Source organism: Pseudomonas sp. ACM7 (assembly GCF_004136015.1).
Lineage (GTDB): Bacteria > Pseudomonadota > Gammaproteobacteria > Pseudomonadales > Pseudomonadaceae > Aquipseudomonas > Aquipseudomonas frigoris.
In genome coordinates, this window is sequence record NZ_CP024866.1 from 4397523 (window position 1) to 4437900 (window position 40378).

The window sequence follows — 40378 nt, forward strand, 5'->3', positions numbered from 1 at the left end:
GGCTATACGAAAGTGCGCTTTCGTGGCTTGTCGAAAAACATCGCTCAACAGACAACCTTGTTCGCTTTGTCGAATCTGTGGATGGTGCGAAAACGGTTGATGGGTATGGGCGAGGTGCGTCTGTAATGCAGGCTGATCGCCCTGAAGCAGCGCGACTAGAGGAAAGAACCATGAATTAAGGACAGGAAAGGCCTGTTTTTCGACCGACTCATGATTTTTTGAACCTCAAGCAGAGAGGGCATGAAAAATCGGTGGGTACTTCAGACCTTCCCTAAGGGTTTTCGAGACTTTGAGCCGCGTCCGCACCTGTCTTTGAAATACAAAACGCCCGATGCATAAATCGATGAATACCATGTTCCCGGCCACTTGGGACAAGGCACGGCTGATAGATTAAATTGACGGCGCATGGAATAGTCCGGAAAAAGTAGTAACGGGCGATAAGTGGGAGTCAGAAACCCCGTCCGGGTTTGCAGTCGAGGGATATGTTTCTCCAAGGACAACCATTTATCCTAAATACAGACCCTGAAGCATAAGGAATTCATATGGAATTCAAGTTTTATTGTACCGCTGGGGGAATCTATCCTGTTGTAGGTCAGGTTTTTCACCGTAGAGCCGAGGTGTCTTCGGGTAAGGATACGCGGCGATATGATCGTTACGTCTGCGGTGTTTTGAACGCTATTGCTCAAACCCAACAGGGATGCGGTGAACTGCTTCATTGCATTACATCAATCGAAAATGGCTCGGAAACGTCCGTCATAGGCGGGGGAAATGATGTTGAGCTGACCATGGACGCTTCAGGTGTACAGGTCGACATCCTGATCAACGACGACTGGGTCGGACAGCCCGAAGGTAAATTTACCCTGCAGGAGTGGCGTGTGGTCTTGGAGCAGTGGAGGCACTTCCTGGGATTGCCTGAATCGTTGGAAACAGTAGTAACAGTAAAACTGCCGTAGAAAAATACAGGTAAAGAGGTAAAGGGGACTAGGTAAAGGGGGCGGATTTATTTATAGAGACTGTCCCGGGAGGTGTTTGATGGTGCAGGAACAGGATTTGTTGCAAGAGATGGGGCAACTGTTGGTTGACGCAGGCCCCGAAAGCGCCAATGTAATTGTCGTAAGGGCCGAGTTGTATCCCGAAGGTGACGCTTGTAAGTACGAGTTCGACTATGTCGATAGTAGCGATAAGACTGATTGGTTCAGGCCGCCCGCTCGTGCGGTAGGCGATTTGACAGAGCTTTTGGTTAAGTTAAGAAGTGGATCACTTTTAAGTGGAGAGGCTGTTTGGACGAAATGTGAAATAAATTTCGGTGTTCTGCGTAACAAGCTGAAGATCAATTACGAATATGACGAGATTGTTTGAAAAGCGGGGACAGACCCGGAGGGATCCCCACAAATCAACTCCAACGCCTGCGCTTGTGGATGGGGGAAAAACGGGGCAGACCACATTTCTCCTGAGACAGAGGCAGTGCTTCTTCGATTAAACGTGCTCTGTCCCCAATTTTCGGGCTGTCCCTCACGTCGCAAGCGCCTGGTTTAGCCAGCACCAGTTGTCAATTACCTATTTTCGAATGGATCCATTCATTGACGTCAGAATAGTGGCCCTCTAATATCGCGCCACTATTTTGCTATCAATCTCCATTTCGAGGGATCGAACATGTACCCACCCGCCCTCGTGGCGAGGTTGTGCCTGGCTTTGCTGTGCCTTTCTCCGCTGAATCTTGCTCACTCCGCCCCCACCCCCGGTGAAACCGATCTGATCCGCGAACGTCAGGATCGCTTGCTCGAAGAGCAGCGTCGGCGTCTCGAAGAACTCAAGGAATTACCCGGCAAGGAAGTCAAACCCACGCAGCCGGCTGCCCCCGCCGACGCGCGTTGTTTCCCCATCAAAGACATCGAACTCAAAGGCGCCGACAGTCTCTCCGAGAACGAAAAAAGTCGTCTGCTCAAGCCGTACATCGGCCAATGCCTAGGCGTCACGCAGCTCAACGAACTGCTGAAAGTCATCACCGACCACTACATCGAAAAAGGCCTGGTCACCAGCCGTGCCTACTTGCCGCAGCAGGATTTGTCCGGCGGGCATCTAAAGGTGCTGGTGGTCGAAGGCAAGCTCGAAGGTTTGAAAGGCGCGCAGGGCAGCAAGCTGTCGGACCGCGAGTTGGGCATGGCTTTTCCCGGCAAGACTGGCGAGTTGGTCAACCTGCGGGAAATCGAGCAACTGGTCGATCAGCTCAACCGTTTGCCATCGAATCAGGCGCAGATGGAGTTGGCGCCGGGCAAGAACGTCGGCGGCAGTGAAGTGCTGGTCAAGAACACCCCGCAAAAGCCCTGGCGTGCCGGGTTGTCCCGCAGCAACGACGGCCAGCGCAGCACCGGCGAGCAGCAGTGGGGCACGACGTTTGATTGGGACAGCCCGCTGGGTTTGGCGGATCAGTTGATGTTGCGCGGCGGTCACGATGCGATGACCGATCACCAGCACACCTCCAACAACGCGATGCTCAATTACAACCTGCCGTGGGGCTGGTGGAACTTCAACTACACCTACAGCCAGAGTGAATACCGCTCGCAGGCTCAAGCCAATGGTTTCAATTTCAAGCAGACCGGCGATAGCGAAAACCATCAGCTGCGCGCCGAGCGGGTGATCCACCGCGATGCCGTGAGCAAGACATCCCTCAGCACCGGTCTCTCTTACCTGCGCACCAACAACTTCATCGAAGACAGCAAGCTCAAGCTGAGCAGCAACCGCATCAGCGAAGCGCAGTTCGGCATCAACCACGGTCGGCGAGTCGGCAGCGCGTTCGTCAACATTGACCTCGGCATGCAGCAAGGCATCGGTGCGTTCGATGCGCAGGGCAATGGCCATCCTGGCCCCGGCGAGCCTGACGCGCGCTATCGCAAATACACCGCGACTGCGAGCTACCTGCAACCGTTCAAGGTGTGGGGCGAGTCGTTCAGTTTCAGCAGCCTGATGACTGGCCAGCGCAGTGAAGACGTGTTGTTCAGTCCGCAGCGCACCAGTCTCGGCGGGCAGTCGTCGATCCGCGGTTACAAGGATCAATCCTTGTCCGGCGACAGCGGCGGTTACTGGCGCAACGACCTGCGCTGGAGCCGTCCGGTGACCCTGGAATGGATGCGCCCGGTGTTCGCCGAATACGGCACCAGCCTCGGCTACGACCAGGGCGTGATTCGTGGCAATCGCTACAACGGCGATCAGCACGGGCGCATGTCCAGCAACTCGTTGGAGCTGTTTGCTCGCGGTCAGCACCTCGCCGCCAGCGTGACCTTTGCTCATTCCCTGGAACGCCCGGACACCCTGACCGAGCGCGAAGCGCCGATCTATTTCCGCATGGATTTCTTTCTCTAATTTCGCTTCATCGAGACCTTCGACATGGACGCCCGTCAATTCGCCTTCCTGAGCCGTCAGCCTTCTTCTGCCGTGAAAACCCGCGAGCACTTCTGGGGCATGCCCAAGCGCGGCTTGGCGTTCCTGTTGGCCAACGTCATGTTCTGGCAGCCGGTGTGGGCGCAGGCCGAGGGGATCGTTGTGGCGACGCCGGGCACCAGTCTCGGTCAGGCGGGCAACGGTGTGCCGATCGTCAATATCGCCACGCCAAATGGCACCGGCCTCTCGCATAACCAGTTCCACGATTACAACGTCGGCAGCCAGGGTGTGATCCTCAACAACGTCGCCGCGCAGACCGGTGCGACACAACTGGGCGGCATCATCGTCGGCAACCCCAACCTCACCAACCGGGTCGCAGCGCAGACCATCCTCAACGAAGTGATCGGCGGCAGCCCCAGCCAGTTGCGCGGTTACACCGAAGTGGCGGGGCAGTCGGCCCGCGTGATCGTCGCCAACCCTTACGGCATCAGCTGCAACGGTTGCGGTTTCATCAACACCCCACGCGTGACGCTGACCACCGGCAAGCCGGTGCTGGACAACGGGCGTCTGGATCGTTTTCAGGTGGATCAGGGCAGCGTCTCCATCGACGGTGCCGGGTTGAATGCCAACAACGTCGACAGCTTCGAAATCATCACCCGCAGCGCGAAGATCAACGCCGAGATTCAGGCGAAGAACCTGACGATTGTGGCCGGTCGCAACGACGTCAATGCGCAGAGCCTCAATGCCACCGCGCGCGCCGATGACGGCAGTGTCAAACCGCAATTAGCTATCGACTCGTCGGCGCTGGGCGGGATGTACGCCGGGGCGATCAAACTGGTCGGTACTGAGTCGGGTGTCGGGGTGAAACTCGACGGCAAACTGATCGCCAGCGGTGGCGATATTCAGCTCGATGCCAACGGCCACTTGAGCCTGGTCGACACCTCGGCGGCTAACGGCGCGGTCAATGTCAAAGCCGCCAGTCTCGATGCGCGCGGTCCGGTCTATGCGGGCACGGCGCTAAACGTACAAACCCAAGGCAACCTGACCAACCAGCAAACCCTCGCCGCCCGCGACAGCATCGTGCTGAGCGCCGGTGGTCAGTTGACCAACAGTGGCGTCATCGAGGCCGGGGTCAACGCCGACGGCAGCCGCAACGCCAACGGCGATGTGAGCCTCAGCGCGCAGAATCTCGACAACACCGGCAAAAGCCTGGTCGCCAGCCGCACTCTCACCATCAACACTGCTCAGACCTTGAGCAACCAGGGCGGCACGCTGAGCGGGCAAAGCACCCACATCACCGCCGCAACCCTGGACAATCAAAACAACGGGCGAGTACTGAGCAACAGCACGTTGAACCTCAATGCCAATCAGGTGCTGAACTCGAAAGGCGTGATCAACAGCACCGGCAATTTCACTGGTAATGTCGGCCGATTGAGCAACAGCAGCGGCGAGCTGAGCAGCCTGGCTGATGTTGTCCTGAACGTAACCTCACTGGATAACGTCGCCGGCCTTGTGACAGCCGGTCGCCTGCTGGACATCACCGCCAGTGGTGGAATTAACAACGTCAGCGGCACCCTGGGGGCGAAACAAGCTCTGACAGTCCGCGCACAAAGCCTCGACAACAGCCAACAAGGAAAGCTGAGCAGCGAAGGCCAACTGACCACCCGAGTCAGCGGTCTCCTGAACAACCAGAGCAAAGGGCTGATCCAGGCCAACGGCGCGATGGATGTGCAGGCCACACAACTGGACAACCGCGAAGGCAAGATTTCCGGCATCAGCACACTGACAGTCAGTAGCAACAATGCAGACAACCGCAACGGCGTGATTCGTGCCGATCAGGCGGTGAAGCTGCTGATCACTGACTTGGACAACCGTGACAAAGGCCGGCTCGAAAGCAAGTCTGCACTGAGCCTGGACGGCAATAAACTGGACAACCGCAACGGTGGCCTGCTGACCGCCACCGGTCCGCTGACCCTCAAGGCCAAAGAAGTCGCCAACGATGGCGGCCGAATTTCCGGCAAGGGTGATATCGAAGCCAATATCGATACCTTGAGCCAGCAGGCTGGCGAACTGGTTGCCGAGGGCAATCTGAAGTTGACCGGCAAGACGCTGGACAACCGTAATGACGGCCTGGTCGCGTCGCTCAAATCGCTGACGGTTAACGTCGGTCAGATCGACAACCGTGGCGGTTCACTGTCCAGCCAGACCGACCTGCACATCAACGGTGCGAGCCTGAACAACAGCGACAACGGCAAAGTGCTCTCTGACACGACGCTGGCACTGAAGGTCGATCAGATCATCAACCAGTCTGCAGGGCTGATTTTCAGCAAAAGTGCGAGCACGCTCAACGGCCTCGGGCTCGACAACTCGGGCGGCAAGATCGTCAGCCAGAACAACCTCGCCTTGACCTTCGACGACATCAAGAACAACCAGCAAGGGTTGATCAGCAGCGAAGGCATACTGGTGCTCAACGGCGGCAGTCTGGACAACCGTCTGGGCAAGCTCTCGAGCCTCGAAGCCATGACACTCGACGTAGCGGCAGCCCTGCAAAACCAGGGTGGTTTGATCGCTTCGCAAAAAGGTCTGGTGCTGACCAGCGCCAGTCTCGATAACAGCGATAAAGGCATCATCAGCGCCAAGGCGGCATCGACCGTCACCACCGGCGAATTCAACAACAGCAAGGGCGGCAGTCTGGCGACTGACGGCACTCTCGACCTGACCGCCAAACACCTGGATAACTCGGCCGGGCAAATTGGCAGTCAGCAGCAGTTGAACGTCTCGGTCACGAGCCTGGATCAAGATGGCGGTGAGCTGTTCAGCAACAGCGACCTGACCCTCGACCTGAACAACGGCCTGCTGAACAACCAGCGTGGCAACCTCCACACATCAGGTCTGTTGCTGTTGAAAAACCTCAACGAGGTGAACAACAGCAACGGCGAAATCTCCGGTGCCAAGGCCTACAGCGTTATCGCGCAAAGCCTGAAAAACGACGGCGGCAAACTGCTGAGCAATGAAAAACTCACACTCGTCATCGACCGTGCACTGAGCAACATCCATGGCCTGATCAAGTCTGCCGGCCTCGCCAGTCGCAGTGCGAGCCTGAATAACAACAACGGTGAAATCCGTGGTCGTGGCGAGGTTGATCTGACGGTCACCGATGCCTTCGATAACCAGGCCGGTGTGGTCATCGCCGATGACGGCCTGACAGTGAAAGCCACCAGTCTCGATAACCGTCAGGAGGGTTTGGTGGGGGCGACAAAAGCGCTGAAACTGACCGTCGACAACCTCGATAACCGAAGCGGCGAGTTGTCGAGCAAGGCTGATGTGACACTGATCGGCCAACAACTCGACAACAGCGACGCCGGTTACATCCTGGCCGGTGGTAACCTGGCACTGACCGTGGACAAGGTTATCAACCGCAACAAAGGGCTGCTGTCCGGAGATACCGGGTTGACGCTGACCGGGCAAACCCTGGAAAACAGCGGTCGGCTGACCACGCTGAATAACCTCACGGTGAACCTCACTTCGGATCTGGACAACAATCAGGGCAGCCTCATCAGCGAGGGTAAATTGGCGATCAATGCCCAGAGCCTGAGCAACAACGGCGGCACGATTTCCAGCGCCAAGGCGCTCACAATCGATAGCAAAGGCGCGGTCAGCAACCAGGGCGGCAAACTGCTGACCGACACCAAACTGACCCTCACCAGTACCAGCCTGGATAACCAGCAAAAAGGTGCGATCAGCAGCAAAGGTGGAATGAGCATCACCACCGGCGCGCTCAATAACAGTCAGGCCAGTATTTACGCGGGCGACCGTCTGGAACTGAGCGCCGGCCAGGTCACCAACACCGGCGGCAGCATCGGCTCGGCCACCTCGCTGGTTGCCAGCGTCAGTGGCCTGGATCAGCAAGGCGGCAAGCTCTTCAGCAAGGGTGCCTTGAGTCTTGACCTGAGCGGCGGGGCCTTGAACAACCAGGACGGCTTCATTAACGCGCCCGGTCAATTGTTGCTGAAAAACCTCGCAGCTGTGAACAACCGCAATGGTGAAATCTCTAGCGAAGAGGCCTTCGAACTGGTCGCCAAACAGCTGGATAACAGCGATGGCCAGGTGCTCAGCAACCAAAAACTCACGCTGCGTATTGAGCAGGCGCTGACCTCGGTCAAAGGCAAAATCGCCGCCGCTACCTTGCAGGTTCGTGCCGCGAGCCTTGATACCAGCGCCGGCAAAATGCTCAGCGATGGCGACCTGCAAATCACCGTCGACGGTCTGCTGACCAACCAGAACCAGGACCTGACCAGAGGCCTGATCAAAGCGACCGGGCAACTCACTCTCAACAGCAACGGCTTGAACAACCTGGGCGGTAACCTGTTCGGTGGCACCGGCATCAGTATCGATCTGGGCACCGTACCGGCCGACCTGAATAACCAGGACGGCCTGATTAACACCAAAGGCGTGTTGAGCATCGCTCACTTGCGCGACCTGAATAATCAGAAAGGCGAAATCTCCAGCGTCCACAGCTTCAGCCTGAGCGGCAACCAACTGGATAACCGTGGCGGCAATCTGATCAGCAACGATCAGTTGACGCTCAACGCTGCCAGCCTGAACAACCAGGGCGGTCTGGTTTCCGGCTGGAACAAACTGGCCGTGACGGGCGGCAGTCTCGATAACAGTCAGGCAGGCGCAGTCTCCAGTCAGTTCGGTAATCTGGACATCAACCTCAGCGGCGCGTTGATCAATACCGGCAAGGGCGGTATGGGTGGCAACGGCAACGTGACCATCACCGCTGCCAGCCTCGACAACAGCAATGGCGTTGTCAGCAGTAATGGCAAGCAAACACTGACGATGACCCAAGGCCCGATCAGTAACTCCGCGGGCGGCGTGATCGAAAGTGGCGACACCCTGGACATCAATGCGCCGAGCCTGAACAACAACGGCGGGAAAATCACTGGCAAAAAAGCACTGACGTTCACGGGTACAAGCCTGGATAACAGCAACGGCAGCCTGGTCGGCAACGACAGCGTCACCCTCGACTTACTCGGTGCGCTGACCAACACCAACGGTGCGCTCGGCAGCACCGGCCCGCTGGTGATCAAACGTTCCGGCAGCATCGACAACCAAGGCGGCCAGTTGCTTAGTCAAAGCCTGTTAACTCTGTTGACCGGCGATTTGAACAATAGCCAGCACGGCACCGTTTCCGCCAATGGACAACTCGACCTCACCGCCACCGGCAGTGTTCGCAACAGTGCCGATGGTCTGATCTACAGCCGTGATGCCGGTGTTAATTTCAAAGCGGCCTCTCTCAACAATGCAGGCGGTGCGCTGCAAAGTCTGGGGGCAATGACCCTGGACGTGAAGGGCGGTGCTATCGACAACCAGGGCGGCAAGGTCATCGCCCAGAACGGTGAGCTGAACATCACCGCCGCCAGCCTCGACAGCCGCGCCGGTGTGCTGTCGAGCCTCAAAGGTTTGCTGCAGACCCGCCTGACGGGTGTGTTGCGCAACGGCCAGGGCGGCAAGATCGAAGGCAATCGCCTCGACCTTCAGGCCTTGGGCGGAATCTACAGCGACGGCGGACGCATCGCCGCCAATACCGGCAACATTCTGCTTAACGCTGGCAACGCTGCTATCGATAACAGCAACGGTGGGATTTACGCCAAAGGCCAGGTCAAGGTTATTGGCGGTGCGCTGAACAACAACGCCGGCAAGATCAGCGGCGATGGTATCGACGTCGTTCTCGATAGCAATCTCACCAACCGCGGCGGCCTGATTGAAAGCGCCGGCACCCTCGCAGTGCGTGCCGCCAGCCTCGATAACCAGACGGGCAAACTGCGCGCGCTGGGTATCAGCGGGAAAACCAACTTCCAGATCGGCAGCCTGTTCGATAACCGCAATGGTTTGGTGGAAACAGCCAACACTGACCTGACCCTCGCGACGCCGAACTTCTTGAACGCGGGCGGTACCGTGACCCATGTGGGCGTGGGTGAGTTCGACATTTCGACAGCCAACGTCATGAATGCTGGCGGTTCGCTGGTGACGCGTGGCGGGCTGACGTTGAATGCCGATAGCTGGACTAACAGCAGTGTGATTCAGGCGGGGCGGTTGACGGTTAACGTCAACAACTTTGTGCAAACCGCAAGCGGTCAATTACTGGCGTCGAACCACCTCGAAGGTCGAGGCGTGAACTGGACCAGCGATGGGTTGATTGCCAGTGATGGCAGCCTGGATTTGCAGTTGATCGGGACGTATAGGGGCGATGGTCGGGTAAGCAGCCTGGGTAATCTTGGCCTGACCGCAGGCCAATTAGATTTGAGCGCGGCGTCGACAATCGCCAGCGGTGGCGATGCCCGGATCGATGTTGGCGGGCAGTTGAACAACCACGGTCGCTTGACCTCAAGCGCAAATATGCAAGTCCAGGCGGGCGGTGTAAGTAATTTTGGCACTCTGGGCAGTGGGCAGAACCTGACGATAAAAACGCCGGCCTTGCTCAATGAGCGCGGGTTGATTTTTAGCGGGAAAGATATGAGTTTGTTGGTGAATGATTTCACCAATCAGAACGGTTCCCTGTTTAGCCTGGCCAACCTCAACATTGCTGGAGTCAGTGGTGGTCAAGCCAATAATGTAAGAAATCTGGCATCGACGATTACGATCGACGGCGATTTAACATTGGCGGCTAATGTCTTTCTTAATAAGACTGAGGGTGTGCTGGGAAAAGAGAAACTGATCTCGGGAGATATAACCTACGCGTGCCAGGGTGGGGAATGTAAGTGGGTTAACTACTATATTGAAGAGCACTATGAGTCCGAGTCGACCACTACTGGGGAAAGCTCCGTCATCTCTGTCGCAGGCAATATAAATGCGACGGTAGGTGAGTTCACTAACTTTGCCTCGGTGATTTCTGCAGGGAAAAATATCAAACTCGACGTGGGGTCGTTTGATAACACGGCACTGGATTCGGGAAGTTATACGAAGACTCTCATCTATAACGCCCGGGTACGTGATTTGATGGGACTGGTTGATGAAGACACGGGTCCAATCACGGCCTACGCTCGCAGAAACTCCAAATATATTCACAAATACTCAGATTATTTTTGTGGCGGCGAGGATTGCGGTCCAGGCGTTATACCGCGAAGCAGTCAGACCACCACGACCTTGAATCCAGACTTTGGGATCGGCGCCGAGGTTGCCGTGCCTGCAAGAATATTCGGCTACGACTTCAAGGGTGGCGAAACAGTCTTCACCAGCAAGGGCGGGGCACCGTCAATTGTTCAGGCTGGGCAGGCGTTGGAAGTTAACGCCAAAACAACCCTTAAAAATGGCAGTCTTCAGGCCTATACAGCGTTTACAGGCGTAGCGAAGAATTCTCCGGATACAGGTGTAAACCGGGGAGCTACGATTCCGGTTATTCGAATCAATGCTCAGCTACCACCGGACTTGGCCCAGCAACAGGTCAACCCGCTGGCACTTCCTGGTTTCACCCTGCCGACTGGCGATAACGGCCTGTTCCGTCTCAGCCGTAAAGACGGCACCGAGCAAACGATCGTACCTGGACAGAGCTGGACGATTGGTTCCGTTTCAGCCGGTAACACGCAGCGTTCGGACGGCATGCCTGTCAGGCAAGCCACCGAATTCCAGTTCGACAAGAACGACCCGGTCTCGGTCAAAAATCGCGAGCTGGCTTTGGCCAGTCGCCCATCGGTGAATCTCAACGACAAGACCGCTCAGGTCAACGTCAACGCCGCCACCGGCGACGGTCCGGTCGGTGTGTTGTTGCCCGGGAGCCCATCCTTCAACGTGCCACGTGTGCAGGGGCTACCCGACACCAGCGTGCGCTCCAATCCGCACAAATACCTGATCGAAACCAACCCGGTACTGACCAACCTCAAGCAGTTCATGAGTTCGGACTACCTGTTGGCGAACCTCGGCTACAACCCGGACACCAGCGCCAAACGCCTGGGCGATGGTTTGTTTGAGCAACGCCTGGTCCAGCAATCGATCGTCGCACGCACCGGCCAGCGCTTCCTCGACGGTCAGACCTCTGACGAAGCGATGTTCAAATACCTGATGAACAACGCCATCGCCAGCAAGGACCAGTTGAACTTGTCCATGGGCGTAACTCTCACCGCACAGCAAGTTGCGGCGCTGACCCACGACATTGTCTGGCTCGAAGAGCATGTGGTGAATGGCGAAAAAGTCTTGGTACCGGTGCTTTACCTGGCCCAGGCGAACAATCGTCTGGCACCCAATGGCGCATTGATCCAGGGCGGCGACGTCAAGCTGATCGCTGGCCAAGACCTGAACAACGCCGGCACCCTGCGCGCCACCAACAACCTTTCCGCCGAGGCCGGCAACGACCTCACAAACACCGGCTTGATCGAGGCAGGTGATCGCCTGACGCTGAAGGCGGGCAACAACATCGTCAATAAATCGGGCGGGATTATTTCCGGTCGCGACGTCAGTCTGACGGCAACCAATGGTGATGTGATCAACCAGCGTGACGTGACCGGTGTTGATGTCCGTCGGGGTGGAAGTCTGCAGCATCGCGATTATCTCGATAACGCGGCACGGATCGAGGCAGCCAACGATCTGAGTATCGATGCGGGGCGTGACATCAACAACATTGGTGGCGTTTTGCAAAGCGGGCGTGATCTTGAGCTCATTGCCGATCGTGACGTCAACATCACCTCAGTCCAGGATCGCAGCACCAATGCGCGTGGCAGCCATTTCCTCAACCAGACCATTACCCAGAATGCCGCTGAAGTGACGTCTGGTCGGGACCTGTCGATCAGTGCTGATCGTGATGTAACCGTTGTCGCAAGTCGGCTTGATGCAAAGCTCGATCTGAATCTCACCGCGGGTAACGATGTACTGTTGACTTCGGCGGCGAACGAAAGCGATTACGTTGCACGGGGCAAGAAAACTGCTCTGGAAAGTCACAGCGTCAGCCAACAGTCGTCGGTTGTGAATGCAGGTCGAGACATTGCCATTTATGCCGGCAACGATCTTGGCATCATTGCCAGCAGGATCAAGGCTAAAGAAGACATCAGCCTCGATGCCGAGCAGGACATAATTGTCGCTTCGGCCAAAGATGAAAGCTCTTCTTACTACTACAAGAAGAAAAACGGTTCCTTCGGACGCAGTAAAACTACTCAGAGCGAGAGCTACGAGAGTTCTAACGTCGCCTCTGTTATCGAGGCTGGGCAAGATCTGACCGTCAACACCACTAAAGACGATGGCGGAGCTGTCAGCCTCAATGGTGGCCGCAATGTCACCGTTATCGGTAGTCAATTGAAGGCTGGTGATGACCTGATCGTCGGTGCCACGAAGGACGTGGCGATACTTTCAGGCATCGAGGAAAGCGGTTCCTACTCCAAGAAAACAAAAACCGGTTTGTTCGGGATGTCGTCCAGTGGCAGCAGCCATCTCCAGACCAGCGTCACCCAAGTGGGCAGTGAGCTCAGCGCTGGTAACGATGCGGTCGTCATTGCCGGTCGTGATGTGAATATGAATGCCAGTGTCATCAACGCTGACAACAATGCCGAACTGCACTCCGGACTGGTGGACAAAACCGGTGATATCAACCTCTCATCTGCCGATAACGAAGCTTACAGTCGCGCAGAAGAGTTCAAGAAAAAACTCGGTCTGTCGCTTAAGGATGCGGTGGGATTGTTCGCGGGTACGCCGGGGGCGGGTGCGGACATTACCCTGAACGCATCGCACAAGGGCGGGCGCGAAGTGATCAGTTCAACCAGCGTTGGCAGCCAGATCAATGCGGGTAATGACGCTATTTTAAATAGCACACGCGACATCAATATCATTGGCAGTGGTATCAACGCCGGTCACGACGCGACGCTCAAGGCGGGCCGGGATGTAAACGTGGTGGCCAGCATCGATCAGGAGCGCAGCAACAGCTGGGAAACCGACAAAAGCTACGGCATCAAACAAACCGTGGATAACAACGGCTTCACCACTTTCGTCGGTAACGAGACGATCAAGCATGGTGTCGATAGCAGCGGTTACACCGCTGCAGGTAGCTCTATCTCTGCCATGCAAAACCTGACCGTCACCGCTGGCCGCGATATCAACCAGCAGGGCTCCGATCTGCAATCCGGAATCGACCTGAAGTTGAAAGCTGACCGTGACATCAACATCGATGCCGCAGAACAGGCCAGCCAAGTCACCACCACCGACAGCATAAAGCGCAACGGGACCACTACCACAGTCGCCTACAACTTTGGCAATACGGTGGATACCCTCAAAGGCACCGGCAAAGGTGAGGATGGGGTTAGCAAAGGATCGAGCGTACTAAAATCGGTCGATACTCTCGGCCAATTCTTCAGCGGCCCCACTTTCGATGGGCATGCGGGTGCCTCAAGTACCAGCCAGACCCGAACGCAGACCTCTGTGACCAATCGTCCTTCCACTCTATCGGCAGGTAATGACATCAGCCTGGACGCTGGTAACGATGTAAGCGTACATGGCAGTCAGTTTGACTCGGGACGCAATATCAATGTCACCGGCCGCAACATTACCTTCGATGTCGCCCATGGCGATGAAGGCACTGATGGAAATCAGACCCAGAGTAAAGGTGGCCTAAAGGGTGGCACGACGGGAGGTTTCAAGCTCGGTGTGGGTGTCAGCAATGCGGGTAGCAAGGATGAATCGACTCAAGGCAATTCCACACCTGTGCAACTCAATGCGGGTGGCAGTGTCAACCTGGATGCAAAAAACGACCTGACCCTGATCGGCACCCAGGCAATCGCCGAACGGGATATCAAACTCAAGGCCGGCAACGACTTGAATATCCTGTCGGCGCAAAATGCGTCCAGCAGTGAAAACAGTCGCCGCAGTTGGGGGGCCGAAGGCGGTGTTATTGCAGGTCAGGATGGCTTCGGCTTTTATGGATCAGCCAACGTTGGTCTGGGCGATTTAAAACGCCAGGGCGTTCAACAGCAAGAAGCTTACTTGTACGCAGGCAATAGCCTGAATTTCGAAAGCGGCCGCGATACCACCATTGCCGGAGCCACGTTGCGCGGCGACGAAGTGATCGGCGATGTGGGGCGCAACCTCACCGTGACCTCGGTGCCCAACACCGGCAAGGTCGAGGGCAAAGAGTTCGATGCCAGCCTGACGGTGGCCTTCAGCATTGGCATGACCGTTAGCGGCTCGCTGGGTTACGGCGAAACCAATGGCAAAACCAACTGGGTCGAAAATCAGACGGTCATCAGCGGCAAAAATAAAGTCGATATCCGCACTGAAAATCACACTCAGCTGGATGGGGCGCTGCTGTCCGCCGACAACGGTAATCTCAAGCTGGATACCGATACCCTTGGGTACCGCAATATCACAGGCAAGGATAACGAGCACGGTTACTACCTCAATGTCAGCGGTAGTTATGGTGGCGGTGGTGGCGCCCAGCAAGATAAACCGAATCAGGGCATGGACGCTCCAGACAAAAACAGTTGGGCGGTCGAAGGTTACAACTACAACAAAGATCGCGAGCAAACGCTGAATGCCACGGTCGGCGCAGGCGAGATTGTCGTGCGTCACGACAAAGTGACGGGGCAGGACTCTACGGCAGGGCTCAATCGCGACGTGGGCAAGGCCTACGAAGTGACTCGAGACGATGAGCATCGTACTGATCTGTATGTCAGCAGCACTTCGGTTGGTGCAGTAATGGACCCCAAAAAGACATACAACCAGTGGAAAGATAATGTCGAAAAGTACGGTGAAAATAGCATCGAAGCGTTGAACACGCTGGTTGATTTAATGCTCGCCACTGCCGTTGTCGCGAGAGGCTATGAACTCTTGGTGGCTGATGCAGTGCTTGAACTTCGTGCAGCCAAACGTGCGTTTTTGAAGAAGCTGCGTGACGAAACCACGCGAGCAGCGTTAGTCAATCTCACTGTCAACGAGATCATGAAGGGACGCTCTACTCCTGAGTCCCAAGCATTAGCTGCGCGTATCGTCGAAATTGCAGCGACCAATCCTGAACTGGCAATGGGTCTGCTGTCTGCTCTCAAACGCTTGCAAAATCCTCATCCCGATCGATCGAACTTTGTTCCCTTGGTTCTGGCAGGTGGTGCGTTGGCTACGCTAGGCGCCGCCTTGTTGACGGCGGCCAATTCACCGCAGAACCAGGAAAACCTGCGACAGGCAGTGAATGCTCTCGTTGAGTCTACGAAAGACGCAGGTCTGGCGTCGATTGAACGTCTGAAGTTGGCCACTGAGCTATGGGAAGCAATTATTGGTACTGCGTTTCCAATACACCTGCTTGATCCGAAGTATGGGACGCTGATCAATCCGATCGTGGACACCGATGTGCAACACCCGGTGAGTGCTGGTGGATTTACGATTCAGCCATCATCGCCAACCACTACAGGAGGCAGCGCCATCGAAAACGGCGGTGGTTGGAGCACTACTTCTCCGGTTGTGGATCCATCCCTTTCGCCAGGTAACATGTTCAATAGTCCTGTTGATTACGATCATATTATCGGTGCGGATTACACTAAGAATGATGCACCTACTGGTGGACATACATTATTGAATGGTGATGTGAGAATTGTGCCGGGTACCCAGACTGCGCCTGATGCATTCGGAGTTTATCGGGCAACTGTACAGGTACCGGATCCGAAGAACCCTGGCCAATGGTTGACCAAAACCTCCAATAAGTCGAGGAATACGATGTTCCCTTCCGCTTGGGATAAGGCACGAGTAATAAATGAAATTGATGGAGCATGGAATAGTCCTGATAAAGTTGTAACGGGTACTGTATGGCGCTCGAAGACCCCGTCAGGGGTTGAGGTCGAGGGATATGTTTCTCCAAGGACAACTGTTTATCCGATCTATAGACCTTGACGCAGGGGGCAGACGCATGGAACTGAAGTATTACTATATTCCCGGGGGGAATCACCCTATTACAGGGGAGGTGCTTTACAGGGCCGCGCTGGTTTCTTCTGGAGAGTATACCGAGCGATATGAGCTCTATATTTGCACTGTGCTAAACGCGATTGCTCAGACACAAGAGGATTGTGATCGACTACTAGGCTGCATAACGTCGATCGAAGATGGTTCCGAAACATCAGAGGTCGGGGGGGGCAATGATGTTGTGCTGACCATGGACGCGTCAGGTGTCCAGGTCGACATCCTGATCAACGACGACTGGGTTGGACAGCCCGAGGGTAAATTTACCCTGCAGGAATGGCGTCAGGTTCTGGAGCAGTGGAAGCTTTTCTTGGGACTGCCAGAATCGCTAGAAACTGTAGTTATGGTGAAATTGCCGTAACCTCCGTGAGGTGGGGAGGCCGGCCAGATGATTCTCAGATTTATTTGTTTGGCCTGTCCCGTCCTGAATAAAGTTTACACCTGTTTCAGGACTAGACTGTATGTCCTATAGGAAACGGGCGACCCACAGGTCGCCCGTTTTCATTCACTCCGCAGCCTGCGCCCGCAACCGTCTACCAATCACATCCATCAGATCACAACCGTCACGCAACGGAATGGCGAGCAGTTTGGAAAAGTCAGAAAGCACTACGGTGTCGCAACCGATTTCGGCGCGAAAGGCGATGTTTTCCAGAACTTGGGTGACGGTGCGGATTCGGTAGTCAGCCATGGCTTGCAGGACGTCTAGCGGGGCTTGGGTGTCGATGAGCAGGGACGCCGGGATCAGGTCGATTCCGGTGAGGGGCATGTATCGATTCATTTGAAGATCTCTGTTTGATTGGCTAATGCCGTCACTCAGTCGTCGCCAAACGAGAGGGTGGCAGCTGTACGCAGGTTGGCGAACCGGTACAGAGAAACCGGCAGACCCGAAGATCTCCCGCGCACAGCCGCCATAAATAGCGGCTTTGCGGGTGCGTCGGCGCCTGCAATTAAGCTGATAGCCTTCGCATTCTCTGTATCAGGTCGCCAAACCTGAATCGCCATTTGGGCGACGGGCGGACTATAAGCTTCATCGTTCCGACGGTGCAAGGCGCCTGACTTCCGAGATTGGTGTAGGAACTTTAGCTGTGGCAGCAACTGGCCGAGACCTTGTCATCATACTGATCATGAAGCCTCACCCATTCCATGATTTCCTCTTCATTACGCCCCTTGGGCGTGAGGTCGAGGTAGTTGTAAGCCCCGACCAACATGTCCAGGCCGCGGGCATAAGTGGAATAGGTATGAAAAATCTCTCCCGCTTCATTGCGATAAAACACGCTGAGGCCGGGGAGTTCTTCTTCGGCGCCGTCGGATTTTTCGTAGTTGTAGGTGGCTTTGCCGGCGGTGACGTCTTCTGCTCGGGCCGAGACGCCGAAGTCGTAATTGAAGTCGCAGCCTTCTGACGACACCCAATCGAATTTCCAGTCCATGCGTCGTTTGAAGGCCTGGAATTCGACGAACGGTGCGTGGGAAACCGCCACCACGGCGACGTCATGATGGGCCAAATGCTGGTTGGCGCCGTCGATGTGGTCGGACAGGAACGAGCAGCCGGAACAGCCCTCATCCCAGCCTTTGCCAAACATGAAGTGGTAGATGACCAATTGGCTACGCCCGCCGAACAGGTCAGCCAGTTTCAGTTCGCCGTTCGGGCCCTGGAAACGGTAGTCCTCGTCGATTTTCACCCAGGGCAGGGCGCGGCGTTCGGCGCTGAGTTTGTCTCGTTCTTTGGTGAAGGCTTTTTCGTGGGCCAGGTGTTGCTTGCGAGCGGCGAGCCATTCTTCTCGGGAGACGACGGGATGATTCTGAATGTTCATTGGGATTCTCCTGCGGGGTGCTGGGAGGTGACTTACACAGCCTAGTCGTTTGGCCAACGCCCAATTCGACATACCGCCGGTCGGTACAGGCAAAAACCTCGGCTGAACGGCTACGAACCGCGCCGGTCACACCCTATGAAGGCCATCTCACTCGCGGGCACTGGAGGTTGAATCAGGATGACGACTTATAACTGGGATTTGATTGAACGCTTGCTGCACGAGGCGCAGAACAGCGCCGGCCATAGCTTCACGCCACGGCCCTACGCCGAGCAGTACGCGGCGGAAAAAGCGGCGGAGGGCGAGACGATTGAGAACCTGGATCACCTGAAAGCGGTGGCCGGTGAGTATGAAAAGTTACTGTTGGCGCGCGGCTATATTGAGCCTCGGCCTGAGGAGCAGGGTGGCAACGGTTCGAACTACATTTTGACGCCTCGGGGCTCGAGTTTATTGAGCCTGATCGACAGCAGTATTCCGGGGAATGACCATCCGCGGCAGGTGTTGGATGAGCAGGACGATGCGCTGGATGAGGTGAGGTTTGATGAGATCGCGTCGAGGGCACAGATTGCCTGAAGACGCGCAAATCCAATGTGGGAGCAGGCTTGCTCGCGAAAGCGGTGTGACAGTTAACTTATCGTTGCCTGACACACTGCATTCGCGAGCAAGCCCGCTCCCACATTGGATTTGCGTAGCACTTAGCTCTGTTTTGCTGCCTTCAGACACTTCAAATCACTGAAATCCTTCCTCACCCCGTCGATTTTCTTCAGCAACCGCTGGCGCTGTTCCGGCGTGCTTTCGGCCATCAAATCTACAAAAAGGCCCCGTGCCTGGGCTTCGGTGCTGGCGTAGGCCTGGCGATAAGCGGGCGTCCACAAGCTCTCTCGATTGACCAGAAGCGTCTCGATGCGCTGTGGGAATTCTGGACTCTGGCGCTGCGCAACCGCCGCGCTGAACTGCTTCTGCCAGTGGGCGCGGTTAGCGATCCATTGCGTATTCTGGTCACCCAAGGCGTTGGACCACGCAACCACGCGTAGCTGCTGGGTTGCGCTGAGCGGGCCGAGCCAATCGTTCAGGCGTTTTTCCATACGCTGGCTGCGCGCTTTGATCTGTTGGTCGAGTGACGGTTTGAGGTATTGCTCCTGGCGTTTGCGCTGGTCCTTGGCGAAGGCGTCGTTCATCTCCGCGACTTGCTGGTCATCCAGCCCCTGTAACAGCTCAATGGCCGACGGAGTAATTTCCCGGGCGGTCTGGGTGATGGCCTGTTTGGCTTCCTGGATGCGGGCTTGCAGCGCGGCGTCGGTGACCTGATTGGTCTCGACCATGACCTGCAGGCGATCCAGCCAATCGAGGTAGCCCGGCAGTTGCGTGGTGCAGTGCCAGCTCAGGTGTTCCTTGAGGCGCTCGTTGAACCAGCCTTTCTGCTCGCCGTGCATGTCCAGGTAGTCGCTGAGCGTCCACGGAATGATCACGTCGAGGTTGCGATAGGCCAGGCCCACGCGGCTGCATGCACCGAGGGCGAGACTGAGGGTGATAACGATGGCGAGACACTTCAACCAGCGCGACATGGGCGAATCCTTTGCGAAGGCCTGGCTTTTTTTAATGGGCTTCTCTATGTGAACGCAGGATGAGCCTCGCAGTTCAGCGGATCAATAAAAGGCGCGTTCGGCCTTGAGGGTGAGTAGCCCGTCGCATTGGCTGTTGTGCCCGGAATAGACGGAGCAGCTGTTGCCGCTCAGGCTAGAGTCACTGTAGATCAGGTCCAGATCGACGCCCATGAACGGGCGGGAAAGTTGCACTGACCAGTCGGTGAAACTGCCTACATACCCACCGTCGACTGACACCGGCGTGTTGAGCTGGTGGGTGGTGTATTTCATGCTGATCCCGATGCCGAACGGCTGATTGCCGCCGAGGTCGGCGAACACGGTGCTGTTCTGTTTGTCTGGGTCGTTGCTGAAGGCTGCGCCGAATCGGCTGCCCAGAAAGGTCAGGCCACCGAAAAGCTCCTGGCTGTCGAGGGTGTCCACTTTCGGATAGCTGTATCGGATCATGCCGACTTCGTACCCGAGGGTATTGTCGAAAGGCTGTTTGAACCCCATGTAGGAATCGACTTCAAGGTTGGCCCCTGGCGTTAAACCCATGCTCGGTGCCCATTGGCCCACGTAAAAACCGCTGTCGTGACTCAGGTCGAGACCACCGTGGAACGAGCCGGTGCTGGAAGGTTTGACCAGCCCTTGGGCCATGCTGCGGCTGGGGGTGGTGCCGAGTTTGAGATCGAAGTCGCCCAGTTCACGCTGAAAGGTTTGCGCATTGGCGATCGAGCACGACAGCAGGGTGCCGAGCAATAGATAGGAGGGTTTGAGCATGCGTCACTCCATGACAGCGAGGTGCAGGCACTAAAAACCTACTGAAACGCTTGATCTAGACGTGTGCAAGCATACCGGCGAATGCTCGGCATCGAGGGCCGTTCGTCTATTTTTGAAATATTGATGTGTTTGGCGGGGTGTTGCGAGGAGGTTCCAGTCCAAGCGCTTCGAAGCTCAAAGCGCTTAGGGACCAGGTGACGCGGCGGATCTTGGGGAAGTTACTTCTTGCCCAGAGTGATCTGCTTGGACGGGCCGAACGTCTGGCCGCTGACGCCTTTGGCAATTTGCTGGATCTCGCCGCCGGACTTGAGGAACGCAGCAATCTGGTTGTTGATCGATTCGCTGGTTTCAACGGCTGGAGCTGGCTTTGCTTTGCTGTTGGATGCTTTTACACGCATGGCGGCCATTAACCTATAGAAAATTAACTTGGCCAGGCATCGTACAGGAAATACTTGACAATTGCTTGGTAAATATCCCCCCGAAATACACGGGGCAGATGAAGAATTAATCACAAGTTATTATTCTTAATAGGCCTCTAAGCTGCTGTTTTAACTAAGAACGATCGTGAAAAAATACAGTTTTCTGCTGGGCGCACAGATGCGCAAATCGCCAGAACGGCCTGACGAGCGGCCAAGCGGGTGCGGTAAAACCCAGGAAAATTAAGCCCTTCAGAGGATTTTCTTGCGCCACCGGGCTGGCCAGCGAACGCGGCCGGCAAAACCGGGTAGAATGCCGCCCACGCAATGAGGGTATTGGAAATGGCTTTAGTCGGGCGCTACAACAGTTTGCAAGTGGTTAAACACACTAATTTCGGTTTATATCTGGACGGTGGCGCGGATGGCGAAATCCTCCTGCCCAATCGTTATATTCCCAAAGATATTCCCAGCGAAGATGAAGATTGGCTCAACGTTTTTATTTATTTGGACAGCGATGACAAACTCATCGCAACTACCGAAAAGCCGAAAGTTCAGGTCGGTGAATTCGCCAGTTTAAAAGTCGTTGAAGTCAACAGCATCGGTGTTTTCCTGGATTGGGGTTTGCCGAAGGATCTGTTGCTGCCGTACTCCGAAGAAAAGCGTCAGATGACCGCCGGCGAATATGTCGTGGTGCACGTCTACCTCGACAAGCACACCCGCCGCATCACCGCGACGGCGCGTCTGGACCGCTACCTCGACAAGACCCCGGCCAACTACACCCCTGGCCAGGAAGTTGATTTGCTGGTTGCCGAAGCCACCGATATGGGCTTCAAGGCGATCATCAACAACAAGCATTGGGGGCTGATCCACAAGAACGAAATCTTCAAGTTCATGCGCGCCGGTAAAGAAGAGAAGGGCTTTATCAAAGAAGTCCGTGCCGACGGCAAGATCAGCCTGAGCCTGCAACCGGTCGGCGAAGAAGCCGCCACCAGCCTGAACTCGAAGATTCTCGCCAAGTTGCGCGACAACAATGGCAGCCTGCCGGTCAGCGACAAGAGCGACCCGACGGTGATCAGCAGTATGTTTGGCGTGAGCAAAGGTAACTTCAAAAAGGCCATTGGTGCGTTGTACAAGAACGGCCAGATCGTCATTCATGCCGATCGCATTGAACTGAGCTGACCTCGCGCCGGCCCCTGTTGCGAGTACTGCCATGTTTTGTGTTGTCGAGGTGTTCCGGTGAGCGCCACCCGGCGCAGCGCCGATGGGTTTGCCCTGCAAGTGATGATCGGGTTGTGCCTGATCTGGGGTATTCAGCAAGTGATGATCAAGTGGGCGGCGCCAGACATCGCGCCGGTCATGCAGGCCGCTGGGCGCTCGGGTATTTCCGCGTTGCTCGTAGGAGTGTTGATCTGCTGGAAGGGCGGCTGGGATCAAGTGGGCAACACCTGGCGCGGTGGACTACTGGCGGGCGCGCTTTTTGGCCTGGAGTTCTTCTTCATTTCCGAAGGCTTGCAACTGACCACCGCCGCGCACATGTCGGTGTTTCTTTACACCGCGCCAATCTTCACCGCATTGGGCGTTCATTGGCTGTTGCCGAGTGAGCGTTTAAGGCCGGTCCAGTGGCTGGGGATTTTCCTCGCCTTCGTCGGGATCGCCATCGCCTTTGCCGGTGGAGTGTCCTGGGACAACCTCGATCACCGCATGTTGATGGGCGATGCGCTGGGCGTACTGGCTGGCGCGTCATGGGGGGCAACCACGGTGGTGGTGCGCGCTTCGCGCCTGTCGGAAGCGCCGGTGACGCTGACGCTGTTCTATCAATTGATCGTCGGTTTCGTCGGCCTGTTGCTGATCGCGATCCTCAGCGGCCAGGTCACCCACGTCAGCCTGACCACCGTGGCGGTGGCCAGTGTGTTGTTCCAGGGATTGGTGGTGTCGTTCTTTAGTTACCTGACCTGGTTCTGGCTGTTGCGCCGTTATCTGGCGGCGAACCTGGCCGTGTTTTCGTTCATGACGCCGCTATTCGGCGTCACGTTCGGCGTGGTGCTGCTGGGCGAAGAGCTGAGCTTCAACTTCGTTGTCGGCGCGGTGCTGGTGTTGTTGGGCATCACGTTTGTCAGCGCTGAGCAGTGGGTGCGCCGTCGTTTGCGCAAAGCCCTTGGGCAGAGCTGACCGGACGCAATAACAGACCGCCAGCGACAATCAAACCACCGCCGGCGAACACCAGCGCTGGCTGCAAACCACCACTGAAATGGCTGCTCAACGACGCCAGCAACGGCCCGCTGAGCTGACCTACGGCGAAGCACGCGGTCAGCAGCCCGGCGTTGCGCTGGGTGGCGTGGGGCGCCAGCTCCCGGGAGCGTTGCATCACCAATTGCATGCAGGCCAGGAACGGCGTGCCGCAGAGGATGACGCCCAAGGCCAGGCCTGGGCCGCTGCCCAACAAGCAGGCGAAGACCCCGGCGGCTTGCAGCCACAACGTCGCCATCAGCCAATAACGAGTGCCATACGGGTGTTGTCGACGCAGACTCACCAGCACCACCCCGATGGCCGAAGCAAGACCGAAGCAAGGCCAGAACAGATCGGCCTGCCATTGGCCATGGAACTGCGCGTTGGCCATTTGCGAGAGGAAAGTGGCCGGAATGATGTAGCCCAAACCGTACAGCCCATAGACGACGCCTAAACGGCCGATGCCATGATTTCCCGAGCCAGCGACGCTGGGTGCGGCGGCCACGGTCGTGGCCGGTTGCGGCAGGAACGGCAGAATCCCTAGTAGCATCGCCAGCCCGACGCCGGCATACACCAGCCACAAGGCTGCAGAAGTCTGCCCCAGCAGGTTCGATCCCAAGGCCAGCAAGCCCGTCAGAAAAATCCCCAGGCCCGGTCCGGCAAATACCAGGGCGCCGAGCCGTGGACGACCGGCCGCCGCGGCCAACGGCTGACTCAACGCGGTGATCATCACCAGCACCCAGGCGCTGGCCACGCCGGTGCCGAACCGCAGCACCAGATGGGACCAAAACCCGTTGGCCCAGAACGAGGCCAACGTCAGCAATACACAGAGCCACAAACCGCCCAGCAAGCGCCGGCGGACTTGCTCGGGGCGGCGAGAGAACATCGCGTCCACCGCACCGACGAAGTAGCCGAGGTAGTTGGCCGCGGCAATCAGACCGGCGGCGGTCAGGTCAATCTGGCCTTCACTGAGCAGGTGCGGCAACTGAGGCGTGAGGGCGAAACGCCCGATGCCCATGGCCATCATCAGGGCGATGAAACTGGCGAGTAAGCGAATCAGAGGGGACATGGTCTGAATTCCAGCAGAGGATCAATGACCGTCAGGCTAGGACTGATTGACTTTCTTTTAAAATGAATAATAGTGAGTAACTTGTTCTGATTTGGAGAATGGCGTGGAATTCAGCCAATTGCGGATTTTCCAGGCGGTAGCGGAGGAGGGTTCCATCACCCGCGCTGCCGAACGCCTGCACCGGGTGCCGTCGAACCTGTCGACCCGGCTTAAACAGCTGGAAGAGCAACTCGGCGTAGAACTGTTCGTGCGTGAACGTCAGCGTTTGCAGTTGTCGCCTGCAGGAAAAGTCCTGCTGGACTACACCGCCAAGCTGTTCAATCTGCGCGACGAAGCTCAAGCGGCGGTGCAGGGCGGGCAACCGGCCGGAGACTTCGTGCTCGGCACGATGTACAGCACGGCGGCGATTCATCTGCCGGGGTTGCTGGCGCGTTATCACCGCACTTACCCGGCGGTGAACCTGCAAGTGCAGTCCGGGCCAAGCGGCGAATTGCTTGAAGGTTTGCTCACCGGGCGTCTCGATGCGGCGTTGGTGGACGGTCCACTGGAGCTGGCCGGTCTGGACGGCGTGCCGTTGTGTGACGAACGGCTGGTGCTGATCAGCGAGGCCGATCACCCGCCGATCCTCAGCGCACTGGATGTGGAAGGGCGCTCGGTGTTCACCTTTCGGCAAGGTTGCTCCTACCGCATGCGCCTGGAAGCCTGGTTCTCCCATTACCACGCGGCCATGGGCCGGGCGATGGAAATCGAGTCTTATCCGGGGATGCTTGCCTGCGTGATCGCCGGCTCAGGCGTGGCGCTGATGTCGGAGTCGATGCTCGCCAGCCTGCCGGGCCGCGAAAGCGTGGCGGTGCATCCGTTGGCCGAGCCGTTTGCCAGTGCCACCACGTGGCTGATGTGGCGTAAAGGCATGGTTGGGGCGAACTTGAACGCGTGGCTTGAGCAGCAACAATTGGTCTATCCGTCGGCGCCGAGTCAGGCTCGGGCGATAGCTTGAACTATCGGTCAGGTATTTTGATCAATTCAGTAACAGATCATTGCGACTTTGGGCGAGCATTGCGTAGGACTTCGGACTATTATCAGTGCGAAGTGGCTACAGAATTTTGGCCACTCGGCACTACCCTGAAGGGGGCACCATGAAAGAGAAAATCCAAAACTGGCTGCACGACCTGGGTGTTGCACTCGGTTTGATCGAACCGCCTCTGCAACCTGTGCCTATTCGCACTGACGACGAACAACGCCGACGCCAGCCGCGTCGCAGGTAACGCGTCAAGGCCTAAAAGATCGCAGCCTTCGGCAGCTCCTACAGGGAGCAGTGCGAATGCTGCGATTGTCCATATACCTGTAGGAGCTGCCGAAGGCTCGGGCCGCGTTCGGACGATCTTGGCGCTCTACAGGTCAATGCCGCCCGATCTCCATCAAAAACCGGCTCAAGTCATTCGCCGTCCTGGCGGTCTTGAGTATCTGATCTTCCTCTGCCGTAAATGCCGTCAAACCCAGCTCATCTTCCAGATGGAAGATCAGCTCTTCGATATCTTCTTTATCCAATCCCAATTGCGCCAGGCTCGCGTTGTCGTCGAAGTCATCCTGACCCTCCAGCAGGCGGCTGATGAAACGATGCACGACAACACGAACGGCAGCTCTTTTCACGGTGGTTCTTCGAGGGCGTTATTGTTGTTATCCCTGGGCTGAGTACAGCAGGCTTCAGGCGTGCAAGCGCTGCCACTCGTCAATCATCGTGTGCAAATGTTCCCCGGAAAAACTCCCGAAATGCCCGCCATGCACCGTGCGGATCGGTAACTCGCGCAAACGCTTCAGGCTGCGGGCATAGTCGTCGAGGTTGGAATGGTAGGCGTCTTCGATCAGCGGCCCGTCGTAGATGATGTCGCCGCTGAACAGCGTCTCGGTCGCCGCTTCGTACAGGCTGATGCCGCCTGGTGAATGCCCCGGCGTGTGCAGCACTTGCAACACGCGATTGCCCAGATCCAGCACGTCACCTTCTTCGATCAGGCCCGTGGCCGGCGCGGCTTTGACCTGATACTCGGCGTAGCACAACGGGCAATCCGGGTGAGCCTCGAACATCTCGTCACCGACAAACGCCGTGCTCAGTGTGTTCTCGCCGTCCGGTGACGCGAGGATCTGCGCTTCAGCCGGATGCACCAACCGTTCAGGGAATTCGTGATGCCCGGCGATGTGGTCGAAATGGCAATGACTGGCCACGGCCACCAGCGGCCGCTCGGTGATCCACGGCAGTTGCTCGCGCAGGCTGACCAGCCCGGAACCGCTGTCCAGCAGCAAGTCCTTGTCGCGACCCTGGATGTGCCAGAGGTTGCAGCGATAGAAGGGGTGGATGTAAGGCTCGTGAATCAGGCGAATGCCGTCACTGAGCTGTTTGACCTCGAACCACTGATCGCGAGAAACAATCTTCATCAAAGGTTTTCTCCAGACGAAAAAAAACGGGTGTGGCAACCGACGCCACACCCGTCGAAGAAAGCATCAAGTCGTTATGTTCAGCTTAGGCGGCGTTAGCCACCATTACCGGGCGACGGGACATCAGGCTGACCAGCACGAAGCTCACCAGACCAACGCCGAGGCTGTAGTAGATCGGGGTGTTGGCATCCAGACCGTCTTTGAACATGAACACCAGCGCCGTGGCGAAGCCCATGCCCATGCTGGCGATAGCGCCGGCGGTGTTTGCGCGTTTCCAGAAAATCGCACCGATCAACGGGATCAGCATGCCGCCCACCAGCAGGTTGTACGCCAGGGTCAGGGCGCTGATCACGTCATTCACGACCAGAGCGATGCCGAGTACAACGATGCCGGTCAACAGGGTGAACAGGCGGTTGATGCCTAGGCTCGACTGTTTACCGCCACGCAATTTCGGCAGCAGGTCTTCGGTCAGGGTGGTGGCAGCGGCGAGCAGGCCGGCGCTGGCGGTGGACATCATGGCGGCCAGGGCAGCGGCGATCACCAGACCACGGATACCGTCCGGCAGGGACAGTTTTACGATGGCGGCGAAGGCGTTGTTGACGTTGTCCAGGTCCGGGATCAGCACATGTGCGGCCATGCCGATCAGGGCACAGGCCAGTCCGTAAAGGATGCAGTAGAAGCCTGCGAATGTACCGGCGACCTGGGCCACTTTGGCGCTCTTGACGGTGAACACACGCTGCCAGATATCCTGACCGATCAGGATCCCGAAGAAGTAGATCATGAAGTAGGTGATGATGGTGTCCCAGCCAATCGTGGTGAAGCTGAAGGCGGTGGCCGGCAGTTTCAACACCAACTCATCCCAGCCGCCGACGCGGTACATGCAGATTGGCAACAGGATGAACATCAGGCCCACGGTCTTGATCACGAACTGGACGATGTCGGTCAGGGTCAGGGACCACATGCCGCCGATCGCCGAGTAAATCACCACCACGCCACCGCCGACCAATACCGACAGCCAGAACGGCAGGTCGAACAGCACTTGCAGCACGGTGCCAATGGCCAGGATCGAGACCACGCCGATCATCAGCGCATACGCCAGCATGATCACCGCGCTCGCGGAGCGGGCCATCGGGTTGTAGCGTTTTTCCAATACCTGGGTAACGGTGTAGATCTTCAGTTTCAGCAGCGGTTTGGCGAGGAACAGGTTCAGTGCCACGATCCCGCAACCGAGGGCCGCACAGAGCCAGAAACCGGAGATGCCATGGACGTAGCCCAGCCGCACGGTGCCGACGGTGGACGCGCCGCCCAGAACGGTGGCGGCCATGGTGCCCATGTACAGGCTCGGGCCGAGGTTACGACCGGCGACCAAAAAGTCTTCGTTGGTCTTGGCCTTGCGCATGCCGTAGTAGCCGAGTATCAGCATCGCGGCGGCGTAGATGAGTACGACGAATAAATCCAATGCCATGATGGCGTGTCTCCGATTGTCTTTTTTATGGTGAGGCTGAAATCAATTCCTAGTGGGAGCGGGCTTGCTCGCGAAAGCGGTCTGTCAGTCACATCAATGTTGGATGTGCCGCCGTCTTCGCGAGCAAGCCCGCTCCCACACAGGTAATGTGTTGAATCAGGCGACTTGTCGCACCGCCGGTTTAGCGAGCGAATCCGTACCCTTGCTCCGTGCATCGTTTGGACCGAACACCGCGGCCGATTCCGGGAACAGGCTCAACAGCGCCAGGTACACCAGCGACGCCAGGCCAAGGGTGACCGGCAAGCTGATGTCGATGCCGCCGGCCAGTTCACCGAGCGGACCCACGAACTGCCCAGGCAGGTTCACAAAGCACAAGCCCACCGCAGCGCTCGGGATCCAGGCACCCAGCCCACGCCAGTTCCAGCCATGGGTGAACCAGTAACGGCCACCTTTCTCGCCGCGGGTGAACACTTGCAGGTCATCCGGGCAGTAGAAGCCGCGACGCACCAGCAGACCGATGATCATGATCACCATCCACGGGGTGGTGCAGGTGATGATCAACACGGCGAAGGTCGACACGCTCTGCACCAGGTTCGCGGCAAAGCGCCCGATGAAGATGAAGGCAATCGACATCACGCCGATCAGCAACGTTGCTTTGACCCGCGACAGCACACGAGGGAACACGCTGGACATGTCCAGCCCGGTGCCATAGAGCGAGGTGGTGCCGGTGGACATGCCGCCGATCACCGCGATCAGGCACACCGGCAGGAAGAACCAGCTCGGCGAAACGGCCAGCAGGCCGCCGACGTAGTTGTTGGCGGCGATGTAGTCCGGCGCCTTGATCGCTACGATGGTGGCAGTGGCGAGGCCGAACAGGAACGGGATGAAGGTCGCGATCTGCGAGATCACCACCGCCGCCATGATCCGACGCTTGGAGGTGTCACGCGGGATGTAACGCGACCAGTCACCGAGGAACGCGCCGAAGGAAATCGGGTTGCTCATCGCCACCAGCGCCGCGCCGATGAAGGCGGCCCAGAAACCCGGTTGACCCATGCTGACGGTGCCGGCGTAGTTCACATCGAACGGACCGACGAAGGCGAAGATACCCAGCAGGAACAACAGACTGGCGCTCCACACTGCGATCTTGTTGACCCACAGCAGGAAGCGGAAGCCGTAGATGCAAACGGTCAGCACCAGGATCGCGAACAGACCGTAGGCCAGACCCAGGGTCAGGTCGGTTTCCGGAAGACCGATCAGGCGTTTGGCGCCACCGATCAGCGCATCACCCGAACTCCACACCGAGAGCGAGAAGAAGGCGATGGCGGTCAACAGCGACAGAAACGAACCGACGATCCGCCCGTGCACGCCGAAGTGCGCACCGGAAGACACGGCGTTGTTGGTGCCATTGATAGGCCCGAACAGGCCCATTGGCGCAAGGATCAGCGAGCCCAGCAACACACCGAGCACAATCGCCCAGACGCCCGCCTGAAAAGACAGGCCGAACAGTACCGGGAAACTGCCGAGCACGGCGGTGGCAAAGGTGTTGGAACCCCCAAAGATCATCCGGAACAAATCCGTCGGGCCTGCGGTGCGTTCGCTGTCCGGGATCTGTTCGACCCCGTAGGTTTCGATGTGCGTAAGGCTTTGGTCTTTGTTGTTGTTATTCATGATCAGCTCCGATCATAAAGGCGCGCTCATCGTGTGTGAGCGTCACCTGTTTGGCTAAGGGGTTGGCAGCCCTTCCGGCATCGCGGACAAATGTTCGTGGCAGGCCAGCCATAGGCCTTGTTGTTCTTGGCCAGACGCTTGTTTCTTGAAAACAATCGTCTCGCGCTCCTGGCTGAAGTGTTGCTCCCCTTGCATGCGCAGCTCGGTGGCCACGTCATGGATGAAAATCGCCACGTCGCCCTGCAGGCTGACGAAGGCGTTGCTCGAGGTGCACGAAAGCACCTCGAAGCCATCCTCCGAGCGCCAGGTGTCCCACAACGCCTGATAGGCATCGCGCGACAGCAGGGGCTGTTCGAGGGTGTAGAACACGAAGCTGGCGTCGGTGCTGAACGCACCGAAATAGGCTTCGCGATCATTACGGGCGAAGGCGGCTACCAGATCGGCAGCGGCCTGGAGTACCTGATCACGTTCGTTCACGACCAATCCTCAGCGGTGGACTACGCCAGGCAGTACGCAGAGCATTTCGTACAGCAGGTTGGCGGCCAGCAGCGAGGTGTTGCCGGTGGTGTCGTAAGCGGGCGAGACTTCTACCAGATCGCAACCGACCAGGTCGAGGCCTTGGCAGCCGCGAACGATTTCAATCGCCTGAATGGTCGTCAGACCACCGATTTCCGGGGTGCCGGTACCTGGCGCCCACGCTGGATCGATACCGTCGATGTCGAAACTCAGGTACACCGGACCGCCGCCGACTTTCTCGCGAACTTCGGCCATCAGCGGTGCCAGGGATTTGTGCCAGCACTCTTCGGCCTGAACCACACGGAAGCCCTGATTACGGCTCCAGTTGAAGTCGTCAGCGGTGTAGCCCTGAGCGCGCAGACCGATTTGCACCACGCGGTCCGGATCCAGAAGGCCTTCTTCGACAGCGCGACGGAAGGTGGTGCCGTGGGCGATTTTCTCGCCGAACATGTGGTCGTTCACATCGGCGTGAGCGTCGATGTGCACCAGGCCGACCTTGCCGTGCTTCTTATGGATCGCACGCAGGATGGGCAGGGTGATGGTGTGGTCGCCGCCCAGGGTCAGGGGGATCACATTGTGTTCGAGGATTTTGTGGTAGGACTCTTCGATGATCCGTACCGCGTCCAGCAGGTTGAACGTGTTGATCGCCACGTCACCGATGTCGGCAACCGACAGCGAGTCGAACGGTGCAGCGCCGGTAGCCATGTTGTACGGGCGGATCATCACCGATTCAGCGCGGATTTCGCGAGGCCCGAAACGGGTGCCTGGGCGCAGGGAAGTACCGATGTCCAGAGGGACGCCAACGAAGGCAGCATCCAGACCGGCAGCGGTTGGCACATGGGGCAGTCGCATCATGGTGGCGATGCCGCCGAAGCGCGGCATTTCATTGCCGCCCAGTGGTTGGTGAAGAATCTTGTCCACGGGTAAGGCCTCATCGTCGTTGTTTTATTTATGTCGGTTGCGCAGGTCGGAGAGACGCAGGCACCGCTGTGGGGCAATTCTGCGAAATGTAGTGGCCGGGAAGAATCGCTACGGGCAAATACTTAGTTCAGATTTTTCTAAACTAATGCCAATGACGGCGATAGACTCGCAATGTCTTATGTAGCAGCTGCCGAGCCTGCGAGGCTGCGTTCGGCTGCGCAGCAGTCGTAAAACCTAAGCGCGAGGTTTTCCTGAAACACCGCGTCGCCTGATTTCACGACTGCTTCGCAGCCGAACGCTGCCTCGCGCTGCTCGACAGCTGCTACAGGTCTCATCGTCTACGTGTGTTTTTGCTGGAGAACCCCATGGCCAACGCATTACCCGACCTGAAACTGTTGCGCATCTTCGTCAGCGTGGTTCGCCATCAGGGGTTTGCCAACGCCCAGCAGGAACTCAACCTCTCGACCTCGGCCATCAGCACTTACATGAGCCAGCTCGAAGCCGCCCTCGGTCTGGTGCTCTGCCATCGCGGTCGTGGTGGTTTCAGCCTGACCAGCAAAGGCGAACTGTTCCATCAGGAAACCTTGCGTCTGCTCGGCGAACTCGAAGGCTTCGAGCAATACGCCGCGGCGCTCAAGGGCGAACTGCGCGGCACCTTGAACCTCGGTGTCATCGACTCCACTGTCAGCGACAAGGCCTTGCCCTTCGCCGAAGCCATTGGCGCTTACAGCCAGGAACACCCGGCCGTGCATTTGCACCTCTCGGTGATGAGCCCTTACGAACTGCAACTCGGCGTGCAGGATAACCGTCTCGACCTGGCCATCGGCGCGTTCTCCACGCGCATGAGCGGTCTGGTCTACATGCCGCTGTACCGCGAACAACACTGGTTGTATTGCAGCAGTCGTCATCCACTGTTCACCGAGCGGCGCATTCCCGAGCAAGTCATCACTCAGCAGCGCATGGTTGGCCGCGGCTACTGGAGCCAGGCGGAACTGGCACGCCACGGTTTCAAACACAGCGCGGCGACGGTGGAAAGTATGGAGGCGCAGCTGATTCTAGTGCTGTCCGGTGCCTACATCGGTTACCTGCCGGAGCACTACGCCCAGGCTTGGGCTGACAAGGGCGATTTGCGGGTGCTGCTGCCGGCGACCTTCGGCTATCAGGCGCCGTTCTCGATGATCGTGCGTCGTGGCCGCAGCCGCGAGCCGCTGATCCAGACCTTTCGCGATTTGCTTAAAGCACAACTGAATCAGGCTTGAAAAAATGTCCAGAATCCAATGTCCGCGCTGCCTGCGCCCACAAACCCATTGTCTGTGCCCACTGATTCCGAACCTCGACAGCCGCACCCGGGTGTTGCTGCTGCAACATCCCAGCGAAGTGAACCATGCGCTGAACACCGCACGTTTGGCGGCGTTGGGGTTGCGGAATGCCGAGTTGATTGTGGGCGAGGTGTTCGAAGATTTGCCGGCATTGTTGAATCAGCCGGGTTATCAGGCGCGGCTGCTGTTTCCTGCCGATGATGCGCAGCCGTTGCAGGCTTACACGGCAACTGATCAACCATTATTGCTGGTCGTCCCGGACGGCACCTGGCGCAAGGCGCGCAAGATGCTGCACCTCAACCCGCTGCTGGCAGCGTTGCCGAGGGTGACGTTGGCGCAGGGCGGGGTGTCGAGATATCGATTGCGCAAGGCTCCGGGGCCGGGCGCGTTGTCGACGGTGGAGGCGATTGTTCAGGCGTTGCAGACCCTCGAAGCGCCGACCACTTTCGAACCGTTGCTACGGCCGTTCGAAGCCTTGATCGAGGGGCAAATTGCGGCGATGGGGGAGGCGGTTTTTCAGCGTAATCATGGGCCGAAATAGTCGTTGTGATTCAGGGCCTCTTCGCGAGCAAGCCCGCTCCCACATTTGATCGCATTTCTCCTGAGGAACTCGGTCGAATGTGGGAGCGGGCTTGCTCGCGAAGACGGTAGAACAATCACAGAAAATCCCAGCCAGAGACTAACGTTCGCGCATCGCCTCGGTCCGGGCTTTAAGCACCGGTTTGAGCAAGTAATCCAGCACACTTTTCTCCCCGGTGATGATATCCACCGTCGCCACCATCCCCGGAATGATCAGCAACGGTTTCACATCCCCGCCCAGGTGATTCTTATCCGTCCTCACCTGAATCAGGTAGAAGCTGTTGCCCTTGTCATCCGTAATCGTGTCCGCCCCAATCAACTCCAGCTTCGCACTCAACCCTCCATAAATCGTGTAGTCATAAGCACTGAACTTGACCATCGCTTTCTGCCCCGGGTGCAGAAACGCCACGTCCTGCGGCCGGACTTTGGCTTCGATCAGCAAGTTGTCTTCCAGCGGCACAATTTCCACCATGTCGCTGCCCGGCTGGACCACGCCGCCGATGGTGTTGACCTTCAGTACTTTGATAATCCCGTGAACCGGCGACACCACCGTGGTGCGGGTTACGCGGTCATCGATAGCAATGCTCGATGCCGTGATTTTCGACAGGTCGGTGCGTTTTTCATTCAGCTCTTTCGCTGCGTCGGAGCGGAAGGATTGTTCGGACTCATCAATCTTGCTTCTGATCTCATTGATCGCCGATTCCGCACGAGGAATCGCCAGGGTCGTGGCGTTCAATGAACCGCGAATCTCCACCGCGCTGCGTTTGAGTCGCAAGATTTCCACCGGCGAAACCGCCCCGGTGCCTACCAGCGGGGCGGACATGTTCATCTCTTGTTGCAGTAATGCCAGGCTTGAACTGAATTGGCCCTGTTTGGAGCGGAACTCCGCCAGTTCCTGGGTTTTTTGCCGAAGTTGTTCACTCAGGGTGCGCTGTTCGCTGGCCAGTCGACGTTGCCGTTGCTCGTACAGCGAGCGTTCGTCCTCAGCCACTTGCGGCGCCTTGGCGATCACTTCCGGGGACAGCTTGAATGGCCTGCCTTCCGCTTCTGCCGACAGCCGTTCGACCTGCGCGATCAACGCATAACGATCCGCTTCGCTTTCGCCCTTGTTCGACAGGAATCGAGTGTCATCGAGGCGCAGCAAGGTGTCGCCCTTGTTCACCATTTGCCCTTCGCGAACGAAGATCTCAGTGACGATGCCGCCCTCCAGGTTCTGGATCACTTGAACCTTGCTCGACGGAATCGCCTTGCCTTCGCCCATGGTCACTTCCTGCAGCACCGCAAACTTGGCCCAGACCACCGCGGTGATAATCAGCGCAGCCGTCAGCCATACGGTGATCCGCGACCAGCGTGGGGAATCCTGTAACGAGGCGCCGGCGGTTTCCGGCATGAATTCGCTTTCGGCGCTTTTGCTGAAACTGCCAAAGTATCCGCGTGGCTTCGAATTAGAGCGCGACGCGTCGGATGATGAACGGGCCATGGCTAGCTCCTAGACAGCCGCAGAGCCGACACGGCCCTTGCGCAGTGCATCGATGACCACTTCTTTCGGACCGTCGGCGACGATCCGCCCGTTGTCCAGCACCACCAGGCGATCCACCAGGCTGAGCATCGAGGTGCGGTGGGTCACCAGCAGCAGGGTTTTGCCCTGGACCCAGCGGTGGAGTTTTTGCCGCAGAACGTCTTCGCTGCTGTTGTCCATGGCGCTGGTGGGTTCGTCGAGCAACATGATCGGCGGATCCAGCAACAAGGCGCGGGCCAGCAACACCGCTTGACGTTGCCCGCCGGACAGCAGTTGTCCGCGTTCACCCACTGGGCGGTCGAAACCTTGCGGATGTTGACGGGCCAGCTCGGTGACGCCGGTCAGTTCGGCGACTTCGAGCATCCGTGAATCGCTGATGTAGCGTGCGCCGAGGGTCAGGTTGTCGCGCAGGCTGCCGGCCAACAGTGGCAGGTCATGGGCGACGTAACCGATTTGCTGGCGCAGGTCGGCGACGTCCAGTTGCCGCAGGTCGAGGCCATCGAGCAGCAGTTGGCCTTCTTCCGGTGCGTAGAAACCCATCACCAGCCGCGCCAACGTACTTTTGCCCGAGCCGCTGCGGCCGATGATGCCGATCCGCTCGCCGGGTTTCACGCTGAAGCTGATGTTGGCCAGGGCCGGAGCGTTCTGGCCGTTGTAGTGGAACGTCACGCTACTGACGTCTATCGCGCCTTGCAGTTGCGTGCGTTCCAGCGGCCGTTGTTTGGCGTCGCGTTCCTGCGGCAAAGACATCAGCGCATCGGTGCTTTTCATGGTCAGTTGCGCTTGCTGGTAGCGGGTGATCAAACCGGCAATCTGCCCCAGCGGCGCGAGCACCCGGCTGCCGAGCATGTAGGTCGCCACCAGCGCGCCCACGCTGAGGTTGCCGGCGATGATGCTGTAGACCCCGGCGACGATGGTCGCCATGCCGGAGAATTGCTGGATGAACAGCGTGCCGTTGGTGGCCAGTGCCGAGAGGTTGCGCGCATGGCTGTCGAGGCGGGTGAGGGCGCCGTGGGTGCTTTCCCATTTGTGCTGACGTTCGCTTTCGGCGCTGCAGGCCTTGAGGGTTTCCAGGCCGCCGAGGGTTTCGATCAGCAGCGCCTGGCGTTCGGCGCCCAGGGTCAGGCTTTTCTGTACGGTGTCGCGCAGGCGCACCTGAATCACCATTGCGAAGATGATCGTGATCGGAAACGCCAGTAACGGAATCACCACCAGCCAGCCACCGAGCAGGCCGATCACCACCAGCATCAGCACGGCAAAGGGCAGGTCGATCAGGCTCGTCAGCGTCACGGCGGTGAGGAATTCCCGCAAGCCCTGGAAGTCGTGAATGCTTTGGGCAAAACCACCGATGGTTGCCGGCCGCGCTTTCATCGCCATGCCGGTGATGCGTTCGAACAACGTGGCCGAAAGGATCACGTCGGTTTTTTTCCCGGCGGTGTCCAGCAGGTGCGCGCGGACCACCCGCAATACCAGTTCGAACCCGGTGCCGATCAGCAAGCCGATGGACAGCACCCACAGCGTCGACGTGGCCTGGTTCGGCACCACCCGATCGTAGGTCTGCATCACGAACAGCGGCACCATCATCCCCAGCAGGTTGATCAAGGAACTCGCCAGAATCGCATCGCTGTACAGCCACTTCGACAGCTTCAAAGTGTCGCGAAACCACGCCTCAACCCGCGGCACCAGCGGTGAGCGCAAGTCTTCGAGTTCATGCCGTGGCCGCGCGAACAAGGCCTGGCCGCTGTAATTCTCGGCCAGTTCGTCCGTGCTGACCCATTGTTCACCGCCGTCGGATTCGCTCGGCAAAATCAGCAACTGCCCGTCATCGCCGAAGCGTCGTAGAACGGCAGTACGACCGTTGTTGAGGATCAGCATCACAGGCAGGTTGAGGGCGCAAATATCCGCCAGTTCACGGCGCAGCAATCGCGCCTGCAAACTGGCCCGGGCCGCTGCGCGAGGCAGCAGGTCCAGGCTCAAGCGTTGCTTGTTCAGGGGGAGCCCGGCACTCAGGCTGGCGCGGCTGACCGTCGCGCCGTGAAGTCCGCAGAGGATCAACAGACCGTCCAGAAGCGGGTCATCGAAGCTCAGGCGCGGATCGACACTGATGTTACCGGGTTCCATGCTGGTCACATTGATCGCTCCAGTTGGCATAGGTATCGACACATATCCTTGTAGGAGCTGCCGAAGGCTGCGATCTTTTGACTTTGCTTTTAAACATCAAGATCAAAAGATCGCAGCCTTCGGCAGCTCCTACCGGGTTACCTCAGTTCAGGCAAACGGGCTTCGTTTTTTACTTCCGTGGAGGCGATCGCATCGGCGGGCAACACCACCCGTTGTTTGCTCAGCAACTGACCCATGTTCGCCAACACGCGGTACATCGAGAACTCCTCGGTGTAGCGCACTTCGGTGAAGCGGCGGTTGGCGTTGTAGAGCTCGTTTTCACTGTCCAGCAGGTCGAGCAGGGTGCGTTGACCGAGGCCGAACTGGTCCTGATACGCCACGCGCACGCGTCGGCTGGTATCCGCGTATTCGCGGGCAGTCGGGGTTTGTTTCTTGGCGTTGACCATGGCGTTCCAGGCCAGGTGAATGTTCTCGTTGAGTTGGCGCAGGGCATTGTTGCGGATGTCCATTGCCTGGTTGATCTGGTGCGCATCGGAGGCCAGGCGAGCCTTGTCACTGCCACCGCGGAACAGGTTGTAGTTCATCACCACGCCGACTCGCCATTCGTTGTCGTGGCCTTCATCGCCCTGCACGTTGTTGTTCGCACCCACGGCGGCTTCGGCGTCGAAGCGAGGGTAGAACGGCGATTTGGCAACTTCGTACTGGCTCTCGGCCGATTGCACATCGGCCTGAGCGGATTTCAGGTACGGGTTGTTTTCCACCATGCTTTGCTGGGCTTCCTGCAGGGTGGCGGGAAGTTCGCCGCGAGTCGAGGGCGGGGCTTCGAGTTCATCGGGCAGACGCCCCACGACGGCGTAGAAGTTCGACTCGGCATCCGCCAGATCGACTTCAGCGGTATCGAGATTGTTTTGCGCCAGTGCCCGGCGAGCGACTGACTGGTCGGAGTCGGCGTTGCTGCCGATACCACGCTGGGTACGCAGACCGATCTGATCGTTGACCCGCATGTGAGCTTGCAGATTGTTCGTGGCCAAGGTCACCAGTTCGCGGCGCTTGAGCACTTCGAGGTAGACCTCGATGGTGCGCAGGGCCAGATCCTGAGCGGTGCCCTGAGCGTAATAGGCCCGGGAATTGACCACGCCTTTGGTGCGCTGGACTTCGTTGGCGGTATTGAAGCCATCGAAGAGCATCTGCCGCAGGCGCAATTCCGATTGGGTGTAGGTCAGGATTTCGGTGTGGTGATTGCCTAATGCCCGGGTGCTGGTGTTATCGCTGTACCCGCGCCCGTAGGCGGCATTCAGATCAACCGATGGATAAAATCCTCCCTTGGCGACTTTCACTTGCTCATCGGCCGAGAGGCGGCTGTCTACACGCGACGCCAACTCCGGGTGGGTCGCGATGGTGCTCTGGATTGCCTCCGTCAATGACATGGCTTGAGCCTGAGAAGTGCAGGCCATGGCCAGAAGAATTGCGCTGCAGAGGGGGGTTAATACGCGCATGGGTGCCTCTCCCTGATTCCTAATGGTGCTTATTAGTCGCCAAATATTTGACGATATTTATAGTGAAAACCGTTTCATGCTTGTAACAACAGAGCTAAGAACATTCTGGAGAGAACCATAGAAGAATTTTTCATAAGGCTTATGCCAAAAAAAACTTATGCGCTCCGCAAAATCCAGCACATTGTTCACTCCGAAAGCCCTTGATTTATGAGCGTTAGGGCGCTCAGCGGGGCTTGAGGAAAGTTCCAAATCACATATCGACATAGGGCGGGGAAGTGCTGGAGGGGAGGGAAGCGGACGGTTTTGAGGTGACGGTTTTTTGTCACCTTAGTGGGTCAAAACCGTTACGCATCGCTCAAAGGGTGACTTGTTGCGCAAGTGGATCCCGATGCCATTGATTGCAGAGGGTTTTTATCCCGCAGCAGACACGTCGCCCGCGAGCGGCACGCTTGGCGAGAACGGCGCCAGGGCAGCGGCTTACTTCAGGTAACCGCTGCCAGCAGGCGATTGCGCCAGGCAACCCGTTGGAGCCATGAGCACGTTCTTCGCAAAAACAGGATGCCGACAGCGGTTGGCAGCGGAGGAAGTGCACATGGCTACGCTCATCGGTATTGTCAGTAAGGTCATTGGTCAGGTGTTCGCGGTTGCGAGCGATGGCACCCGACGCGCGCTGGTCGAGGGGGACCGGTTATTCGCCGGCGATCAACTGGTCACCGGGGCCGAAGGCGCGGTGGCGGTTCATCTGCAGAATGGCCAGGAACTGACACTTGGGCGTGGCAGCAGTATGGAGATGACGCCCCAGTTACTTGCGCATCAGGCACCCCATGTAGACAACGCTGAAGCGGTGACGCCGACTCAGGCGCAACTGACCGATGTCGAGCAACTGCAAAAAGCGATCGTTGCCGGCGACGACCCGACCCAGACCGCTGAAGCCACGGCGGCCGGACCGGGTTCGACCGGTGCACCTGGTGCACTGGGTGGCGGCCACACGTTCGTCATGCTTGAAGAGGTGGGCGGGCGGGTCGATCCGACCATTGGTTTTCCTACCGCAGGTTTCAACGGCATTCCCGAGTTTCCCCTGGAGCGGCTGGCCGGAAACCCGGACAACGGCGACAACGGCGACAATGGTGCAGGTGGTGCAGGTGGTGCAGGTGGTGCAGGTGGTGCAGGTGGTGCAGGTGGTTCAAGTGGTGCAGGTGGTGCAGGTGGTTCAGAAGGATCAGGAGGATCAGGAGGTTCAGGCGTTGTTCCTGTAACACCGGTTGTTCCTGATGTGCCGAACAATCCGGTGACCCTTACCGGCCTGTCGGTGGCAGGGGGCGAACTGACCCTCAATGAAGCCAACCTGGCCGACGGTTCGGCCCCCAACCCTGGGGCACTGACCAAGACCGGCACGTTCAGCGTGTCTGCTCCTGACGGGCTGACCAGCCTGAGCATCGGAGGGATCAACGTGATCAGCGGTGGTGTTGCCGCAGGCTTCCCGCAATCGATCACCACCCCGTTGGGCAACACCCTGACCGTCACCGGCTACAACCCGGCCACGGGGGTTGTGAGTTACAGCTACACCCTCATCGACAATGAAACTCATCCGGCCGGTGACGGCGCCAACAGCATCACCGAGAATTTCGACGTCGTCGCCACCGATACGGACGGCAGTACGGCGACCGGGCAAATCAACGTCAACATCGTCGATGACCTGCCGACCGCTCATGCCGACACGACGTCGGTCGCCGAAGGCGGCATCGTCAGCGGCAACGTGCTGTGGAACGATGTCACCGGTGCCGATGGCCCCGCCGCAGGGGGCGCGGTGGTCGGCGTGCGTGCCGGTTCAGACACCTCGACCTCAGCCGTTGGCGGCCTGAATACTCAGATCAATGGCACCTACGGTTACCTGACGCTGGACGCCAACGGCAACGCCGTGTACCACAGCAACCCGAACGCCGTGAGCGGTCCCGGGGCGACCGACGTGTTCACCTATACCGTGCGCGATGCCGACGGTGACCAAAGCACCACCACCATCACCATCGACGTGATCAACAGCTGCATCCGAGCGGTCAGTGACAGCGACGTGACCGTCTACGAAAAAGCCCTCGACCTGAACAAGGATGGCCAGGATCTGGCGCCCGGCAGATGGCCAGGATCTGGCGCCCGGCACCGTTACCG

General features: G+C 58.0%; 28 protein-coding genes and 1 pseudogene. 14 read left to right on the forward strand and 15 right to left on the reverse strand.

From position 1 onward, the window contains the following. From CUN63_RS20860 to CUN63_RS20885, 6 genes and pseudogenes are all read left to right on the forward strand, one after another. A pseudogene (locus CUN63_RS20860) lies at positions 1 to 126 on the forward strand (IS5/IS1182 family transposase); the annotation flags it as partial. A 416-nt stretch (positions 127 to 542) separates the two neighbouring features. Continuing rightward, positions 543 to 953, forward strand: coding sequence for a hypothetical protein (locus CUN63_RS20865; RefSeq protein WP_129442056.1), 411 nt, complete (start codon positions 543 to 545; stop codon positions 951 to 953). Between the two features lie 79 nt (positions 954 to 1032). Further along, on the forward strand, positions 1033 to 1359 hold the full coding sequence (locus CUN63_RS20870) for a hypothetical protein (protein WP_218570134.1): 327 nt from the start codon (positions 1033 to 1035) through the stop codon (positions 1357 to 1359). 294 nt (positions 1360 to 1653) lie between these two features. Continuing rightward, positions 1654 to 3360, forward strand: a complete 1707-nt coding sequence (locus CUN63_RS20875; RefSeq protein WP_129442058.1) for a ShlB/FhaC/HecB family hemolysin secretion/activation protein — start codon at positions 1654 to 1656, stop codon at positions 3358 to 3360. Between the two features lie 24 nt (positions 3361 to 3384). Further along, positions 3385 to 16233, forward strand: coding sequence for a hemagglutinin repeat-containing protein (locus CUN63_RS20880; protein ID WP_165353263.1), 12849 nt, complete (start codon positions 3385 to 3387; stop codon positions 16231 to 16233). Positions 16234 to 16249: 16 nt separating this feature from the next. Next, entirely contained in the window at positions 16250 to 16660 is a 411-nt protein-coding gene (locus CUN63_RS20885) for a hypothetical protein (protein ID WP_129442060.1), read from the forward strand. 144 nt (positions 16661 to 16804) lie between these two features. Here the strand turns inward: CUN63_RS20885 and CUN63_RS20890 are convergent, their stop codons facing one another. Both CUN63_RS20890 and CUN63_RS20895 read right to left on the reverse strand, forming a co-directional pair. Then, positions 16805 to 17077, reverse strand: coding sequence for a hypothetical protein (locus tag CUN63_RS20890; protein WP_129442062.1), 273 nt, complete (start codon positions 17075 to 17077; stop codon positions 16805 to 16807). Between the two features lie 301 nt (positions 17078 to 17378). Then, entirely contained in the window at positions 17379 to 18110 is a 732-nt protein-coding gene (locus CUN63_RS20895) for a thioredoxin family protein (RefSeq protein ID WP_129442063.1), read from the reverse strand. 177 nt (positions 18111 to 18287) lie between these two features. On the opposite strand from CUN63_RS20895, the gene CUN63_RS20900 reads away from it, so the two are divergent. Further along, on the forward strand, positions 18288 to 18680 hold the full coding sequence (locus CUN63_RS20900; protein WP_129442065.1) for a transcriptional regulator: 393 nt from the start codon (positions 18288 to 18290) through the stop codon (positions 18678 to 18680). A 122-nt stretch (positions 18681 to 18802) separates the two neighbouring features. On the opposite strand, the gene CUN63_RS20905 is transcribed toward CUN63_RS20900, so the two are convergent. The 3 genes from CUN63_RS20905 to CUN63_RS20915 all read right to left on the reverse strand — a co-directional run bounded on the left by CUN63_RS20905 (position 18803) and on the right by CUN63_RS20915 (position 20877). Beyond that, positions 18803 to 19672 carry a DUF6279 family lipoprotein gene (locus tag CUN63_RS20905; protein ID WP_129442067.1) on the reverse strand — a complete coding sequence of 290 codons (870 nt, stop codon included), beginning with the start codon at positions 19670 to 19672 and terminating at the stop codon, positions 18803 to 18805. Positions 19673 to 19753: 81 nt separating this feature from the next. Then, the gene (locus tag CUN63_RS20910) at positions 19754 to 20470 is read right to left on the reverse strand and encodes a TorF family putative porin (RefSeq protein ID WP_129442069.1); all 717 of its coding nucleotides are present in this window, start codon (positions 20468 to 20470) and stop codon (positions 19754 to 19756) included. A 218-nt stretch (positions 20471 to 20688) separates the two neighbouring features. Beyond that, positions 20689 to 20877, reverse strand: coding sequence for a hypothetical protein (locus tag CUN63_RS20915; RefSeq protein ID WP_017337097.1), 189 nt, complete (start codon positions 20875 to 20877; stop codon positions 20689 to 20691). Positions 20878 to 21228: 351 nt separating this feature from the next. On the opposite strand from CUN63_RS20915, the gene CUN63_RS20920 reads away from it, so the two are divergent. Continuing rightward, positions 21229 to 22065, forward strand: coding sequence for a S1 RNA-binding domain-containing protein (locus CUN63_RS20920; protein WP_033056115.1), 837 nt, complete (start codon positions 21229 to 21231; stop codon positions 22063 to 22065). A gap of 57 nt (positions 22066 to 22122) precedes the next feature. Further along, positions 22123 to 23055 carry a DMT family transporter gene (locus CUN63_RS20925; protein WP_129442071.1) on the forward strand — a complete coding sequence of 311 codons (933 nt, stop codon included), beginning with the start codon at positions 22123 to 22125 and terminating at the stop codon, positions 23053 to 23055. Here the strand turns inward: CUN63_RS20925 and CUN63_RS20930 are convergent. Next, positions 23000 to 24181 (reverse strand): MFS transporter, encoded by a 1182-nt coding sequence (locus CUN63_RS20930; RefSeq protein WP_129442073.1) that lies wholly within the window; start codon positions 24179 to 24181, stop codon positions 23000 to 23002. The genes CUN63_RS20925 and CUN63_RS20930 overlap by 56 nt on opposite strands. Positions 24182 to 24284: 103 nt before the next feature. Here CUN63_RS20930 and CUN63_RS20935 point away from each other — a divergent pair, with 103 nt between their 5' ends. Next, positions 24285 to 25178: a LysR family transcriptional regulator gene (locus CUN63_RS20935; protein ID WP_129442075.1), complete on the forward strand. Its 894-nt coding sequence runs from the start codon at positions 24285 to 24287 to the stop codon at positions 25176 to 25178. A gap of 139 nt (positions 25179 to 25317) precedes the next feature. Then, positions 25318 to 25446, forward strand: coding sequence for a PA1414 family protein (locus tag CUN63_RS32285; protein WP_003184145.1), 129 nt, complete (start codon positions 25318 to 25320; stop codon positions 25444 to 25446). A gap of 133 nt (positions 25447 to 25579) precedes the next feature. Here CUN63_RS32285 and CUN63_RS20940 read toward each other — a convergent pair whose 3' ends face one another. The 6 genes from CUN63_RS20940 to speB form a co-directional block, all read right to left on the reverse strand. Further along, positions 25580 to 25831: an acyl carrier protein gene (locus tag CUN63_RS20940; protein ID WP_129442077.1), complete on the reverse strand. Its 252-nt coding sequence runs from the start codon at positions 25829 to 25831 to the stop codon at positions 25580 to 25582. A gap of 54 nt (positions 25832 to 25885) precedes the next feature. Continuing rightward, a complete protein-coding gene (locus CUN63_RS20945; RefSeq protein ID WP_129442079.1) occupies positions 25886 to 26611 on the reverse strand; it encodes an MBL fold metallo-hydrolase in 726 nt (241 codons plus the stop codon). 85 nt (positions 26612 to 26696) lie between these two features. After that, positions 26697 to 28076 carry a sodium:solute symporter gene (locus tag CUN63_RS20950; RefSeq protein ID WP_129442081.1) on the reverse strand — a complete coding sequence of 460 codons (1380 nt, stop codon included), beginning with the start codon at positions 28074 to 28076 and terminating at the stop codon, positions 26697 to 26699. Between the two features lie 156 nt (positions 28077 to 28232). After that, complete coding sequence (locus CUN63_RS20955) at positions 28233 to 29744, reverse strand: cytosine permease (protein ID WP_129442083.1); 1512 nt, start codon at positions 29742 to 29744, stop codon at positions 28233 to 28235. Between the two features lie 54 nt (positions 29745 to 29798). Continuing rightward, the gene (locus tag CUN63_RS20960; RefSeq protein ID WP_129442085.1) at positions 29799 to 30221 is read right to left on the reverse strand and encodes a nuclear transport factor 2 family protein; all 423 of its coding nucleotides are present in this window, start codon (positions 30219 to 30221) and stop codon (positions 29799 to 29801) included. A gap of 9 nt (positions 30222 to 30230) precedes the next feature. Next, positions 30231 to 31181, reverse strand: a complete 951-nt coding sequence (speB, locus tag CUN63_RS20965; protein ID WP_008153224.1) for an agmatinase — start codon at positions 31179 to 31181, stop codon at positions 30231 to 30233. Between the two features lie 365 nt (positions 31182 to 31546). On the opposite strand from speB, the gene CUN63_RS20970 reads away from it, so the two are divergent. Then, positions 31547 to 32440: a LysR family transcriptional regulator gene (locus tag CUN63_RS20970; protein ID WP_007945995.1), complete on the forward strand. Its 894-nt coding sequence runs from the start codon at positions 31547 to 31549 to the stop codon at positions 32438 to 32440. 4 nt (positions 32441 to 32444) lie between these two features. Further along, entirely contained in the window at positions 32445 to 33041 is a 597-nt protein-coding gene (locus CUN63_RS20975; RefSeq protein ID WP_129442087.1) for a tRNA-uridine aminocarboxypropyltransferase, read from the forward strand. A gap of 138 nt (positions 33042 to 33179) precedes the next feature. Here the strand turns inward: CUN63_RS20975 and CUN63_RS20980 are convergent, their stop codons facing one another. The 3 genes from CUN63_RS20980 to CUN63_RS20995 form a co-directional block, all read right to left on the reverse strand. Beyond that, positions 33180 to 34559 carry an HlyD family type I secretion periplasmic adaptor subunit gene (locus tag CUN63_RS20980; RefSeq protein WP_129442089.1) on the reverse strand — a complete coding sequence of 460 codons (1380 nt, stop codon included), beginning with the start codon at positions 34557 to 34559 and terminating at the stop codon, positions 33180 to 33182. Between the two features lie 9 nt (positions 34560 to 34568). Then, positions 34569 to 36728 (reverse strand): type I secretion system permease/ATPase, encoded by a 2160-nt coding sequence (locus CUN63_RS20985; RefSeq protein ID WP_129442090.1) that lies wholly within the window; start codon positions 36726 to 36728, stop codon positions 34569 to 34571. Between the two features lie 128 nt (positions 36729 to 36856). After that, entirely contained in the window at positions 36857 to 38215 is a 1359-nt protein-coding gene (locus tag CUN63_RS20995; protein ID WP_129442092.1) for a TolC family outer membrane protein, read from the reverse strand. Positions 38216 to 38807: 592 nt separating this feature from the next. On the opposite strand from CUN63_RS20995, the gene CUN63_RS21000 reads away from it, so the two are divergent. Then, the coding region (locus CUN63_RS21000) for a retention module-containing protein (RefSeq protein WP_129445126.1) at positions 38808 to 40378 on the forward strand (1571 nt) is incomplete at its 3' end.

Bases quoted from the DNA above. Each gene is read 5' to 3' on its own strand.
- CUN63_RS20865 (WP_129442056.1), top strand. From the start codon at position 543: ATGGAATTCAAGTTTTATTGTACCGCTGGGGGAATCTATCCTGTTGTA.
- CUN63_RS20870 (WP_218570134.1), top strand. From the start codon at position 1,033: ATGGTGCAGGAACAGGATTTGTTGCAAGAGATGGGGCAACTGTTGGTT.
- CUN63_RS20875 (WP_129442058.1), top strand. From the start codon at position 1,654: ATGTACCCACCCGCCCTCGTGGCGAGGTTGTGCCTGGCTTTGCTGTGC.
- CUN63_RS20880 (WP_165353263.1), top strand. From the start codon at position 3,385: ATGGACGCCCGTCAATTCGCCTTCCTGAGCCGTCAGCCTTCTTCTGCC.
- CUN63_RS20885 (WP_129442060.1), top strand. From the start codon at position 16,250: ATGGAACTGAAGTATTACTATATTCCCGGGGGGAATCACCCTATTACA.
- CUN63_RS20890 (WP_129442062.1), bottom strand. From the start codon at position 17,077: ATGAATCGATACATGCCCCTCACCGGAATCGACCTGATCCCGGCGTCC.
- CUN63_RS20895 (WP_129442063.1), bottom strand. From the start codon at position 18,110: ATGAACATTCAGAATCATCCCGTCGTCTCCCGAGAAGAATGGCTCGCC.
- CUN63_RS20900 (WP_129442065.1), top strand. From the start codon at position 18,288: ATGACGACTTATAACTGGGATTTGATTGAACGCTTGCTGCACGAGGCG.
- CUN63_RS20905 (WP_129442067.1), bottom strand. From the start codon at position 19,672: ATGTCGCGCTGGTTGAAGTGTCTCGCCATCGTTATCACCCTCAGTCTC.
- CUN63_RS20910 (WP_129442069.1), bottom strand. From the start codon at position 20,470: ATGCTCAAACCCTCCTATCTATTGCTCGGCACCCTGCTGTCGTGCTCG.
- CUN63_RS20915 (WP_017337097.1), bottom strand. From the start codon at position 20,877: ATGGCCGCCATGCGTGTAAAAGCATCCAACAGCAAAGCAAAGCCAGCT.
- CUN63_RS20920 (WP_033056115.1), top strand. From the start codon at position 21,229: ATGGCTTTAGTCGGGCGCTACAACAGTTTGCAAGTGGTTAAACACACT.
- CUN63_RS20930 (WP_129442073.1), bottom strand. From the start codon at position 24,181: ATGTCCCCTCTGATTCGCTTACTCGCCAGTTTCATCGCCCTGATGATG.
- CUN63_RS32285 (WP_003184145.1), top strand. From the start codon at position 25,318: ATGAAAGAGAAAATCCAAAACTGGCTGCACGACCTGGGTGTTGCACTC.
- CUN63_RS20945 (WP_129442079.1), bottom strand. From the start codon at position 26,611: ATGAAGATTGTTTCTCGCGATCAGTGGTTCGAGGTCAAACAGCTCAGT.
- CUN63_RS20950 (WP_129442081.1), bottom strand. From the start codon at position 28,076: ATGGCATTGGATTTATTCGTCGTACTCATCTACGCCGCCGCGATGCTG.
- CUN63_RS20955 (WP_129442083.1), bottom strand. From the start codon at position 29,744: ATGAATAACAACAACAAAGACCAAAGCCTTACGCACATCGAAACCTAC.
- CUN63_RS20970 (WP_007945995.1), top strand. From the start codon at position 31,547: ATGGCCAACGCATTACCCGACCTGAAACTGTTGCGCATCTTCGTCAGC.
- CUN63_RS20975 (WP_129442087.1), top strand. From the start codon at position 32,445: ATGTCCAGAATCCAATGTCCGCGCTGCCTGCGCCCACAAACCCATTGT.
- CUN63_RS20980 (WP_129442089.1), bottom strand. From the start codon at position 34,559: ATGGCCCGTTCATCATCCGACGCGTCGCGCTCTAATTCGAAGCCACGC.
- CUN63_RS20995 (WP_129442092.1), bottom strand. From the start codon at position 38,215: ATGCGCGTATTAACCCCCCTCTGCAGCGCAATTCTTCTGGCCATGGCC.